This is a genomic window from Pseudoalteromonas luteoviolacea H33-S, from assembly GCF_001625695.1.
In the GTDB taxonomy this organism is placed as follows: Bacteria; Pseudomonadota; Gammaproteobacteria; order Enterobacterales; family Alteromonadaceae; genus Pseudoalteromonas; species Pseudoalteromonas luteoviolacea_B.
In genome coordinates this window covers 1-57,671 of record NZ_AUXY01000070.1, presented here as the reverse complement: position 1 = coordinate 57,671, position 57,671 = coordinate 1, and the positions used below count along the sequence as shown (strand labels likewise).

The 57,671-nt window shown below is 42.7% G+C and carries 53 protein-coding genes and 1 tRNA gene (1 of these 54 running past the window's edge); 25 read left to right on the top strand and 29 right to left on the bottom strand.

Annotated features, from left to right (window positions below; genetic code table 11):
• Positions 1-266 carry the start of a toll/interleukin-1 receptor domain-containing protein gene (locus N477_RS10790; protein ID WP_063360741.1) on the bottom strand. Its footprint begins 1,366 nt before the window's first position, so only the first 266 of its 1,632 coding nucleotides appear in the window; the start codon lies at positions 264-266; the stop codon falls past the left edge of the window.
• A gap of 783 nt (positions 267-1,049) precedes the next feature.
• Positions 1,050-4,934 (bottom strand): phosphoribosylformylglycinamidine synthase, encoded by a 3,885-nt coding sequence (gene purL, locus N477_RS10785; protein ID WP_063360742.1) that lies wholly within the window; start codon positions 4,932-4,934, stop codon positions 1,050-1,052.
• A 244-nt stretch (positions 4,935-5,178) separates the two neighbouring features.
• On the opposite strand from purL, the gene mltF reads away from it, so the two are divergent.
• Entirely contained in the window at positions 5,179-6,561 is a 1,383-nt protein-coding gene (gene mltF / locus N477_RS10780) for a membrane-bound lytic murein transglycosylase MltF (protein ID WP_063360743.1), read from the top strand.
• A 249-nt stretch (positions 6,562-6,810) separates the two neighbouring features.
• On the opposite strand, the gene tadA is transcribed toward mltF, so the two are convergent.
• Complete coding sequence (tadA, locus tag N477_RS10775) at positions 6,811-7,329, bottom strand: tRNA adenosine(34) deaminase TadA (protein ID WP_063360744.1); 519 nt, start codon at positions 7,327-7,329, stop codon at positions 6,811-6,813.
• Between the two features lie 172 nt (positions 7,330-7,501).
• Here tadA and N477_RS10770 point away from each other — a divergent pair, with 172 nt between their 5' ends.
• Positions 7,502-8,806 carry an inosine/guanosine kinase gene (locus N477_RS10770; RefSeq protein ID WP_063360745.1) on the top strand — a complete coding sequence of 435 codons (1,305 nt, stop codon included), beginning with the start codon at positions 7,502-7,504 and terminating at the stop codon, positions 8,804-8,806.
• A 40-nt stretch (positions 8,807-8,846) separates the two neighbouring features.
• On the opposite strand, the gene glsB is transcribed toward N477_RS10770, so the two are convergent.
• The 8 genes from glsB to N477_RS10730 all read right to left on the bottom strand — a co-directional run bounded on the left by glsB (position 8,847) and on the right by N477_RS10730 (position 17,305).
• Complete coding sequence (gene glsB, locus N477_RS10765; protein ID WP_063360797.1) at positions 8,847-9,764, bottom strand: glutaminase B; 918 nt, start codon at positions 9,762-9,764, stop codon at positions 8,847-8,849.
• Positions 9,765-9,878: 114 nt separating this feature from the next.
• Positions 9,879-10,442 (bottom strand): phosphoribosyltransferase, encoded by a 564-nt coding sequence (locus tag N477_RS10760; RefSeq protein ID WP_063360746.1) that lies wholly within the window; start codon positions 10,440-10,442, stop codon positions 9,879-9,881.
• A 221-nt stretch (positions 10,443-10,663) separates the two neighbouring features.
• Positions 10,664-12,952 carry a DNA topoisomerase IV subunit A gene (parC, locus tag N477_RS10755; RefSeq protein ID WP_063360747.1) on the bottom strand — a complete coding sequence of 763 codons (2,289 nt, stop codon included), beginning with the start codon at positions 12,950-12,952 and terminating at the stop codon, positions 10,664-10,666.
• A gap of 18 nt (positions 12,953-12,970) precedes the next feature.
• Positions 12,971-14,860, bottom strand: a complete 1,890-nt coding sequence (parE, locus tag N477_RS10750) for a DNA topoisomerase IV subunit B (RefSeq protein ID WP_063360748.1) — start codon at positions 14,858-14,860, stop codon at positions 12,971-12,973.
• 33 nt (positions 14,861-14,893) lie between these two features.
• Positions 14,894-15,451: a YqiA/YcfP family alpha/beta fold hydrolase gene (locus N477_RS10745; RefSeq protein ID WP_063360749.1), complete on the bottom strand. Its 558-nt coding sequence runs from the start codon at positions 15,449-15,451 to the stop codon at positions 14,894-14,896.
• Positions 15,436-16,200 carry a metallophosphoesterase family protein gene (locus N477_RS10740; protein WP_063360750.1) on the bottom strand — a complete coding sequence of 255 codons (765 nt, stop codon included), beginning with the start codon at positions 16,198-16,200 and terminating at the stop codon, positions 15,436-15,438. The genes N477_RS10745 and N477_RS10740 overlap by 16 nt, the downstream gene beginning before the upstream one ends.
• Positions 16,187-16,669, bottom strand: coding sequence for a DUF1249 domain-containing protein (locus tag N477_RS10735; RefSeq protein WP_231098057.1), 483 nt, complete (start codon positions 16,667-16,669; stop codon positions 16,187-16,189). Before N477_RS10735 ends, N477_RS10740 begins: the two co-directional genes overlap by 14 nt.
• Positions 16,670-16,684: 15 nt before the next feature.
• Positions 16,685-17,305 (bottom strand): NUDIX domain-containing protein, encoded by a 621-nt coding sequence (locus tag N477_RS10730; protein WP_063360751.1) that lies wholly within the window; start codon positions 17,303-17,305, stop codon positions 16,685-16,687.
• A gap of 211 nt (positions 17,306-17,516) precedes the next feature.
• On the opposite strand from N477_RS10730, the gene tolC reads away from it, so the two are divergent.
• The 3 genes from tolC (at position 17,517) to N477_RS10715 (ending at position 20,555) form a co-directional block, all read left to right on the top strand.
• A complete protein-coding gene (gene tolC / locus N477_RS10725) occupies positions 17,517-18,866 on the top strand; it encodes an outer membrane channel protein TolC (RefSeq protein WP_063360752.1) in 1,350 nt (449 codons plus the stop codon).
• Positions 18,867-18,991: 125 nt separating this feature from the next.
• On the top strand, positions 18,992-19,915 hold the full coding sequence (gene lpxL / locus N477_RS10720) for an LpxL/LpxP family Kdo(2)-lipid IV(A) lauroyl/palmitoleoyl acyltransferase (protein ID WP_063360753.1): 924 nt from the start codon (positions 18,992-18,994) through the stop codon (positions 19,913-19,915).
• Between the two features lie 31 nt (positions 19,916-19,946).
• The gene (locus N477_RS10715) at positions 19,947-20,555 is read left to right on the top strand and encodes a TcpQ domain-containing protein (RefSeq protein ID WP_063360754.1); all 609 of its coding nucleotides are present in this window, start codon (positions 19,947-19,949) and stop codon (positions 20,553-20,555) included.
• 19 nt (positions 20,556-20,574) lie between these two features.
• On the opposite strand, the gene glnE is transcribed toward N477_RS10715, so the two are convergent.
• The gene (gene glnE, locus N477_RS10710; protein WP_063360755.1) at positions 20,575-23,370 is read right to left on the bottom strand and encodes a bifunctional [glutamate--ammonia ligase]-adenylyl-L-tyrosine phosphorylase/[glutamate--ammonia-ligase] adenylyltransferase; all 2,796 of its coding nucleotides are present in this window, start codon (positions 23,368-23,370) and stop codon (positions 20,575-20,577) included.
• An 80-nt stretch (positions 23,371-23,450) separates the two neighbouring features.
• Here glnE and N477_RS10705 point away from each other — a divergent pair, with 80 nt between their 5' ends.
• From N477_RS10705 to ruvX, 6 genes are all read left to right on the top strand, one after another.
• The gene (locus N477_RS10705; protein WP_063360799.1) at positions 23,451-24,344 is read left to right on the top strand and encodes a hypothetical protein; all 894 of its coding nucleotides are present in this window, start codon (positions 23,451-23,453) and stop codon (positions 24,342-24,344) included.
• Positions 24,345-24,390: 46 nt separating this feature from the next.
• Positions 24,391-24,867 (top strand): hypothetical protein, encoded by a 477-nt coding sequence (locus N477_RS10700; protein ID WP_063360756.1) that lies wholly within the window; start codon positions 24,391-24,393, stop codon positions 24,865-24,867.
• A 97-nt stretch (positions 24,868-24,964) separates the two neighbouring features.
• On the top strand, positions 24,965-25,699 hold the full coding sequence (rsmE, locus tag N477_RS10695; protein ID WP_063360757.1) for a 16S rRNA (uracil(1498)-N(3))-methyltransferase: 735 nt from the start codon (positions 24,965-24,967) through the stop codon (positions 25,697-25,699).
• A 107-nt stretch (positions 25,700-25,806) separates the two neighbouring features.
• Entirely contained in the window at positions 25,807-26,766 is a 960-nt protein-coding gene (gshB, locus tag N477_RS10690; RefSeq protein WP_063360758.1) for a glutathione synthase, read from the top strand.
• Between the two features lie 19 nt (positions 26,767-26,785).
• Positions 26,786-27,343 (top strand): YqgE/AlgH family protein, encoded by a 558-nt coding sequence (locus N477_RS10685; RefSeq protein ID WP_063360759.1) that lies wholly within the window; start codon positions 26,786-26,788, stop codon positions 27,341-27,343.
• Positions 27,344-27,347: 4 nt separating this feature from the next.
• Positions 27,348-27,803, top strand: a complete 456-nt coding sequence (gene ruvX, locus N477_RS10680) for a Holliday junction resolvase RuvX (protein ID WP_063360760.1) — start codon at positions 27,348-27,350, stop codon at positions 27,801-27,803.
• Position 27,804: 1 nt separating this feature from the next.
• Here ruvX and N477_RS10675 read toward each other — a convergent pair whose 3' ends face one another.
• The 3 genes from N477_RS10675 to N477_RS10665 are packed head-to-tail and all read right to left on the bottom strand — an operon-like array spanning position 27,805 to position 30,850.
• Positions 27,805-28,698 (bottom strand): hypothetical protein, encoded by an 894-nt coding sequence (locus N477_RS10675; protein ID WP_063360761.1) that lies wholly within the window; start codon positions 28,696-28,698, stop codon positions 27,805-27,807.
• A complete protein-coding gene (locus N477_RS10670) occupies positions 28,673-29,797 on the bottom strand; it encodes a PilT/PilU family type 4a pilus ATPase (RefSeq protein WP_063360762.1) in 1,125 nt (374 codons plus the stop codon). The genes N477_RS10675 and N477_RS10670 overlap by 26 nt, the downstream gene beginning before the upstream one ends.
• Before the next feature lie 3 nt (positions 29,798-29,800).
• A complete protein-coding gene (locus tag N477_RS10665) occupies positions 29,801-30,850 on the bottom strand; it encodes a type IV pilus twitching motility protein PilT (RefSeq protein WP_063360763.1) in 1,050 nt (349 codons plus the stop codon).
• A gap of 2 nt (positions 30,851-30,852) precedes the next feature.
• On the opposite strand from N477_RS10665, the gene N477_RS10660 reads away from it, so the two are divergent.
• The 7 genes from N477_RS10660 to N477_RS10630 all read left to right on the top strand — a co-directional run bounded on the left by N477_RS10660 (position 30,853) and on the right by N477_RS10630 (position 37,130).
• The gene (locus N477_RS10660; RefSeq protein ID WP_063360764.1) at positions 30,853-31,563 is read left to right on the top strand and encodes a YggS family pyridoxal phosphate-dependent enzyme; all 711 of its coding nucleotides are present in this window, start codon (positions 30,853-30,855) and stop codon (positions 31,561-31,563) included.
• 16 nt (positions 31,564-31,579) lie between these two features.
• On the top strand, positions 31,580-32,401 hold the full coding sequence (gene proC, locus N477_RS10655) for a pyrroline-5-carboxylate reductase (RefSeq protein ID WP_063360800.1): 822 nt from the start codon (positions 31,580-31,582) through the stop codon (positions 32,399-32,401).
• Between the two features lie 11 nt (positions 32,402-32,412).
• A complete protein-coding gene (locus tag N477_RS10650; protein ID WP_063360765.1) occupies positions 32,413-32,946 on the top strand; it encodes a YggT family protein in 534 nt (177 codons plus the stop codon).
• Between the two features lie 20 nt (positions 32,947-32,966).
• On the top strand, positions 32,967-33,407 hold the full coding sequence (locus N477_RS10645; protein WP_063360766.1) for a DUF4426 domain-containing protein: 441 nt from the start codon (positions 32,967-32,969) through the stop codon (positions 33,405-33,407).
• 5 nt (positions 33,408-33,412) lie between these two features.
• Complete coding sequence (locus tag N477_RS10640; protein ID WP_063360767.1) at positions 33,413-34,006, top strand: XTP/dITP diphosphatase; 594 nt, start codon at positions 33,413-33,415, stop codon at positions 34,004-34,006.
• Positions 34,003-35,139 (top strand): radical SAM family heme chaperone HemW, encoded by a 1,137-nt coding sequence (gene hemW / locus N477_RS10635; RefSeq protein ID WP_063360768.1) that lies wholly within the window; start codon positions 34,003-34,005, stop codon positions 35,137-35,139. The genes N477_RS10640 and hemW overlap by 4 nt, the downstream gene beginning before the upstream one ends.
• Before the next feature lie 161 nt (positions 35,140-35,300).
• A complete protein-coding gene (locus N477_RS10630; RefSeq protein ID WP_063360769.1) occupies positions 35,301-37,130 on the top strand; it encodes a DUF885 domain-containing protein in 1,830 nt (609 codons plus the stop codon).
• Here N477_RS10630 and N477_RS10625 read toward each other — a convergent pair.
• Both N477_RS10625 and N477_RS10615 read right to left on the bottom strand, forming a co-directional pair.
• Positions 37,127-38,935, bottom strand: coding sequence for a sensor histidine kinase (locus tag N477_RS10625; RefSeq protein WP_063360801.1), 1,809 nt, complete (start codon positions 38,933-38,935; stop codon positions 37,127-37,129). The two genes, N477_RS10630 and N477_RS10625, sit on opposite strands and share 4 nt — an antisense overlap.
• A 543-nt stretch (positions 38,936-39,478) precedes the next feature.
• Positions 39,479-39,563, bottom strand: a tRNA-Leu gene (locus N477_RS10615).
• Between the two features lie 248 nt (positions 39,564-39,811).
• Here N477_RS10615 and N477_RS10610 point away from each other — a divergent pair.
• Positions 39,812-40,309, top strand: coding sequence for an RDD family protein (locus N477_RS10610; RefSeq protein WP_063360771.1), 498 nt, complete (start codon positions 39,812-39,814; stop codon positions 40,307-40,309).
• 29 nt (positions 40,310-40,338) lie between these two features.
• Here N477_RS10610 and lptG read toward each other — a convergent pair whose 3' ends face one another.
• Both lptG and lptF read right to left on the bottom strand, forming a co-directional pair.
• The gene (gene lptG, locus N477_RS10605) at positions 40,339-41,406 is read right to left on the bottom strand and encodes an LPS export ABC transporter permease LptG (protein WP_063360772.1); all 1,068 of its coding nucleotides are present in this window, start codon (positions 41,404-41,406) and stop codon (positions 40,339-40,341) included.
• Positions 41,403-42,515, bottom strand: coding sequence for an LPS export ABC transporter permease LptF (gene lptF / locus N477_RS10600; protein ID WP_063360773.1), 1,113 nt, complete (start codon positions 42,513-42,515; stop codon positions 41,403-41,405). Before lptF ends, lptG begins: the two co-directional genes overlap by 4 nt.
• 195 nt (positions 42,516-42,710) lie before the next feature.
• On the opposite strand from lptF, the gene pepA reads away from it, so the two are divergent.
• The 3 genes from pepA to N477_RS10585 all read left to right on the top strand — a co-directional run bounded on the left by pepA (position 42,711) and on the right by N477_RS10585 (position 47,720).
• Entirely contained in the window at positions 42,711-44,222 is a 1,512-nt protein-coding gene (gene pepA / locus N477_RS10595; protein ID WP_063360774.1) for a leucyl aminopeptidase, read from the top strand.
• Positions 44,223-44,403: 181 nt separating this feature from the next.
• Positions 44,404-44,850 (top strand): DNA polymerase III subunit chi, encoded by a 447-nt coding sequence (locus tag N477_RS10590; protein ID WP_063360802.1) that lies wholly within the window; start codon positions 44,404-44,406, stop codon positions 44,848-44,850.
• Positions 44,851-44,873: 23 nt separating this feature from the next.
• On the top strand, positions 44,874-47,720 hold the full coding sequence (locus N477_RS10585; protein ID WP_063360775.1) for a valine--tRNA ligase: 2,847 nt from the start codon (positions 44,874-44,876) through the stop codon (positions 47,718-47,720).
• Positions 47,721-47,883: 163 nt separating this feature from the next.
• Here the strand turns inward: N477_RS10585 and rpoS are convergent, their stop codons facing one another.
• The 10 genes from rpoS to N477_RS10535 form a co-directional block, all read right to left on the bottom strand.
• The gene (gene rpoS / locus N477_RS10580) at positions 47,884-48,867 is read right to left on the bottom strand and encodes an RNA polymerase sigma factor RpoS (protein ID WP_063360803.1); all 984 of its coding nucleotides are present in this window, start codon (positions 48,865-48,867) and stop codon (positions 47,884-47,886) included.
• Positions 48,868-48,919: 52 nt separating this feature from the next.
• The gene (locus N477_RS10575) at positions 48,920-49,747 is read right to left on the bottom strand and encodes a peptidoglycan DD-metalloendopeptidase family protein (RefSeq protein WP_063360776.1); all 828 of its coding nucleotides are present in this window, start codon (positions 49,745-49,747) and stop codon (positions 48,920-48,922) included.
• Positions 49,748-49,845: 98 nt separating this feature from the next.
• Positions 49,846-50,484 carry a protein-L-isoaspartate(D-aspartate) O-methyltransferase gene (locus N477_RS10570; protein WP_063360777.1) on the bottom strand — a complete coding sequence of 213 codons (639 nt, stop codon included), beginning with the start codon at positions 50,482-50,484 and terminating at the stop codon, positions 49,846-49,848.
• A 5-nt stretch (positions 50,485-50,489) separates the two neighbouring features.
• A complete protein-coding gene (surE, locus tag N477_RS10565) occupies positions 50,490-51,239 on the bottom strand; it encodes a 5'/3'-nucleotidase SurE (protein WP_063360778.1) in 750 nt (249 codons plus the stop codon).
• A gap of 2 nt (positions 51,240-51,241) precedes the next feature.
• A complete protein-coding gene (truD, locus tag N477_RS10560; protein ID WP_063360804.1) occupies positions 51,242-52,273 on the bottom strand; it encodes a tRNA pseudouridine(13) synthase TruD in 1,032 nt (343 codons plus the stop codon).
• Positions 52,274-52,289: 16 nt separating this feature from the next.
• The gene (gene ispF / locus N477_RS10555) at positions 52,290-52,766 is read right to left on the bottom strand and encodes a 2-C-methyl-D-erythritol 2,4-cyclodiphosphate synthase (RefSeq protein WP_063360779.1); all 477 of its coding nucleotides are present in this window, start codon (positions 52,764-52,766) and stop codon (positions 52,290-52,292) included.
• Positions 52,759-53,463, bottom strand: coding sequence for a 2-C-methyl-D-erythritol 4-phosphate cytidylyltransferase (gene ispD / locus N477_RS10550; RefSeq protein WP_063360780.1), 705 nt, complete (start codon positions 53,461-53,463; stop codon positions 52,759-52,761). Before ispD ends, ispF begins: the two co-directional genes overlap by 8 nt.
• Complete coding sequence (gene ftsB / locus N477_RS10545; RefSeq protein ID WP_063360781.1) at positions 53,456-53,740, bottom strand: cell division protein FtsB; 285 nt, start codon at positions 53,738-53,740, stop codon at positions 53,456-53,458. Before ftsB ends, ispD begins: the two co-directional genes overlap by 8 nt.
• A 53-nt stretch (positions 53,741-53,793) precedes the next feature.
• Positions 53,794-54,423, bottom strand: coding sequence for a hypothetical protein (locus tag N477_RS10540; protein ID WP_231098058.1), 630 nt, complete (start codon positions 54,421-54,423; stop codon positions 53,794-53,796).
• Between the two features lie 84 nt (positions 54,424-54,507).
• Positions 54,508-54,984 carry a DUF2947 family protein gene (locus tag N477_RS10535; RefSeq protein WP_063360783.1) on the bottom strand — a complete coding sequence of 159 codons (477 nt, stop codon included), beginning with the start codon at positions 54,982-54,984 and terminating at the stop codon, positions 54,508-54,510.
• A gap of 87 nt (positions 54,985-55,071) precedes the next feature.
• Between N477_RS10535 and N477_RS10530 the strand changes: the two genes are divergently transcribed.
• The 3 genes from N477_RS10530 (at position 55,072) to N477_RS10520 (ending at position 57,376) form a co-directional block, all read left to right on the top strand.
• The gene (locus tag N477_RS10530) at positions 55,072-55,293 is read left to right on the top strand and encodes a DUF1653 domain-containing protein (protein ID WP_196760606.1); all 222 of its coding nucleotides are present in this window, start codon (positions 55,072-55,074) and stop codon (positions 55,291-55,293) included.
• Positions 55,294-55,358: 65 nt separating this feature from the next.
• A complete protein-coding gene (locus N477_RS10525) occupies positions 55,359-56,192 on the top strand; it encodes an AAA family ATPase (RefSeq protein WP_063360784.1) in 834 nt (277 codons plus the stop codon).
• Positions 56,192-57,376: a vWA domain-containing protein gene (locus N477_RS10520; RefSeq protein WP_063360785.1), complete on the top strand. Its 1,185-nt coding sequence runs from the start codon at positions 56,192-56,194 to the stop codon at positions 57,374-57,376. The genes N477_RS10525 and N477_RS10520 overlap by 1 nt, the downstream gene beginning before the upstream one ends.
• The last annotated feature ends 295 nt before the right edge of the window (positions 57,377-57,671 follow it).

Genomic DNA, 57,671 nt, shown 5'->3' with positions numbered 1-57,671 from the left:
ACGATGATTTTTCGAAAGCTAGCACCAATCGCTTGAATTAAATCTTCGATACGTTGTGTAGGTTTTAGAAATGGTATGTAAGTTGGCGCAGTGTCTTCCTCTTGAGAGCATGGTTTACTATACCCCTCGCTGTCTTCCTCACGAAGATAAGTAAGTAGTTTTATATTCGTATCAGGACTTTGATCAAAAATCTTTGTTAGCTCATACACCCAGTCTTTTTGAGAACCCGCATAGCTTACCCAAATATAACGTATGTAATTATTCATAATCCGTCTTCACTCAATAATAAGTTATAAAGGCAAATCCCATTTATTTAGGTTCTTATTCACAAGACCCTTATATATTAGTTATTTTCAGAAAACTCTAAAAAAATTAAAACCAGAATTAAATATATCCAGGCCCAACTTTAAAAATTTCAACAGAAATAAAGGTTGAAAGCTTAAGACTATACGCCACTTTTAAACACCACAATAACAAACACCACTTAAAAAAATCAAAATATAAATTAACAAATATAAAATTTAACAACAAAAATAGTGGAGTAGAAAAGTAAACATATTGCACTAGTAGGGAAGGTTAAAAATAACTCTAATTAGTTATGTTAGACATACCTCTATTTACCGTCCATTAACCTAGATTCATTTTTAATAAAACATAATTGGTATACTAAAAGTACTCGTTTTTAGCGACATAATCGGCCGCTTTCGCGACCTTTTCTTTAGAGTAATATATTACTCAATTAACCCACGTTTTTATGTGCGTTACGGTACATACACACCCATAAGCTACAATCAATCCACTCTAGCCTTGAGTATCTCAGCCAAGAGTTAGCCAGCTTCAAAAACAAAAAAGGCCGCTTTCGCGACCTTTTCTTTAGAGTAATATATTACTCGATTAACCCACGTTTTTACGTGCGTTACGGAACATACGCATCCATGGGCTATCTTCTTTCCACTCCTATCAAAGGTATCGCTGCCAAGAGTTAGCCTGCTTCAAAAACAAAAAAGGCCGCTTTCGCGACCTTTTCTTTAGAGTAATATATTACTCGATTAACCCACGTTTTTACGTGCGTTACGGAACATACGCATCCATGGGCTATCTTCTTTCCACTCATCTGGGTGCCAAGAGTTAGCCACTGCACGGAATACACGCTCAGGGTGTGGCATCATGACTGTTGCACGACCATCCGTTGATGTAATACCTGTAATACCTTCTGGTGAACCATTCGGGTTGTTCGGGTATTGCGTCGTCGGCTTACCAAAGTTATCAACGTACTGAACTGCAACTGTGCCAGACTCTAGTGCCGCCTTAACTGCTGCGTCGTTTGCAAACTCAGCGTGACCTTCACCGTGAGATACTGCGATTGGCATGCGAGAACCAGCCATACCTTGGAAGAATACTGACGGGCTTTCTTGTACTTCAACAAGGCTGAAACGTGCTTCAAAACGCTCTGACTTATTAGTTACAAAGCGTGGCCAGTGCTCAGTGCCAGGGATAAGCTCTTTCAGAGTCGATAGCATTTGACAGCCGTTACACACACCTAAGCTGAACGTATCTTGACGCTCAAAGAATGTTTGGAACTGGTCGCGTGCCATGTCATTGAATAAGATTGACTTAGCCCAACCTTCACCAGCACCTAGTACGTCACCGTAAGAGAAACCACCACATGCTACAAGGCCTTTGAACTCTTCTAGCGTTAAGCGACCTTCAAGGATGTCACTCATGTGAACGTCAACTGCTGCAAAGCCTGCACGGTTAAATGCAGCTGCCATTTCAACGTGCGAGTTAACACCTTGCTCACGAAGGATTGCCATCTTAGGCTTGGCACCTGTAGCAATGTAAGGTGCAGCTACGTCTTCGTTCAGATCGAAGCTTAGTTTTACGTTAAGACCTGGATCTTTTTCGTCAAATTTCGCATCAAATTCTTGCTTAGCACACTCAGGGTTATCACGAAGTGCTTGCATCTTGTAAGTCGTTTCAGCCCAAATAGTACGTAGTTCAGTACGAGTATTTGCAAGTACTGCTTCGCCGCCACGGTTGAAGATAACTTTATCTTCTGTGTTTAGCGCACCGATAGTGTGGCTGATTGCACCAAGGCCGTTGTCAGCCAAAATTGCTTCAACAGCTGCAAGGTCGTCGTTGCGAACCTGAATCACTGCACCTAGCTCTTCGTTGTAAAGCGCTTCGATGTCAGAGCCAGTTAGGCTATCAAGATTTACCGTTACACCTGTGCGACCTGCGAATGCCATTTCAGCGACAGTAGTGAATAAACCACCGTCTGAACGGTCATGGTAAGCAAGTAGCTTCTCATCAGCGACAAGTGCTTGCATTGCGTTGTAGAAACCTTTTAATAGCTCTGGGCTATCTACGTCAGGTGTCTTATCGCCAAGTTGCTTGTAAACCTGTGCAAGGCTTGATGCACCCATGCGGTTTTGACCGGCACCTAAATCAACTAGGATTAGGCTTGAGTCACCTTTATCAGTACGAAGCTGAGGTGTGACTGTTTTACGAATGTCTTCTACACGGCCAAATGCAGTGATTACTAGAGAAAGTGGTGCTGTAACCGCTTTGTCTTCACCATCATCTTGCCATGTCGTCTTCATTGACATTGAGTCTTTACCAACAGGGATCGTTAGGCCAAGTGCTGGACATAACTCTTCACCTACCGCTTTAACAGCTTCATAAAGACCAGCATCTTCACCTGGGTGACCTGCTGCTGCCATCCAGTTTGCAGATAGCTTGATATTCTCAAGACCACCAATGTTTGCGCCAGCAATGTTCGTTAGCGCTTCTGCTACTGCTAAACGTGCAGATGCACCATAGTTTAGAAGTGCCGCAGGTGTACGCTCACCCATTGACATAGCTTCACCGTGGTAAGTGTCAAACGCAGCGGCTGTTACCGCACAGTTTGCTACTGGTACCTGCCAAGGACCAACCATTTGGTCACGTGCAACTAAGCCCGTTACCGTGCGGTCACCAATGGTGATAAGGAATGTTTTCTCAGCGATAGTCGGTAAACGAAGTAAACGCTTAGCGGCTTCCTCTACGTCGATGCTTTCTGTTTTAAGTGCTTCACCTTCAACTTGCTTTGACTCAACGTCACGATGCATCTTAGGTGCTTTGCCAAGTAATACTTCAAGCGGAAGATCCACTGGGTTGTTATCGAAGTGGCTATCCGCAACGGTTAGGTGACGCTCTTCTGTTGCTTCACCGATCACGGCGTACTGTGCGCGCTCACGCTTACAGATCTCTTCAAAACGTGCGAAGTCTTCTGCCGCTACAGCAAGTACGTAACGCTCTTGTGATTCGTTACACCAGATCTCGTGTGGTGCCATACCCGGCTCATCGTTCGGGATGTTACGTAGTTGGAATTTACCACCACGGCCACCATCGTCTACTAGCTCAGGGAATGCGTTTGAAAGACCACCCGCGCCCACATCGTGGATGAATGCGATTGGGTTTTCATCACCTAGCTGCCAACATTTATCGATAACTTCCTGACAACGACGCTCCATTTCTGGGTTTTCACGCTGTACAGACGCAAAGTCTAGGTCTTCGTTTGACTGACCAGATGCCATTGATGATGCAGCGCCACCACCAAGACCAATGTTCATCGCTGGACCACCTAAAGCGACTAACTTAGCGCCAACTGGGATTTCACCCTTTTGAACATGCTCAGTACGAATGTTACCAAGACCACCTGCAAGCATGATTGGCTTATGGTAACCACGTACCTCTTCACCGTTGTGGCTGTTCACTTTTTCTTCGTAAGTACGGAAGTAACCTAGTAGGTTAGGACGACCGAATTCGTTGTTAAACGCCGCGCCACCTAGAGGGCCATCGATCATAATGTCTAGTGCATTAACGATACGACCAGGTTTGCCGAAGTTTGTTTCCCACGGCTGCTCAAAACCAGGAATACGAAGGTTTGATACGGTAAAACCAACTAGGCCTGCTTTTGGCTTAGAGCCACGGCCTGTTGCGCCTTCGTCACGAATTTCACCACCCGAGCCTGTCGATGCACCAGAGAATGGCGCAATCGCTGTTGGGTGGTTGTGGGTTTCAACCTTCATCAAGATTTCGATGTTCTCTTGATTATAGCTGTACTCACCTTCTTTATTAGGGAAGAAACGACCCGCTTTAGAACCCTTCATTACTGCTGCATTATCTTTATAAGCAGACAGGACGTTTTCAGGGTGCGTCTCGTAAGTATTCTTGATCATTTTGAACAGCGACTTAGGCTGTTCTTCACCGTTGATTGTCCAATCGGCGTTAAAAATCTTGTGACGACAGTGCTCAGAGTTCGCCTGTGCGAACATGAATAGCTCGATGTCGTTCGGGTTACGACCTAGTTTTATGAAGTTTTCTACTAGGTAGTCAATTTCGTCGTCCGCTAATGCAAAGCCTTGCTCAACGTTTGCTGTTGCAAGTGCTTCACGGCCACCGCCAAGAATGTCAACCGATGACATTGGGCGCGGCTCTTCAACACGAAATAGCTGTCCAGCATCTTCTAAGTTGCTGTGTACAGACTCAGTCATGCGGTCATGAAGTAACTTAGCCACATCCGCTAATTGCTCTGCGCTTAGTGCGCCCTCAACATAGTAAGCGATACCACGCTCAACACGGTGAACTTTATCTAGACCACAGTTGTTCGCGATGTCAGTTGCTTTTGAAGCCCATGGAGAAATAGTTCCAATGCGAGGCGTCACTAAAATAAGTGTTCCCTCTGGCTTGTGCTCGACGGCGGTAGGCCCATACTTCAATAACTTGCTTAGCTTATCGAGTTCTGTCTCTGAAAGGTCAGCTGTTACATCAGCAAAATGCATAAACTCGGCATATACGCCTGTAACAGGTAACTCTGCATCCGCGCAGCTTTTAAGGATCTTTTGGACTTTAAAATCAGAAAGTGCAGGTGCACCACGTAGGATTAACATAGATATTTCATCCGGGGTTAAGGATTGAACGATATTTTGGGCCGCCATTATAGTCGAATTGACGCACAGATTTAACTCAAAATTGTCATTTATCGAAAAAAACCCGCTTCACAAATAGGTATATACTTGAGAGCATACGATTAAAAGTTTGAATTTGCTTTTAAAGCACACCATCATTGCGTAAAAACACTCTGTATCTTATGGAGTTAATAGGTAACTTAATAAATTTCATAATGGAAAAGGCATGGTACAAAACAAGCTAACGGGTTTATTAAGCACGCTGGTGTTCATTCTATTACTGGCAGGCTGTGATAAAGCACCACCGAGCCAGCTTCAACAAATAAAAAACAATGGCAAACTCAATGTTGGGATCTTGGTCGGTCCTGCTACCTATTATCAGGGTCATAATGAAGAAGAAGGCTTTGAATATGAACTTGCTGGCATGTTTGCCGATGAACTGGGTGTCGAGCTTAATATCATCCCCTTTTTCAATTTAGAAAAACTCTTTGAACAGTTAGAGCGAGGTGATGTCGATATCATCGCCTCTGGGATTAGCTATCACCCAAAGCGAGCAAAAAGCTTTCGCTTTGGTCCTTTTTACCGAGATATCAGCCAAAAGTTAGTTTATAAACAAGGTAAAAAGCGCCCTAGGCACTATGGCCAGCTTTCAGGACCTGTTACAGTGCTTGCCAATAGCCATCACGTGCTTTCGTTACAAGCGGCAAAACAAGATTACCCTGAGCTACAATGGCAAACGACCCAAGCCTTAGATCAAGAAGAATTACTACAAGGGATTTTAGCCGGCGAGATTGAATACACCATTGTGGATTCTCACTCCCTATCGCTTTTTCGTCGCTATCACCCAAACCTCAGTATTGCGTTTTCTGTCACCCAATCAGATCCCATCGCTTGGGTGATGAAAAAGAAAAATGATGATTCATTATATGCTTTACTGCTGCCATTTTTTGCCAAAATTCAAAGTAACAACCAACTTGCTGCTTTAGAAGAAAAGTACTTTGGTCATGTCGAGCAATTCAATTACGTGAATACCGTGGCGTTTGTCGAAGCCAGCAAAGCAGTTCTACCTAAATACGCGCCTTGGTTTATCGAATATGCAAAGGCACATAACGTTGACTGGCGATTACTTGCAGCACTGAGTTATCAAGAATCGATGTGGAACCCAAGAGCAAAATCTCCCACTGGCGTTCGCGGCATCATGATGCTCACTCAAAGCACAGCCAAACGTGTTGGTGTTAAACATCGACTTAAACCGGAACAAAACATCCGGGGCGGTGCAAAATACCTAGCTAACTTAATTTCTCGGGTGCCAGAAGATGTATCTGATCCAGATAGAACTTGGTTGGCCTTAGCTGCGTATAACGTCGGTATGGGTCATGTAAGAGATGCATTAAAACTGACAAAACAACAAGGTGGCAATCCGAATAGTTGGGCGGATGTTAAAAAACGACTACCACTGCTGACTAAAAAACGCTACTATCGAAGTACAAGATATGGATATGCGCGTGGCGATGTTGCTGTACATTATGTCGATAATATACGCCGCTACTTCGACGCTCTGGTCTGGTTAGACGAAAATGGAGCGCTCCCTTTCAGTTCCGGTAATTAACGGCATCCCAATCTCGTTGTCATAAGCCTGTCATACAAAGCAGGTATTTCTGTCACGCGTAATACAGTTTTTCTCTCACATTAAGGAGGTTCAGATGCTAAGAAGACGTCGAACTCATCAATTTAAACGTAACATGCGCAATACAAATCCAAATCGCCGCCGTGTCATGCTAAAAAACATACATAAAAAGATTCTCCTGCGCCGCCGTATTTATTCTCTATTACAGCTTGCCGCAGATGCTAAAACGGCTCAATCTTGAGCCGCATTACCCGCTTGTAACTTTCGCGCTTTTTTTGCCGCTTTATGCTCTTTTCTTCTGCGTTTAAAAAAATCAGATAACTTCTCACTACACGCTTGAGCAAGCACGCCACCAGTCACTTCTGGCTGATGGTTTAATTGTGGTTCTTGCAATAAATTCATGACAGAACCTGCCGCACCTGTTTTTGCATCGCTTGCACCAAAAACCACACGCTTAACTCGGCTGTGTACCAAAAGCCCCGCGCACATCGGGCAAGGTTCCAAAGTGACATACAAGGTGCAATCTACTAAACGATAATTTTGCACACGTTTGCCAGCTTCACGAATTGCTATCATTTCCGCATGTGCAGATGGGTCGTGACAACCAATTGAGCGATTCCAGCCCGCAGCAATCAGCTTACCATCTTGTACAATCACTGCACCAACGGGGATTTCATTCTCTGCTTCTGCTTTATCAGCATATGCCAGTGCTTGGCGCATCCAATATTCGTCTAATTCTTGGTTATTCATACTAAAATTAACAGAGTAAATATGAAACCTAGTATACCAGCTTGTACTGTAGAAACCCCTTGGTTACAGAATTATTGCTAAAATTACCAAATTACCATGGCTCACTAATATAAAATTAGGCTATAATTCGCCGCTTTTTTTATTTAATGAGCTCAAAACACACGGGTAAAACATGAAATTTCCGGGACACCGTAGGCATAAGCATTATTTTCCTGTGGAAGATAAGGACCCACTTATCAACCACTTAAATGCTGAAGATCGCTTGAAGCGTAACTATATTTGCGGCATCGACCAAATCGTTGTCGACATCGAAGCTAAAGTCGACCAAGCTTTTTTGGATGAATTCCACCTGCAGCGTGGTATGTCACAAGTCATAGACAATGATGTCACCAATGCACTTTATGAGCGTTTAAAACGTGATGACATGATTGACTACGAATTTGCTGGCGGCACCATAGGCAACACCATGCACAACTATTCGGTACTGGCTGATGATCGCTCTGTACTATTAGGTGTGATGAGTGAAAGTATTGAAATCGGCAGCTATGCATATAAGTTTTTATGTAATACATCCAGCCGCGTCGACTTAGACCACCTTCAGCCAGTTGCCGGTCCTATTGGCCGTTGCTTCACACTGATTGATGATAGCGGTGAGCGTACCTTCGCTATCAGTGCAGGTTTAATGAACTACTTGCGCCCTGAATCGATTAGTCAGTCATTAATCGAAAACGCCTCAGCTTTGGTGATCAGTGCTTATCTCATGCGTACAAAAGGCGATGAGACAATGACACAAGCAACCATGCAAGCCGTTGAGTATGCGAATAAAGCAGGTGTGCCAGTGGTATTAACCTTGGGCACTAAATTCTTGATCGAGCAAGATCCACAGTGGTGGGCTGAGTTTGTTGAAAAACATGTTGATATTCTTGCGATGAATGAAGAAGAAGGCGAAGCAATCACTGGCTTTGACGATCCGCTGATGGCAGCAGACAAAGCGCTTGACTGGGTTGACTTAGTTATCTGTACGGCAGGCCCTACCGGCTTATATATGGCAGGTTACGTTGAAGACACCATGAAACGTGAAACCGAATACCCATTGTTGCCTGGTGCTATTCCTGAATTTAACCGCTATGAGTTCTCTCGCGCCATGCGCAAGTCTCATTGTGATAGTCCAATCCGAGTTTATAGCCACACAGCCCCTTATATGGGTGGCCCAGATACCATTAAAAATACCAATGGTGCTGGTGATTGTGCGCTAGCTGCAGTACTGCATGACTTATCAGCAAATGTTTATCACCGTTTGAATGTGCCAAACTCTGCCAAACACGAACAGGCCGCAATCACCTATTCATCACTTGCACAGATCAGCAAATATGCAAACCGTGCAAGCTTTGAAGTACTGGTTCAACACTCACCGCGATTATCTCGTGGTTTACCTGAAAGAGAAGACTCTTTAGAGCAATCTTACTGGGATCAATAATTTGATTTGCGCACATGTTGTGTGCGCAAAATGTGCTGCGTTAGAAGATAGCTGTTCCGAGCTCTTCAGCAAGAAACTCTAACGCGGCAATTCCCGCTACTGAATTCCCCACTTTATCAAGGCCCGGCGACCAAACAGCTATCGTAAAACGCCCCGGTACCACCGCAATAATAGCGCCAGATACACCTGATTTTCCTGGCATACCAACTCGATAACCAAAGTCACCCGCCGCATCATACAAACCACTGGTAAATAGCAATGAGTTAAGTTGCTTGATCTGTTTAGCTGACAAAATTTGCTGCTGTGTTTGCGTGCATACACCGCCATTGGATAGATATGAAAAGCACTTCGCCAACTCAGCTGCATTTAATTCAATGGCGCAAAAATTAAAATATGACCAAAGTACCTCTTCAACTTCATTGTTAAAGTTACCAAATGATTTCATTAAATATGCCATCGCTGCATTGCGATAACGATGCTCATATTCTGATTGTGCAACCACTTTGTTGACACCCAGCTTAGGGTTACCGGTTTGCATTCGATAGCTTTCTAGCATGGTATGAATAGGCGCACTTAAACGCGAGTAAAGCGCATCACAGGTCACTATCGCACCCGCATTGATAAACGGGTTTCTCGGAATACCATTTTCAAACTCTAACTGTGTTAGCGAGTTAAATGCCGTGCCTGAAGGCTCTTTCCCTACTCTTTGCCATAACTCATCACCATAACGCTGCAGCGCCAGTGTAAGTGTCATTACCTTTGAGACGGACTGCACCGTAAATTTCGCCTCACAGTCACCGGCACTATAGGTGTCACCACTTTGCGTTTGAATCGCAATAGCAAACTGGCCTAACTGCTGCTCAGCAAGGGCTGGAATATAATCAGCAACTTTACCATGGTGCAGCAAAGGCTGAACATGTCGCACTGTTCGCTCTAAAATAGATTGATAGTCTGTCATATCAAAAATGCAAAATTCACAATGAGCGGAGTGTAACAAAAGCGCCATCACCCAGCCATAAAAAAGCCGTTGAAAACGCTGTTTTCAACGGCTTTTAAATAAATAAGTAATTACTTATTTCGCAAATAAATCTTTGATGTTAGCAAGGTCTGACTTACCTTCGATCAACTCATCAGGTGTTAAACCTGATAGTTCATGTGGGAACACCAACCACTCATCAGACTCATGAATATAGTAGTCTGGCGTCATTGGTACCTTTTTGTTTGCTGGTTTGTAGTACGGACAAGCAACTCGGATATCTTTAGGCAAGTTTAGACGCATCAACTCTTCAAGCTTTTCTTTCAATGCGTAAATACTGCGGCCAGAGTCAAATACATCGTCAACAATCAATAAAGAATCACCCGCGTTGGCATTCTCAATGATGTAATGTAGACCATGTACTTTAATCTCTTTCGACTGCTTACCAATCCCATAATACGAAGAGGTACGCACCGCGATATGATCTGTTTCTATGCCTTTGTAGTCATAGTACTCTTGCACAGCAATACCAATTGGCGCACCACCTCGCCAAATACCGATGATAAAATCCGGACGAAACCCATCTTCATACACTTGAGCCGCCAGACGAAATGAATCCTCTAAAAGCTGTTGCGCTGTGATATAGCACTTATCAGACATAAAAACCCCGTATTGTCAGTGCGAGTGGCACCTGATCATGTGTCACTCTGAACAAGAATAACTTATAACCGTGTATTCTAGCTGAGTCGGGTAGAAATTGCTTGCGGTACATCAGAGTTTTTACGACAAAATGACGGAAAAAAGATATTAAAAAAAAGAATTGTAGAAAGATGATTAACAATGATTAAATCGTGAGCAGGCAGAACCCGCTCACGATGGTATTATTCTGGCGTATCTGCTTCTGAGTCGTCTTGTTCAATTAACTCAATTTCAAAGTTATCAACGCGTTGTAAACCTCGAGGTAACTTATTACCACGACGACCGCGCTCACCAAAATAGTGCTCTAAGTCCGAGTTCTTAAGCGTTAATTTACGCTTACCTGCATACAGCGTAACTGCACGCCCATCTGGTACTACAGCGAGTACTTTAACAAACTCTTCTCGCGCTTGTACCTTGGCACTTGGGATTGAGATGATTTTATTTCCCTTACCCTTTGCAAGTTTCGGTAAATCCCTTAACGGGAATAAGAGCATACGGCCTTCATTAGAAATGGCCATACATCGATCAGTCGCCACATCATTCACCGAGATGGGTGCAATGAGCTCAGCGCCCTTTGGAATACTGACCAGCGCCTTACCATTTTTGTTTTTACTGACTAAATCATTAAATTCAGCAATAAAACCGTAACCCGCATCGGTTGCCATCAAATAAAGTTCTTGCTCTTCACCCATCACAACATGTTCAAAGTTCACCCCAGCGGCAAGGTTAAAGCGCCCAGTCATAGGCTCCCCCTGACTTCTTGCCGATGGCAAACTATGCGCATCGGTGGCAAACGCACGGCCTGAACTATCTAAGAAGACTGCTGGCTGATTGCTCTTACCTTTGGCTGATGCTTTATAGGCATCCCCTGAACGATAATTTAAGCCTTCAGCATCAATATCATGGCCTTTGGCAAAACGCGCCCAACCCTTTTCAGATAGCACAACTGTGACCGCTTCAGATGGGATTAAGTCCTTTTCGCTTAACGCTTTCGCTTCTTGACGTTCAATCACAGGTGAGCGTCTTTCATCGCCATATAACTCTGCCGCTTCTTGAATCTCTTTTTTCATCAAGGTCGACATACGGCGCTCTGAGCCTAAAGTAAGCTCAAGCTTGTCACGCTCTTTGCTCAGCTCGTCTTGCTCACCGCGGATCTTCATCTCTTCAAGCTTCGCCAAGTGACGAAGCTTCAGATCCAAAATAGCTTCAGCTTGTGTTTCTGATAAAGCAAAACGTTTTATGAGCTCCGCTTTTGGATCGTCTTCATTTCTAATGATTTCAATCACTTCATCAATATTCAAAAAGGCGATCATCAAGCCTTCTAGAATATGCAAACGCGCTAATACTTTATCTAGGCGATATTGCAAACGTCTGCGTACTGTCTCACGGCGGAAGATCAACCACTCAGATAAAATCTGTTGTAGATCTTTAACCTGAGGGCGGCCATCTAGCCCGATCATATTGAGGTTTACACGGTAGTTTTTCTCAAGATCTGTGGTGGCAAACAAGTGCGCCATTAACGGCTCAGACTTCACCCGATTGGAACGAGGCACGACGACAATGCGCGTCGGGTTTTCGTGATCTGATTCATCGCGTAAATCTGCAACCATAGGCAGCTTCTTCGCGGTCATTTGCGCTGCAATTTGCTCCAGTACTTTTGCACCCGACGTCTGGTGAGGCAGCGCTGTAATAACGATTTCACCCTGCTCTTCATGGAACACCGCGCGCATCTTAATTGAGCCACGACCCGTTGTGTAGATTTTACGGATATCGTCTTTTGGTGTGATGATTTCCGCTTCAGTTGGATAGTCTGGCGCTTGGACAACTTCTAACAACTCTTCTAGCGTTGTTTTTGGCTTGTCTAGCAACATACAACAGGCAGAGGCTAATTCATTGACATTATGCGGTGGAATGTCAGTCGCCATACCAACGGCGATACCCGTTACCCCATTTAATAAGATGTGTGGCAGTCTCGCTGGCAATACTTGCGGCTCTTTCATCGTGCCGTCAAAGTTAGGTACCCAATCCACGGTACCTTGACCAAGCTCTTTGAGTAATACCTCAGAAAACTTAGACAAGCGCGCTTCAGTATAACGCATTGCCGCAAATGATTTAGGATCGTCAGCAGCACCCCAGTTACCTTGACCATCGACCAAAGGATAACGATAAGAGAATGGCTGTGCCATTAATACCATGGCTTCATAACAGGCACTGTCGCCATGCGGGTGATATTTACCCAATACATCACCGACTGTACGTGCTGACTTTTTATATTTTGCAGCCGCTGATAAGCCCAATTCACTCATCGCATAAACGATACGACGCTGCACAGGCTTGAGGCCATCACCAATATGTGGCAACGCCCGGTCCATGATCACATACATGGAGTAATTTAAATAGGCGTCTTCAGTAAAACGCCCCATAGGTAATTGTTCTATGCCCTGTAAAGAGAGGGCCTGTGGATCAGTCATGACACACCTTACTTCTTGTTATACCTCGGCTTTATCGCCATGTTGCTCTAACCAAGCCTTTCTATCACCAGAGCGTTTCTTCGCCAGTAGCATATCCATCATTTCTAATGTTTGCTCTTGCTCATCCAATGTAAGCTGAACCAAGCGGCGAGTATTCGGGTCCATCGTCGTTTCACGCAATTGCATTGGGTTCATTTCACCCAAACCTTTAAAGCGTTGAACGTTCACTTTCCCGCGTTTCTTTTCGGCTTCAATACGATCTAAAATGCCTCGCTTTTCATCTTCATCCAGAGCATAAAATACTTCTTTACCGACATCGATTCTAAATAGCGGCGGCATAGCAACGTACACGTGCCCCGCCTGCACTAAGGTTGGGAAATGCTTAACAAATAGCGCGCACAACAGCGTTGCAATGTGCAGTCCGTCGGAGTCAGCATCAGCAAGAATACACACCTTGCCATAACGCAACGTCGATAAATCAGTTGAATCTGGGTCGATACCAAGCGCAACGGAAATGTCATGCACTTCTTGTGATGCAAGGATCTGACCTGAATCCACTTCCCACGTATTTAAGATTTTACCACGCAGTGGCATGATAGCTTGGAACTCTCTATCACGTGCTTGTTTAGCTGATCCGCCCGCAGAGTCACCCTCTACCAAAAATATTTCTGAACGCTCTGTCTCACTGCCTGAACAATCAGTGAGCTTACCTGGCAGTGCCGGTCCACTAGTGACCTTTTTACGTACCACCTTTTTCGCTGCACGCAAACGCTTTTGCGCATTGCTGATACACAGCTCAGCTAATAGCTCTGCTGTTTCTGTGTGCTCGTTGAGCCATAAACTAAATGCGTCTTTCACTATGCCTGACACAAAGGTTGCACATGAGCGAGACGACAGTTTTTCTTTCGTTTGGCCCGCAAACTGTGGGTCTTGCATCTTAACAGATAAAACGTAGCTACATTTATCCCACACGTCATCTGGCGTTAATTTAACGCCTCTTGGTAACAAGTTACGGAATTCACAGAACTCTCGCATTGCTTCAAGCAAGCCTTGCCTTAAGCCATTCACATGCGTACCGCCCTGCGCGGTTGGGATCAAGTTCACATAACTTTCAGCTATCGACTCGCCTCCCTCAGGTAGCCAGTGCAGTGCCCAATCAACCCCTTCTGTTGAGCCACTAAAGCTCCCAGTAAATGGCGATTTAGGTAGCACTTCTAAATCTTTTGCACTGTCACTTAAATAGTCTTCTAAACCAGATTCATAATGCCATTCTTGCGTTTCTTTGGTTTGCTTATTAATAAAACGAATACGTAAGCCCGGGCATAAAACAGCTTTCGCTTTAAGTAAATGATTTAGCTTGGTCAAAGAGAAATTAGCAGAATCGAAGTAGCTCGCATCAGGCCAAAATTGTACAGAAGTACCGGTATTGCGTTTGCCTACGCTGCCAGTGACTTCTAAATCCTGAACTTTATCACCATTTTCAAAAGCGATTTCATATTGCTGAGCATCTCGTTTAACGGTGACCTCTACTCGCGTAGATAAGGCATTAACTACAGAAATACCTACCCCATGCAAACCACCAGAAAACTGATAGTTTTTATTTGAAAATTTACCACCAGCATGAAGCTTAGTCAGGATCAATTCAACGCCTGGGATCCCCTCTTCAGGGTGAACATCCACGGGCATGCCTCGACCATCGTCAATGACTTGCAATGAATTGTCTTCATGCAAAATTACATCAATCTTGCTTGCATGCCCTGCAAGTGCTTCATCGACACTGTTATCAATGACTTCTTGGCCCAAATGATTGGGCCTAGTGGTGTCTGTGTACATTCCAGGGCGGCGTTTAACCGGCTCTAAGCCATTCAACACCTCAATGGCTTCTGCGTTATAATTTTGCTGACTCATAAATGCTACTGACTAATTTTAGTTCTAACTGTTTTATTTAATTTTAAGAAAGTTGGCAAGGCGACTAAAATGCCTCTCAAAGCCGATGAAACTATGGTCGCCACCAAATTCAATGATTGATGGACAGTCTCGATAATAATTTACAGCATCTTGATAAGGTAACACTTCATCTGCTGTTTGTTGCAATAGAAAAAGATTACTTGGCATTGAGAGCATTTCAATATGCATGCGCTGTAATGCCGTCATATGTTCTATTGTAAGTTCATAATTCAATTCTTGATAGGGATTATACTGAGGACCAAGGTAATCCCATAGTAATTTGTCTGGTCGTACAGCCGGATTCACCACTACCGCGCGTAAATTAAACGCTTGTGATAAACATGTGGCAAAAAAACCACCCAAAGAACTACCAACTAGCGCACACTTATCATCAATGATATTTTCCAGCTGAAGCATTGCAATACGCGGATCATAATGTAACCGAGGAACTAGGTATTCACAACGGTCTTTAAAATACTCCCCCAGTTGTTGCGCTTTAAACGACTTTTCTGAACTGTTAAACCCGTGGATATAAATTACTTTACTAACCATCTTACCTCTGTCTGCACACCTGCCTGTGACCAATTGATAAGTCGATAGCCAGCTCCTAAGTCTTGTTGCTGCCAATCACTGGTATGTTTCTTAAACTGGATTGACGTCGCGGGAGTTGCGTAAACAGGGAGCTCTCTGAAACTAAACACATATTCATTGTGTACATGGCCATGAAAAAGTGCCAAAACATATTGAGAATCGACCAGCATGTTTAGCAATTGCGGACCATTTTCCAGCATATGCTTATCTAAATAGCCTTGAATAGATAATGGGTTATGATGACAAAAGACAAGGCTCGGTACAGTGCACTGTTGTTGTATTTCTGATAAATGCCTTTCGGTTATCCACCCTGCTGGGGTTGTACCTTTGCTATTTACTAACAAGATTTGTCCCAACTTAAAACTCATTTTTTTCGCTGATACTATTTGCCCTTGGCTGATTTCATTTAAATACGCGATGTCATCATGATTGCCCGGCAACCAAAAAACAGGACATTGTAAATCCGACTCACTCACTAGAGTCGCAAATAATTGATAAGAACCAAAAGTATGATCTTGGGTAAGGTCTCCACCGAAAATCACCGCATCTATATTTTGCTGTGCTAAATCGACCAGAATGTGTTTAAGGTGCTCGGCCGTCTTAACTGAAAAATACTCACCACCTGCATGCTCAAACAGGTGAGTATCTGTAATATGGGCAAGCCTTAATCGTGTTTGGTCGAAGTGATACGCTTCATTAAACCAATCCATTATTAACATCCCAATCTAGTGATACGCGGCCATTTTCAACACATGCCAACAACCAGTCACCTAAAAACGCATTGAGCTGATACTTTTCATCTTTATGGTGCATACCTGGATTCGGGTAGCGGTACGAAGGCTTCACACGTTGATGGTAATTATGCTGATATACTTCAGCAACTTTTGCATCGTGATATAACCTCACCGCCAACTCAAATTGCCCTAAATGACTGCTCAAACTATGCTGCTGAGTTATTTTTATATCTGTTGTATATTTAGCTACACAGTCTACTGAAATGAAAAAATCCATTGAACCAATTTTAATTTGGCGACTCGACCCTACCGTTTCTTCAGGCAGCACCTTAAGTGCACGCAAATAATTACGCTCACACAAGGTGATGTACTTTGGTAAAGACTGAACATAACCTCGACTTATTGCATTTTCGTTATGCTCTTTATGATGGATTAAGTCAGACAAAGCGACTCCTGTATACTACTTAAATGACAACTTGGATTTGTTTAGCGCTAACCATTGTAGACTAATCACTGTCGCAGCGTTATCTATTTCCTCTGATTCTAACCTACATATCGCCTCATCAAATGACATAACATGGGCTTTTATATCTTCCCCTTCTTCAGGCAAACCAAATGTCCCCCCTTGATAGTCTCGCAAATTTACTTGCGCAAGATACAGATACAAACGCTCTGTTGTGCCGCCGGGACTGGATAAATATGAACGCATGTAATGCAACTCGCTAAGATCTAAACCAGCTTCCTCTTGCGCTTCTTTTCGAGCCACGGCTTCTAAGTCGTCACTGCCTTCAGCCATGCCTGCGATACATTCCAACAGCCAAGGTGAGTCTTTCGTCGCCAACGCGCCAATTCGGATCTGCTCTATCAATAATATCTCATCGCTAACAGGATCATAAGGAAGGACTGCGACGGCATGCCCTCGCTCAAGGATTTCCCTTCTGATCGGTTCACTCACCCCTCCGGCAAATAACGCATGCTCAAATACATATTCCTCAATTTTGAAAAAACCATCGTACAGCACCCTATTTTCAGATGTCTTGAACATCAAATTTTCTCGGTTGTACTGGCTAATTTCTTTCATATTTCATCCTACATTCATCAAACGGGGTTTAATCTAAGCTATTTTATCCCCATAACGTTCTTAATTAACGTGAGTATACCTAGCATGAGAATTTGCTAAGTATTATATTCTGTTACACTTGTTTTGCCTTTATCTCTGGTTAGCCGTTGGGATTTTGTTTTAAAACAAGGTAACATGCTGACATCAAAATTGTCTAAGGACTGCACAAATAATGAAAAAAACCATTCTATCTATGCTGGTTGGCTTGAGCTGTGCTTTGTCAAGCAATGCCGCCAACGCAGAAGACTTATTACAAGTATACGATATTGCAACTGCAAATGATCCTACTGTCTTACGTGCAAAAGCAAATGCGGATGCACAAAAATATGCTCAAGACAGCGCACTTGGTGAGCTGCTCCCTTCTTTAAATTTAAGTTTCAGTTACTCAGATACAGACACTACTGGTGCGCCAAACACACAAAATGACGCAACAGGTTATCAAGTGATGGACAGCTGGAATGATTCTTTCGGCCGTACTCTGACACTGAACCAGACCATTTTTAACATGGGTGTCTGGGAAAGCCTGACCATTGCAGAGAAGCGTGCAATGCAGTCAGTAACACAATACGAGCAAGAGAAGCAAAATCTAATTGTACGCATTGCTCAGGGTTACTTTGATGTCTTAAGTGAACTTGATAAATTAGAGTTTGTCCAAGCTGAAAAACGCGCAATTGAACGCCAGCTAGAGCAAACCAAACAACGTTATGAAGTCGGTTTGACTGCCATCACCGATGTACATGAAGCACAAGCTCAGTTTGACCAATCTGTGGCCAATGAAATTGTTGCAACGAATGACGTAGAAACAGCCCGTGAAACGCTTCGTACGATTACGGGTAAATACCACTCAAAACTGAACGCTCTGAATACTGATAAATTTTCTACCGTTAAACCAAACAGAAAATCAGATAACTTCATTGATATTGCAAAAGAGAAGAACTTAGCGTTACAAGTTGCGAAAGCATCTTTAGAAATTGCAGAAGATCAGATTGATTTAGCGCAAGCTGGCCATTATCCAACACTTTCGCTGACAGCGACTCATGGTGATTCGCTCGCAAATTCTCCAGGTAGAGAACTTGCACCACGTGGCGATTCAACAAACATCTCTCTAAATCTTAATGTGCCTATATACTCTGGTGGCCGCACCGTGGCTGCAACCGATCAAGCACGCGCTCTTTATGTTGCTGCAAGCGAAGATTTAGAAGCATCAATGCGTAACGTGACACGCTCTGTTATCACGTCATACAACCAAGTGATGTCAAATGTTGCGACTTATCGTGCACTTGAGCAAGCGGTTGTTTCAGCGGAAAGTGCATTACAAGCGACTGAAGCAGGTTTTGAAGTAGGTACTCGTACGATCGTCGATGTACTAGTGAGCACGCAAAACCTATATAGAGCAAAACGAGACTTAGCAAACTTACGTTATAGATACATTGTTTCAACGCTACAGTTAAAACAAGCATCAGGCGAATTAAGCCGAGCAGATTTAGAAGCGATCAATAGAGGCCTTCAGGCTGCGCTTTAATTGTATACAATATCAGATCAGCAGGTCGCTGGTCTGATATTTCCTACCATTCTCCGCCTCCACTTGAGCATCACAGCCGTTCTCGATAAACTACGCTCTTTTATAGCTGTACGAGAGTATTCCACTTGGTCCATAATCCAACATTTAAATTGCAATTTTTAGCACCTAAGTTCTGGCTAACTTGGATCGGTGTTATCGTTTTATACTCTTTGTCTTGGCTCCCTCAAAAGATGCAATTCATGCTCGGCAAACTGCTTGGGCGAATTGTGCATCGATTTTTAAAAAAACGTCGTAAAATTGCTGAGGTTAACCTCAAGCTGTGCTTCCCTGATATGGACGAGCAACAGCGAAATGCCATGGTATTAAAAAATATGGAAAATACCGGTATAGCTACTTTTGAAACCGGTATGGCTTGGTGGTGGCCAGAATGGCGAATTAAGCGCGCTGTCGGATCTATTTCAGGGTTAGAACACTTTGAGACAGCGCGTAATAATGGTAAAGGAGTCTTACTCCTTGTGCCTCATATGCTGCATTTAGAAATGTTAGGAAGAGTGCTGGGCACGGATACTCAAGGTATCGGCTTTTATCGTCCCCATAATAACCCGCTCATGGAATACTTCATGACCAAAGGCAGATTGCGCTCTAATGAATTTTTGATTGGCAAACGAGATGTAAAAGGGTTGCTCAAAGCACTGCATAATAAAAAGGTTTGCTATTACCTACCAGATCAAGACTATGGTAGAAAGCGCTGTGAATTTGCACCATTTTTTGCAGTGCCAGATGCAGCTACAACAACAGGTACATTACTATTTGCTTCTAGTCAAAAGTGTGAGACATTGAGCTTAGTGGGTTTACGTGATAAACAAGGTAAATACCACATCACTATTAAGCCAGCGATGGCTGAGTTTCCAAGTGATAATGAAAATCATGATGTCACACGAGTAAACAAGCGAATGGAGCAATCTATAATGGAAGCACCTGAACAATATATGTGGTTGCATAGACGCTTCAAAACACGACCAGATAAAGATGCGCCTTCGTATTATTAGAAATTAAACAACGACGTCGAACTAAAATAAAATGGCTAGAAAAAATAAAAAACGAATATCGGCAATGTGGTTTTGGACTAGACACCTTACACTAGGCGCAGTACTCGTGTGGGCAGCGTATTATTTTTTATACGGTAATATTCCAAAAATGGAGTTCAAGGAAACGACAAATGCCGCGGCCCAAGGCCTATCACAGTTTTACGCTAATTACAGAAACCGCGTTAATGAACGTGACACTGAGCGGGAAAAATTTGTGATGGATATTGGTAAACCCACTTTCCCACTCGATGATGCACTCGCTCAACGCGGACTTGTCGTGAAGCCAACGCACCAGAGATGGACAGGGGAGAGCCAACCTCGTCGTTTTGAGATGGGTAATACCTTAAAAAGTGTACTCACCAATTATGCAAAAAAAGAAGACATCGAACTATTTTGGTACCTGAGTAAAGATTACGTTGTAAAGCAAAACTTTCGTGTTGACTCAGATTTTGTCAGTGCCCTGTATCAAGTCGGTCGTGCCATCAATGATGATTTTGAATTCGAGGTATATACCTTTTTTTGCCACCGCCAACGCGCCGCAGTGATAACAGAAAAACCCTCCGTCTTCGTGCGTGAAAATTGCCGCAGACTAACAAACTAAGTTCTAATTTTAAGGCCTACTACTGCAAGTAGGCCTGCCAAATTTCTCTAACACATTTGCTTTGCTCAGACAGCAGTACAGCATCTACTGTTTTACCGGAACTATTCAAACTATTAAGGTGATAATGCTCTCTTAGCTGACAGTAAACCTGTGTAAGCGTGCTTTTTTCATCACTACTTATGACTGATTCTTGGCTGGCCAATTCAAAGATCCGAATATTATCCGAGTAGCGTGTCAACGCTTTGTAATCATAAGCGAATGCTAATACCAGATATTGCGCTAAAAACTCAATATCCGTCATACCACCCAGACCTTGCTTTAAATCAAACACAAGCGAGGAGTCTTGAGATAAATGTTTGCGCATTTTTTCACGCATTGTCACAATATCCGATTGCAACTTTGCTGTATCACGCTGCTGGCACAAAATATCGTGTCGAATCGAATAGAAGCGTTTCGCCATCACTTCTTCGCCCACTATTATGCGCGCTCTCACTAGAGCCTGATGTTCCCATGTCCAAGCCTGCTCGCGTAAATATTGGTGATAGCTTTCAATATTAATGGCAAGTAAGCCTGAATTTCCTTCTGGCCTCAACCGGGTATCTAGTTCATATAAAATCCCCGAAAGCGTACGGGTATTAAATAAATGCATCAAACGCTGCGCCATTTTGAGATAAAACTGTCTTGAGGCGATTGATTTATCACCTGTGGTTTTGCTTTGCCCATCACAGTTGTGGACAAACACCAGATCCAAATCAGAGTCGTATCCCAATTCAAATCCACCAGCTTTACCATACGCTATCACTGCAAAGCCTTTTGCTTCTGAGGAGGTCCCCTGAGGCGCACCGTACCTCGCTGTCATTTGCCCCCATGCAATATCAACAGCTTTGGCGACAATTGATTCAGCTAAAGCCGTTAAGTGATCGCTGACTTTCATAATATCTAACACCCCAGTTGCATCCGCAGCGGCTATTCTTAGTTGCTGTGTTTGCTTAAATTGACGGAGCGCTTCCATTTGTAGCTCAAGGTCTTGAGGATCAATACGCAAAAAGTACTGCTGGATTTCATTGTAATATGCATTGAGTGGTAGCGGACGATAAAGCACAGCAGGGTCAATAAGCTCATCTAGCAAAATAGGATATCGTGCAATCTGTTGTGCGATCCATGCGCTGTGAGAGCACAGCTTAATCAGCTGCTTAAGGGCGCCTAGATTTTCATAAAGCAACTCTAGGTAAGCAGTACGAGAAGCGACTTTAGAGATCACGCCAAGCACACGCTCTAACACTTGCGGCGAGTTTAATGGCGTAATTTCACTGAGCACCAAAGGCATGAGTTTATCGAGCACATCACGCCCTCGCACACCAATCTGTTTTTTGGTTATGTCTGTGTAAAAAAGATTTAAGGTGTTTTGCCACAAACTGTGCGCTTGCTCACTGAATTCGATGTCTAAGTAGCTCACATCCTGATATTCCCAAGCAGAGATAAAGCATGCCTTTAACGTCTGCGTATCATGGGGTTCCTCACCAATCACCTGAGAAAACTCAGCCCTTATCTGGGCTTGAGCCTGTTCAAGATAATCCACCAGCTGCGCATATTCTGGCAGACCTAACAATGCGCACAATCGGCTTTGATTCAGCGTGTCGTCAGGTAAAGTTTGTGTTTGCTCATCATTAAAAGCTTGCAAGTACTGCTCAACCCGACGCAGTAACAAGTACTGCGATCTCAACCCTGATGCGACAGAACTTGGGATCACCTCTTGTCGCGCTAATATGCTCAACGCACTTAACAGTGACGGCGTCTGCAGATCAGGTTCCCGTCCACCTCGGATCATTTGCAACGCTTGAACAATAAATTCAACCTCTCTGATCCCACCTGCACCTAATTTGATATTATTGATCAGCCCTTTTCTTCTGACTTCTTGCGCTATCATATGTTTCATTTTGCGCAGTGACTCAATCACAGAAAAATCAATATATCGGCGAAATACAAAAGGTTTGATTAACGCTTTAAACTCACCCCAATACGGGTTTGGTTGACCGAGCAAGCGCGCTTTGAGCATCGCGTAACGCTCCCACTCTCGACCTTGATCTTGATAGTAATCTTCCATCGCAGAAAAGCTCATGACCAACGGGCCACTTTCTCCAAATGGCCTTAACCGCATATCAACCCTGAACACTTGCCCATCTGCTGTTCGATGGTCAAGCGCAGCAATTAACTTTTGGGCCACCTTCGTATAAAAAACTTGCGCTTCTATACTGCGGCGCCCACCTTGCGTCTTCACCGACAGTGGATAGGTAAATATCAAATCAATATCAGATGAAAAATTCAGCTCCTGTCCGCCCAGCTTTCCCATTCCCAACACAAGCATAGGTAAGGGTGATTGCGCGTCATCCAGTGGCATACCATTGCTTTTCGCGACTTGAGCAAATGCCCATTGATTAGCACTATCAATGAGTTGTTCACTAAGTCTCGATTGGTATTCAATGCTGTCAGCAATATCGTTACTCATCACCAAATCAAGCCACATCAGTTTTAACCAAAACCGTTTGCGGTAAACTCTTAATTGAGCAAAGCACTGTGCCTCTGTTAACACTTCCAGCTCGTCTGTCAGTGCAGGTTCTATATCTCGGCAATTCATCGCGTTTTCATTAAGTAACCAGTCAAACCACTGTGGGTATTGAGAGAGTATGCGATAAGCGAAGTCACTGAGTGCCAATAGCCTCAAAGCTTGTGGATTTAAAGCATGTCCTGGAAATAGCTCAGTAAAACGCTGCTGCGCTAAAGCTGTTAACTCGGGACTTAATTGGCCTTGTTCCATAGAAAAACCTCCAGTGCTTTATGGCTCATTTGTTGTGCGATGTTATAGTAACGCTAAATAACAACAACCTTACACCGAGCATGAGTTACTTGTCTTTAGAAAACAGCAATTTTTTGACCTTTTTAAGCGGTTTATTTCTCGCCTTTGTGGCATTAATGTGTCTGAGAGTCACGGTTCAAATGCGTGCCAAAATGCATTTAAAAAAAGAGTTAGCTCAACATGATAACTTTGCGCTAGGCATTAACTATGCAGCAAAAGTTGCCGTGTTATGTGCAAGCACTGGATATTTTTTTGGTCACTTAAAGACATTTGAGTTATCACTGTTACACACTCAGATCGTTCTACCACTCATACTAATATGGTTCTTTATCTATATCGGCCAAGCAATTCATAGGAAGTGGATCCTATACCGCTTTAACGAGACACAAGCCATCCTCAAACAAAACGTCTGCGCAGCGCTTGTCGATTCTGGCATGCTGATTGGCAATTGTATTTTGGTACTTGGCTTGTATCACTGGTTAACGCCAAGCTCACTGCAAGCTCTACTTATCGTCAGCATCTGCTTTTTGTTTTTACAGGGTGTCTTTGCACTTGATAGCAAGATACGCGAATCTCGATTTGCGAGGAAAAATCAAGGCGCATCTTTGCAGTATAATTTTAGTTTGGCCAATACGTCGATAGGGATCCGCTATGCTGGCAAGACGATTGGCTTAGCATTGGCTATTTATGCTGGATTACACAGCGCCCCCAGCTACCCAGATAAAATCGTTGATAACCTACTCACCGTAGTCATGCATTCTATTTTTATGTGGTTTTTATTGTACGTATTTAGCCGCTTAATGGTCGTCATTGTGCTGCCAAAAGTAGATATAGGTCTAGAGGTTGACCACCAAGATAATATTGGGATTGCCTGCTTAGAATTTGCTGTTTTTTGTAGCATGGGCTATTTACTAATAAACATGTTTTCAATTTAAACGCCTAACTAGATTATGGATATCTTAATTCTGGAGACTTACGTCCTTGAAATTAGATAACTTTTTACTTGTAGACAGCAACTGGGAGTTTAGTCAGGAATTTGTCGAGTTTGTTAAATCTCTCGCCCCTGACACCCCCAGTCAATTAATTATCGCTGGCGACAATACAAAGCAGATGCTCAAAATGATGTTTAAAGATCAAATCAAGGATTACAGTTACTGTGACTTTGACAATGAGATAAGCGTCTCTGAGCTCGCCACCTATTTACATGAACACCACAAAATCCAAGGGGTGCTCATTTATGCGCTCGACTACAATCTAGCAGACGAAAAGCAAAAGTTTATCTTCAATTCACTGCACGCAGAACGTTACACCATTGAACAATTAGCCAATGGCTACGATTATCACCGCGTAAATGACGCGTTTAACAATAACCACCTGACGTGTAATTCTAGTTTAGCGGCAACCAAGCACGATACATTTAGCGAATTTGTTGTATTGAAAACAGATACCACTGATTAACGCTGTGACACCACACTCTATCACCTGTCATGTTTTCTAGACTCATGACCACGAAAACCTTAACATGAGCGCATATTCAATTGAGACATTCAACACTATGCGAATTCCACATATTTACCAACCATCGGACTTAGTTATTAATCAAGCTACGACTTTAGATGAGGATGCTGCAGGGCATATTGCGCGTGTACTCAGAATGAAAGAAGGTGAACACGTCAGTCTGTTTAACGGTCAAGGAGGTGAATACTTAGCAAAGATCACCGCTATCTCAAAAAAAGCGGTCGAGGTTACCCCTTTCGAATTTGTCGATAAATGCGTTGAGTCAACTCTAAAAGTTCACCTTGGTCAGGGTATTTCTCGTGGCGATAAGATGGACTTTACTATCCAAAAATCAGTGGAGCTCGGTGTCAGTGAAATAACACCATTATTTACCACGCGATGCGGTGTGAAACTCAGTGGCGAACGGCTAGCCAAAAAACATCAGCAATGGCAAAAAATTGCGATTTCTGCGGCAGAACAATCAGGCAGGAACTTCGTTCCTATCGTGCATCCGCCTATCACGTTAGAGCAATGGTTAAGTCAACAAAGTGAAGAACTAAAACTCACTTTACACCCAAGAGCAGATCACTCTATCAAGACTTTGCCAGCACCGGAGCAAGGTGTGCGCTTTTTAGTTGGGCCTGAGGGTGGCTTTACTGATGACGAAATGACTAACACAACAGAGCAAGGGTTTATCGACATAAAAATTGGACCTAGAGTGCTACGAACTGAGACCGCTGCATTAACTGTTTTAAGTGCTTTACAGTTACAGTTTGGAGATTTGGCCCTTTAAATCCGTTTATAAGCCCTCATATTATAGTAAGTTAGCAGTCAGTCATGGTAATTTGGCTGCTAAGCACTTATTCACTTACATCGAAAATAACACATAAGGTAACGGCGATGGCAGTCAAACTTGGAATAGTTTCAGATCCAATCAGTGGTTTTAATATCAAAAAAGATACCGGTTTTGCCATGATGATGGCAGCTCAACAACGTGGATTTGAGCTGTATTACATGGAAATGGACGACCTGTTCATGTACCAAGGTGAAGGTCGAGCAACGGCCGCAAAAACCCGTGTGTTTAATGATGAAAGCCGTTGGTATGAATTAGAAGATAAGCAAGACATCGCATTAAGTGACCTAGATGTGATTTTGATGCGCAAAGATCCGCCTTTTGATACTGAGTATATCTACGCAACCTATATCCTAGAGCGAGCGGAATTAGCAGGTACCCTAGTCGTTAACAAACCGCAAAGCTTAAGAGATGCCAATGAAAAGCTTTTCACTGCTTGGTTTAGCGAGCATACACCTGACACTCTCGTTACTCGAAGTGCAGCACAGATCAGAGCCTTTTTAGATAAACATCAAGATATTATTTTAAAGCCGCTCGACGGTATGGGTGGGGCCTCTATTTTTAGGGTGCAACACAACGACCCTAATATCGGTGTGATCTGTGAAACACTGACAGAGCACGGTAGCAGATTTGCGATGGCGCAAAATTATATCCCTGAAATAAAGCAGGGGGATAAACGCGTATTAGTCGTTGATGGCGAAGTCATTCCATATTGCTTAGCACGTATCCCACAAGGTGGTGAAACTCGCGGCAACTTGGCTGCTGGCGGTCGTGGTGAAGCAAGACCTATTAGCAACAGTGATCGCATAATTGCAGAAGCCGTTGCACCGACTCTAAAAGAAAAAGGGTTGCTATTTGTGGGCTTAGATATCATTGGCGATAAGCTCACCGAAATCAACGTAACCGCACCGACTTGTGTTAAGGAAATTGAAGCTGCGTACGATATATCTATTATGGACATGTTTTTTGATGCGATTGAAGCAAAACTCAACCATACTGAAAGTTAAATCATAGAAGGGGTCTCGCATGCAATCATTAGCTAATCACTTCCTTATCGCAATGCCTAACTTGCAGGACCCGATGTTCAAACGCTCCGTCACCTACATCTGTGAACATAACGAAGAAGGCGCAATGGGGTTAATAGTAAATCACCCCATTGATGTCACTGTCGGTGAACTACTCGATCAAATTGAAATCGATAATGACAAGGACAGTAGTGCTGCCGAGCAAACAGTTTTTGCTGGTGGACCGGTGCATACGGACAGAGGGTTTGTGTTACATACACCCAAAATAGGCTACGCCTCAAGTAAAGAGCTCAGCTCAGACATCATGATAACGACCTCTAAAGATGTACTTGCATCTCTGACCTATCATGATAGTCCAGATGCTTTTATCATTACGCTCGGTTATTCAGGGTGGGAAAAAGGCCAACTCGAAAAAGAAATCTTAGAGAACTCTTGGCTTATTATTCAAGCCGATCCGGAAATCATATTCAGCACGCCACCAGAAAAAAGATGGGAAAAAGCCGTCAGTATGCTGGGCATAGATATCGCACAGCTTAGTAACCAAGCAGGACACGCATAACAGAATGAGTAACAAAAAACCAAAAACCCCAAAAGGTCAACGCACCGTAATGGGGTTTGATTTTGGTACAAAAAGTATTGGTATGGCCATTGGCCAAGAAGTCACAGGTACAGCCACCAGCCTAGGCGCAGTAAAAGCAAGAGATGGTATTCCTAACTGGCCTGATATAGAGCAGCACGTTAACGAATGGAAACCCGATTTATTAGTGGTTGGCTTGCCGCTCAATATGGATGGCACCAATCAACAGGTCACCTTTTCCGCAAAGAAGTTCGCTAATCGTTTGCATAATAATTACCGTCTACCCGTTGAAACACAAGATGAGCGCCTTACAACAACCGATGCCAAAGCTCGATTGTTTGATCAAGGCGGTTATCGCTCGTTAGCAAAAGATAACGTTGACGGTATGTCTGCGGTGATTATTTTAGAGAGCTTTTTTGAGCAGTTATGGGATGAAGAGTAGTTTACTCTTTGTCTTCTAACACATTTAATTGCTTATATTTAGTCAGATCAGGGAGTAGTCCAGCTTGACGATAAGCATCTTGGATCCTTCCCTGTTTACGCAGCTTTTTTAGACCCTTCTGCAGCGCGTCAAATGCCCGTTCGCCATCAGGATGAAGCTTTGAGACCACAAAATGGCGGCTGCTATCAAGTAACACAACCCATTTGGGATGAGACACTAGATTGATGTTCGCCAATTGAAAGTCGTTTCCTAATACAGGCATCAAGGGGATCAACATAAAATCAGCCCACTGTTTATTCACGATTTGAGCTTGCGAAGACCAGTTAGGCTCATCCACCAGCTCTTTAAGAGGCAGCCGGCTCAGCGTGTACCAATCTACTGGCCAACGGCTAGACGATACGGCTGTAAGCTGCTGTAAATCAAATAATGTTTGAATGCGTTCCATTCGTTTATTGTCTTTTGCATAGTAGATCCCTGCAAAGAATTCGCCTTTGCGGATCACCGGATCGCTGACAAACAATTTATGTGCTTTGAGCTGCGCTTCTTCATACCAATAAGTATCAAAGCTCAATAGCTGCTTACCCTGATCAAGTAAGTTGGAATCTCGGAAATTAACATTACCGGGGCGGTAACGAAATGGCTTGTTAAAGCCACCCAAAAGAAGCGCTTGATGTAACAGCACCATATCAATGACATCTCGACGCACAAACTGCCCACCAAAATTATCAACCTCAAGTGGTGAACGCCCAGACAATAATGCCGTGTAATTCATATACACATCATCTCTGATGTAGATATCCACGTAGTCTGATTGAGCCCAGCCTATATTAGCTAGGCTCAAATAATAACAAATGATAAAGCCCAGCAGCTTAGTTTTTCTTGCTGTCCAGGCCATCAATGGTAACCCCTTGCAAAAACCCTGCACCTTTTTGCTCGTTATTTTGCAGCTTGATCATCAAGCGTAAATCATTCGGCGAATCAGCATGATGTAGCGCATCAGCATAATTTATCCGCTGTGCTTTATACAACTCAAACAGCGCTTGGTCGAAAGTCTGCATGCCCATCTCTTTGGACTTAGACATGGTTTCCTTAATTGAGCCAATGTCTCCTTTTTTGATTAATTCAGCAACCATAGGAGAGTTTAACAAGATTTCTATGGCCGCAACCCTGCCCTCCCCTTTGGAAGTCGGTACCAATTGCTGAGCAACAATCGCTCTCAAATTCAGCGCCAAGTCGTATTTTAATTTATCATGCTTTTCTTTTGGAACGAGGTGCATAATACGGTCAATAGCTTGGTTAGCATTGTTGGCATGCAAAGTGGCAACACATAAGTGACCCGTTTCAGCAAAGCTCAGTGCATACTCCATCGTTTCTTGTGAACGAATTTCACCAATCAAAATTACGTCCGGTGCTTGACGCAAAGAGCTTTTTAAAGCGGCCTCAAAGCTTTCGGTATCAAGCCCCACTTCACGCTGTGTAATAATACTTTTGCGATGTTCATGCACAAATTCAATAGGGTCTTCGATGGTTAGAATATGACCCCGTTGATTTCGGTTGCGATAACCTAACAATGCAGCTAAAGAGGTCGATTTACCCGTGCCCGTACCACCGACAAATAAAACCAAGCCGCGCTTAGACATGATCACATCAGTCAATACCGAAGGCAGGCCGAGCTGATTCACATCTGGTATATCCGTCACGATACGTCGAATGACCATACCGGCGCAATCTCGCTGCCAAAAGGCGGACACACGAAAACGACCCGCATCGTTGGCAACGGCAAAATTACATTCTTTTTCAGCATGGAACTGCTGCCTTTGAGTCTCTGACATGGCAGACTCAACCATAGCTAAAGCACCATCGCTGTCTAATACCTCCTCATCAAGTGCACGCAACTCACCATCAATTTTTGCACTGACTGCCAACCCAGATGAGACAAACAAGTCCGAAGCCTCTTTGTCTACCATCAACTGTAAATAATCTATTAAAGCCATACGTTAAAACCCTGCCGCACCAAACTGGTTTTTATCATGCGCTTTCGCGTGCGCATCTTGCGTCGTGATCAGACCGTGATTAACCATATTCATCAAACACTGATCCATCGTTTGCATGCCGTGCAATGCTCCTGTTTGAATCGCTGAATACATTTGCGCAATTTTATCTTCACGAATTAAGTTACGAATTGCCGGCACACCGAGCATGATCTCATGAGCAGCGACTCGTCCCCCGCCCACTTTCTTAATTAAAGTTTGAGAAATAACCGCTTGCAAGGACTCAGACAGCATAGAACGAACCATGTCTTTCTCTTCACCAGGGAATACATCGATAATACGGTCAATGGTTTTAGGTGCCGACGTGGTATGGAGTGTGCCAAACACAAGATGGCCTGTTTCTGCTGCGGTCATTGCTAAACGAATGGTCTCTAAATCACGCAACTCACCAACTAAGATAACATCAGGGTCTTCACGCAACGCGCTGCGCAGTGCCGCATTAAAGCTATGCGTATCTCTGTGAACTTCACGTTGGTTAATTAAGCTCAACTGATTTTGATGCACAAATTCAATCGGGTCTTCGATAGTCAGAATATGGTGGTGTTTACAACTGTTGATGTAATCCACCATGGCAGCAAGTGTAGTCGACTTGCCTGATCCCGTAGGACCTGTCACCAACACGAGTCCACGCGGGTTATCAGCGATTTTCTTAAAAATATCCGGCGCTCCTAAGTCATCTAGCGTTAATACCTGACTTGGAATGGTACGGAAGACTGCTGCAGGACCTCGGCTGGTATTGAAGGCATTGACACGAAATCGAGCTAAATTTGGTACTTCGAACGAAAAATCCACCTCAAGATTTTGCTCATAGTCCTTGCGCTGGTTATCATTCATAATATCGTAAATTAAGCTATTTACGTCTTTCGCTTCTAAAGCGGGAATATTTATGCGACGTACGTCACCATCCACGCGTATCATCGGAGAGACTTCCGAAGAAAGGTGTAGATCCGACGCTTTATGTTGCACACTAAAGGCTAATAATTCAGTAATATCCATCTATGACTCCACTACGAGCAAATAATAATATGGTTACAATAGCAGAACGGCTAAATAACGCCTACGATCGCATCACAAAAGCAGAGCAAAATAATCAGATTTCTGATCCTGTTCAGCTCTTAGCTGTATCTAAAACAAAACCCATTGAACTAATCCAACAAGCTTATGATGCTGGGCAGCGCTTATTTGGTGAGTCTTATGTTCAAGAAGCCGTCGACAAAGTAATACATTTCCAACACTATCGCGATATTGACTGGCATTTTATCGGGCCCATTCAATCAAACAAATCTCGGCACATTGCTGAGCACTTCAGCTGGGTGCAAAGTGTTGACAGGATAAAGATTGCTAGGCGCTTAAGTGAACAGCGTCCAACCAACTTAAAGCCGTTAAATATATTAATACAGGTAAACATCAGCGGTGATGAAAAAAAATCAGGCTGTATGGTAGAAGAGCTGGCTGATCTCGCTGAATTTATAGAGAGTTCAAAGCAGCTAACTTTAAGAGGTTTGATGACTATCACCGCTCAAACCGATGACGAAACCCTGCAACTACAATATTTTCAGCAAATGAAAGATTGCTTTGATAAACTAAAGACCCAATATCCTAATATCGATACACTTTCTATGGGTATGAGTGGTGACTTAGAACCAGCCATCGCAGCTGGTGCCAATATGGTAAGAATTGGTACTGATATTTTTGGAAAAAGACAATAAAGGCCAAACACAGAATATGTCTAACAAAACAATTGCATTTATCGGCACAGGAAACATGAGCTATGCCATCATTGGCGGTATGCTAAAAAATGGATTCAGTGCCCAAAATATTATTGCAACTAATCGCAACCAAGCAAAACTAGATAAAGTTGCAAGCGACTTTGCAGTGCAAACAACCAGTGACAACCTAGATGCCATTGCGCGTGCTGACGTTGTGGTGCTTTCGGTAAAACCGCAGATGATGGAAGCATTGTGTGACTCTTTCAAGTCAGCAAATCTTGATTTGCGCGATAAAGTAATCATTTCAGTTGCAGCGGGTATTACTATTTCACGTTTAAAAGACATGCTGCAATGTGACACCAAACTCGTTCGCTGTATGCCAAATACTCCATCACTGGTCGGCCTTGGTGTATCCGGACTCTTCAGCCAAGATATTGATGACCAGGAAAAAGCATTCGTTGACACGATTTTTAGCGCCACCGGTATCACGACTTGGCTCAAAGAAGAAAATCAGATCAATGACATAATTGCCGTGACAGGCTCTTCTCCTGCCTATTTTTTCCTGTTTATGCAGGCGATTGAGGAAAAAGCCCGCCAGTTAGGATTTGATGAGCAACAAGCGAGACAACTGGTTCAGCAAACTGCACTTGGCGCCGCTCAAATGGCAGTCACACAACCAGAAGTGAGCCTCGAGCAGTTGCGTGCAAACGTTACTTCTAAAGGAGGTACCACTCATGCAGCCATTGAGTCAATGAAAGCCGATCAACTTCCTCAAACCGTGGCAAGCGCGATGGATGCTTGTATTGCCCGTGCTGAAGAAATGGAAACACAAATTTAAGGACCCTCTACATGAGTGCAATGCATTTTTTAATTGAAACCGTTTTTAACCTGTTTTTAATGGTCGTGCTACTGCGTTTTTGGATGCAATGGGCACGCGTCGACTTTTACAACCCAGTGAGTCAAGCTGTGGTGAAAGCAACCTCATTTGCAGTGAATCCTCTACGTAAAATTATCCCAGGCTTTGCAGGCATTGATGTGGCTTCTTTGGTCCTTGCATTTATCGTCGCAGGTGCCAAGCTATCTGTATTAATGTTGGTGTTCAGTGGTTACTGGGACCCAGCAACAGCAGCGCTTGGAGGATTGTTAACCTTACTAAAAGAAGCATTTAGTTTGGTTTTTTGGATTTTGATTATCCGCGCCCTTTTAAGTTGGGTAGTACAAGGGTATAACCCTGCAGCCGCTGTATTTGAGCAATTAACAGAACCACTATTACGCCCAGTAAGAAAAATCATTCCTCCTCTAGGTGGGCTAGACTTATCTATCATGGTGGTGCTGTTTGGCATGATGTTCTTACAACGTTTGGTCATGGATTTTATGCATTAAGCATATGTGAGTGAGGTACTATGCGAGTATATCTTTTAGCAGTTTTACTTTTAGTGATTTCCTTCACTGGCCATACTCAAGGCACAGAGTCTGGGGGCCAATTCAAGAGGTTAGGTAATTGGGAAGTGCATTACATTGCCTTTCCATCCACCTTTATCCAACCCAGTGTCGCCAAAGCATATGGTGTTGTGCGCAATGAAAATAAAGCATTAATCAACATTTCTGTTCTAGCCACAGATAAAGCAAAAACGGCACAACAAGTGCAAATTTCTGGATTTGCTAAGAACTTATTGGGAAATAAAAAACCGCTTACTTTTAAGCAGGTCATCGAGGGTGACGCCATTTATTACCTCACTCAACTTGATTATTACAATGAAGATGTTTATCGCTTTGAGCTCAGTATTCGACAAGGCAATGAACATCAAACCTTAAAGTTTCAACAAAAGTTCTACGTAGATTAAAAAATATGACAAAACAAATCGTGCTGGCCACAGGCAATCAAGGCAAAGTAAAAGAACTCGGCGGTATGCTTGAGTCTATGCAAATAGAAGTATTACCTCAAAGTCAGTTTGAGGTGTCAGATGTGGCAGAAACCGGCACTACTTTTGTGGAAAATGCCATCATTAAAGCCCGCCATGCAGCCAAAGAAACTGGGCTACCAGCCATCGCCGATGACTCAGGTTTAGAGGTTGACGCACTCAATGGCGCACCAGGTGTTTATTCAGCTCGTTTTGCTGGAGTCGGCGCAAGCGATCAGCAAAATATTGATAAATTACTCGACGCTATGGCAAGTAATGACAATCGCACTGCTCGATTCTGGTGTGTATTGGTATATATGCGCCATGCTGAAGACCCAACCCCCGTGATCTGCCAAGCGAGCTGGGAAGGCACTATCGCCAACTTGCAGCATGGTGACGGTGGTTTTGGTTATGATCCTGTATTCTGGGTCGAGAGTTTACAAAAAATGGCCGCAGAGCTAACAAAGGAAGAAAAGAACGCCATCAGTCATAGAGGGAAAGCACTGCAACAATTAATGACCCACTTTAAGAGTACCCTGTGAATCTCCCTCCATTAAGTTTATATGTGCACGTGCCTTGGTGCGTGCAAAAATGTCCATATTGCGATTTCAATAGCCACAGCCAAAAAGGCACTATCCCTGAGCAAGAATATATTGGTCACCTTCTTGACGACCTCAAAGCAGATTTACATCTTGTACAAGGTAGAAAGTTGCACAGTATCTTTGTTGGTGGCGGTACACCTAGCTTACTTTCAGGTGATGCATATGTGCACTTGCTAGAACAAATCGAAGCATTGATTGGTTTTGAAGATGATATTGAAATTACGTTAGAAGCCAATCCAGGTACCGTTGAAAGCGATCGTTTCAAACACTATGTACAAGCCGGTATTAACCGCATCTCAATCGGGGTACAAAGCCTGCAAAGTGATAAACTCAAAGCGCTAGGGCGCATTCATGGCGAGCAAGAAGCCTTAAATGCAGCAGCAGAGGCACACAGTGCAGGTTTGAATAGTTTTAATATGGATTTGATGCACGGTCTACCAAATCAGACTATTGACGATGCATTAAGTGATTTGCGACGAGTCATTGAATTAAATCCACCACATATCTCTTGGTATCAACTGACCATTGAGCCTAATACCCAGTTTGCGTCTAGGCCTCCCAAATTACCTGAGGATGAAACCCTTTGGGCGATACAAGAAGCTGGTCAAACTTTATTAGCAGAGCATGGCTATCAGCAATACGAAATATCCGGCTATGCCAAACCCAATTATCGTTGCAAACACAATTTGAATTACTGGCGCTTTGGTGACTATCTAGGAATTGGCTGCGGCGCACACGGTAAAATTACGCTACCAGAGCAAAATCAGATTTTACGTACTGTCAAAGTTAAGCATCCAAGGGGTTATATGGACCTCACTAAGCCTTACTTGTATGACAGCTGGCATGTCGCACCAGAAGATAGGCCCTTTGAGTTTTTTATGAATACTTTCCGCCTATTAGAGCCAACACCTAAGTCTAATTTTACTGCGTACACAGGGCTGCAAGAAGCTGAAATAGAACAACAATTGAACCACGCAATTCGCTTAGGGTTATTAGAAATGCAAGGTGATTCATGGTTTGTAACAAATAAAGGTCACAGGTACTTAAATGACCTGTTAGAATTGTTTGTCTAAATTTAGGTGACATGTAGTACGGACATTACGTAGCTATAAAGTTTGCATTAACGCTTATTCTAGCTGTCGCTCGCCGCTTAACATATAATGGCCTACACTGAGGTTTATCTTCAGTTAGGCTAATGATGTCTACAAGATTTAAAAAGAAAAAAGGGTAAAACATGCGTAAACTTACCATCATCGCTGCTGCAATATCAGCAACGTTACTGGCAGGCTGTCAGCAAACAGCTGAGCAACCAAAACCAGTTACTCCTGTGCAACAAGTTGTTCAAAGTGAAGTAGAAAAAGCAAATGCGTTATTTGAAGAGTCATTTAATCGCGGTGTAATGCGTAGTCCTATCTACCAAACCTACCTAGGTATTAAAAAAGACTATGATAAATGGGATGACGGCTCTGAGGCACGTCAACTAGAAGATCTAGAGCTAACTAAACAAGACCTTGCTGCTATTAATGCCATCGACAGAAGTAAGTTGGACCTGCAAACTCAAGTAAGTTATGACCTATTTAAGCAAGGTTTAGAAGAAGAAATCGAAGACTTTAAATGGCGTCGCTACTCTTACCCTGTAAATCAAATGTTTGGCACTCACTCGATGATCCCTGCATTTTTGATTAACCAACACCAGATCGCTGATGTGAAAGATGCGAAAGCTTATATTGCGCGTTTAAATGGTGTACCGATTGTATTCGATCAACTCATTGAAGATTTAGGCAAACGCGCTGATGCAGGTATTATCGCACCTAAATTTGTATTTCCTCATGTTATCGATTCAAGCAAAAACATCATCAAAGGCGCGCCATTCGCTGCAGGTGATGACTCTACATTGTTAGCTGACTTCAAAAGAAAAGTCGCAAAATTAGAGATTGCTCAAAGCGAAAAAGACGCGTTAATTACGCAAGCGAACAACGCTTTGACCTCTGCCGTCAAACCAGCTTATAGCAAACTGATCAGCTATTTACACAAGCTTGAAAAGCGTGCAGACGATAGAGATGGCGTATGGAAGTTCCCTGAAGGTGAAAAGTTCTTCAATGTGGCATTGGAGCGTACTACAACAACGAAACTTTCTGCTGCTGAGATCCATAAAATTGGTTTAGAAGAAGTCGCTCGTATCCATGACGAAATGCGTGAAATCAAAGAAAAGGTTGGTTTCAAAGGTGACCTTAAAGCATTTATGGAGTTTATGAGAACAGATAAGCAATTCTATCTGCCGAATACTGAAGAAGGTAAAGCAAAATACCTTGCCGATGCTACAGCAATGATCGATAACATGAAGTCTCGCCTTGATGAACTTTTCATTGTAAAACCAAAAGCAGACATGATTGTTAAGCGTGTAGAGGCATTCCGTGAAAAAGCTGCTGGTAAAGCGTTTTATCAGCAACCTACACCTGATGGCTCTCGCCCAGGTATTTACTACGCAAACCTGTATGATATGGAAGCGATGCCAACATACCAAATGGAAGCTTTGGCTTACCACGAAGGTGTACCTGGTCACCACATGCAGATTGCAATTGCTCAAGAACTTGAGAACATGCCTAAGTTCCGTAAGTTTGGTCGTTATACCGCTTACACTGAAGGCTGGGGACTTTACTCTGAGCTAGTACCAAAAGAAATGGGCTTATATGAAGACCCATATTCAGATTTTGGCCGTCTAGCGATGGAACTATGGCGTGCATGTCGTTTAGTTGTTGATACTGGTATCCACGCAATGAAGTGGACGCGCCAAGAAGGTATTGATTACTATGTAAACAACACGCCAAATGCTAAGTCTGATGCCGTGAAGATGGTTGAAAGACATATTGTTATGCCAAGCCAAGCGACAGCATACAAAATCGGTATGATCAAAATTGTTGAACTGCGTGAAGCCGCGAAAAAAGAACTGGGTGATAAGTTCGATATCCGCGAATTCCACGATGTTGTACTTAAAAATGGACCTGTTCCACTTAACGTACTTGAGCAATTTGTTGATCAGTGGGTAGTGAGTAAAAAAGGCTAATCACCCGCTAATCGAAAAGGCGAATTAGCTAAAATAATATGCAAACAAGCCCCGCCATGCGCGGGGCTTTGTATTTTCACTTCCCCGCCAAGTTTTTGTGTCACTAAGTTATAAATAATGCTTAGACCTAACCCAATACCACCTTGATTTCTTTGTGTTGTTATAAATGGTTCAAAAATAATCGGCAATAACTCTTTATCTATGCCTTTACCATCATCTTTAATATAGAGGTGTATATAATCGTTCACGACCAAAGCAGAAATAACAATGTTAAGTAATTGACCCTCTCTTTTTGCATGCTGAATACAGTTACTGAGACTGTAGGTAAAAACCTGAACAAATACATTCGGGTAACTTTTTAGCATTAACTGCTCTGGAATTTCTATCTCCATATGATAATCAGGCGTGCTTAACTCATGCTGATAACAATCAAGTACGCCACTCACAAGGGCCTTAAGATTGAACTCTTGTATCTCATCATATTCTTGCTGTACCGACACTTTTTTAAAATCATCGATCAGCGAGGCTGTCCGCAGTAAATTGTTTTCTAATAGAGACAGTGCAGACTCGGCCTCTGCTATCAAGTTCGTTAATGCATGCTTTTGCAGCTGTCCTGATTCCAAGTCCTTTTTAAGTACTTCAACTTGCTCTTTCAGGTGAGATTGGCTAGTAATTGCCACACCCAACGGCGTATTAAGTTCATGGGCAAAACCGCTGACCATATTGCCTAAACTGGCCATTTTCGCCTCTTCAATCAATCTTTGTTGAGCAGCACTGAGACGTTCTAGCAACGTTTCTATAAATGCCAGTAGACTATCCAAATGATGGGCTATTTGAGCAATTTCGTCTTCTCCCTCAATATTAACGCGGATCGAAAAGTCCTCATGCTGTGCAACGTTTTTGAGTACACGGCTGATAGAAATAATATGGTCAGAAATGCGGGTATTAAGAATATACAACAACAGCAGGCTAAAACAGCTGATCAGGACAATGATCACAAGACACGTGAGGATTAAGTTTTGCTTCTCAGTCAGGTCTTCATTAAACAGTTGTTTTGATACAACTTCGAAGTGGCTTCTGATTGAGAGCTTTAACTGATGCAATTCAGCTCTTACGCCTTGGCTGTGATCTAGCCCTTGCTTCTGTAACACACTAATATAAGTCTTAAACCCTTGTTGATACTGATTTAGTATAGACATCAAGTCCTGCGACTTGTCGGGAAACTGGGTAGTAATAAGCTGCTCTGTTCGAGCTAGTAGATCTTGATGTATCAATAAATAATTAGGATCTAGTCGCAACAAAAAATCCTTTTCTCGACGCCGTAACTCCAACAAAAGTATTTCCAATTGCGGATATGATGTTTGCTTGGCAATATCTTGCAGCGCATGTGCTTGACGCCTAAAATTGCCATAAACACCTTCTTCTTTATCATACCCCAGCAGAGCTTGCATTGAAGCTAGCTGCTCATATTTAAGTGTAAAACGTTTTACTTCTTCATCTAGCTTAAACAGCAAGTCAAGATCTCGTTGCTGGGCAACTAACATACTGAGCAGCACACTATAACTTTCTCGGTAAGAGAATCTATCATCCTCAATAGAAGCGAGGCTATCTCTTTGACGTTCGATAAGAAACCGTTCTTCTTGGTCTAACAAACGCTGAATTTGTGTTTGTAATTGAAACAGGTGATCATTTAACTGCCTTGTTTGTTGTAATTGAACGTAAAGAAACCAACTTGCAATAATGATCACAATGGCTGATCCTACTGCTGCTGTTTTGAAAAGTAAAAGTGACTGCCTTAACTGCACAAACTGCCCCATACTGAATTTTGCCCCAACTAAAGTTTAGTCGAAGAAAATTATTATGGTATTTATTAAACTTTTCTGCGAAAGAGAACATTTCAAAGTCATAATATCTTTTTATGAACTATTTTATGCCAACAATTGACATCATTGTTTTTGACTTCTGCCTGCGAGAAATAAAATGGAAATTTTCATAGCCCTATTCGTATTATTAATACTCATAGTACCTGCTGTCATATATACAACTTATGTCCAAATGTCTACGCGGAATAAAGTACGCCTTGCTGATTCTATTATTTACATGATTAAACACGATGAACCTGTGAAAATCGATATGGAGATCCTAGAAGGCCTTAAACTTTCCCCTAAAGAAAAAAGTTATCTGTTGAGTGTTTATAAGGCACCAATCAAGCTACAAGAGTAATTTTAAGTCTGAACTTTAAAACTGCAGGAAACTGTTTGTATGCTGGGTATGAAGGTAAAAAAGTGAAGTGTATTTTTTTGAAATACAAATAAAAAAGCCTCAGAAAACTCTGAGGCTATAAAAAGTGGTACCAGTGGGCGGACTTGAACCGCCACGCCCGAAGGCAACGGATTTTGAATCCGTCATGTCTACCAATTCCATCACACTGGCATCATTTTTCTTTAATCTTCTAGCTTTGAGAAGATAAAGAAAAACCACTTTGAGCTTAGGCTTTTTTTATTTGCCCTCGTCTCTATGCCCTGCATTATACAAATATGTGACAGCCCCGCAAGCAATTTCTTTAATAAATATGTTCAAGTGCTTTGTATTTGACCAAAATCATAAAATATCGAGGTTTTATCTATAAGTGTCTATATTAAGTGTAAAATATCGCGATACGATTTTAGATAGGTTTTTAAATGTCAACTTTTCCTCGTGCTGGGTTTAATAGAAGAGTGGCATCGTTAATATATGATGCGCTCGTTGTTATCGCTTTTGCAATGCTCACAACCGTAGTTTTTTTGGGTCTAGTTCAAGGCATGTTATCTCTAGGCTGGTATTCATTAGAAGGACATGAAGATGTGTCTGCCCTTATTCAAACAACACCCGCTTTATATTACAGCCGTTCAGTATTGCTTGTTATTGTGTCAGTCTCTTTCTTTTCTTATTTTTGGACAAAAAGCGGCCAAACAATTGGCATGAGAGCTTGGCGACTGAAAGTGCAAAACCCTGATGGTAAATTGCTAACCTGGCCTCAAGCTATTCTAAGAAGCCTAACAGCTTTATTAGGCTTAGGAAACGTACTTGTGCTCTTTGATATAAAGCACAAGCGTGCATTACAAGACTTACTAAGCGGGACTGAAGTACTCGTGCTCAGTAAAGAAGAAAACAAAAGAGTCTACGATAGTTTAGATTGATACATAAAAAAGGCGCCATTGGCGCCTTTCTATTGTCTTCGCTGTAAAAAATACATCGCCACGAGTGTAAAAATAATGCTCGGCATGACTGCGCCAACAAACGGCGAAATTTGATACACCATGACAATTGGGCCAAATACTTCATTACTCAAATGGAAGATCAAGCCAGTTACCACGCCCATTATAATTCTTGCCCCCATACTCACTGAACGTAATGGTCCAAAAATAAATGACAAGGCAACCAACAACATCACCGCAATCGTGACTGGTTGCATCACTTTTCGCCATAACGCTAGTTCGTAATTACTGGTATCTTGTTCGTTTTGTTCAAGGTATTTTAAGTACGATAATAAGCCTGAAAATGACAAAGACTCAGGTTCAAATGAAGCAACCCCTAGCCTATCAATCGTAAGCTGAGAACCATAAAGCTTTGTTTGCGCATAGTAGGTGCTAACTTGTTCGTCACTAATTTGCACTTCTTCTACCGCTTTAAGCATCCACCCTTGTTCAGAGGTGACTGCAGACTGTGCTCTGGTAATTTTTTCTAAGTTTAAGTCATCAGAAAAATGATAAATATTGATATTGGTCAGTTCACCTGACTTCTCAACATTGGCTATATTGATAAAGTTATTTCCATCTTTTGCCCATAGCCCCTTCTGTGCATCGTAGACTTCTCCACCATAAATTGCCTGATTTCTTAACTGTTTAGCGGTACGCTCTGCTTCCGGCGCCCCCCACTCTCCGAGAGCCATCATACATATTGCTAATATGGTCGCGGTTTTCATCACCGACCCAATAATTTGTAGGCGCGACATACCCGCAGCTTGCATCACCACTAGCTCACTACTTGAGGCCAATGCCCCCAGACCCGTCAAACCGCCTATCAAGGCAGCCATAGGGAAAAACACCACGATGTCACTTGGCACACTATACAGAGTGAATAATAGTGCATCAGACACTTCATAAGTGCCTCGACCGACTGAGCGAAGCTGCTCGATGAACTTAATAAGTGTATTTATGCCGACAAATACTAATAATGCGAAACTCGTAGTTTGCAAAATACTTCGACCTAAATACCAATCAAGCATTTTCATCATGCGACTGCCTCCCTCTTTCTCAACATAGATCTAAGCCAAACCCCAAAAGGCCTGCCTTTGACGATGAGATAAGTCCCGATGAATAAAATGGATAGATGGATCCACCATAACCCAACTGATGGCGGGATCTTGCCCTCTGCCACTAAATATTTACCAGCATTGAGTAAAATAAAATATCCTAAATAAATACCAATTGCAGGCACCAGCTTAGCAAACTTGCCTTGGCGCGGGTTCACAACACTGAGCGGCACCGCTAATAAAGTTAAAAGCAAAATAGAAATAGGCGTAGCGATACGCAACTGAAATTGTGCAATTGCCTCTGGTGTATTAAGCTCCAACAAACGGCTAGAAGGTAGGTCCTCTAGTTCACGTCTTCGGCGTTCAATTTCTTGCTCTTGGATCTGAACTTGATAACTGCCGAATTCAGTCTTGTTTAACGCTTGACTAAATCCATCCGTTTCATAGCGTTTGCCATCTTTCAATATCAGTTGTTGCTCTCCAGATTCCCCTTCAGCGACTTCACCTTGTTGTGCATAGACAATTCGAGCCGCATTATTGGACTCTTTTTCTGGCAACTGAGCTACAAAAACTTTATTTAAAACAGAGCCCTGCTCACTGGTATTGTGAATAAACACCACTGCTTTTTCGTTTCCTGTTTGCTGAAAACGCCCCGCTCGCAATTGTGTTAGACCGGACTCTGCATTTGCTTGTTCACGTAATTGGTTTTGTTTCTCGCCCGCCCATGGCGCCACGTACAAACTCACCGTCGCGGCAATTAATGCAACAAAGAAACTCGAAATAAGCGTAACACGAACAACATACCACTCGCTCACACCGCACGCCTTTAACACCGTCATTTCACTGTCTGCGTATATCCGGCTATACGCCAGTATAATGCCTAAAAACACACTCAATGGCAGAATATATACAGCTAACTTAGGTAAATTAAGCGCTAAAAACGACAATACGAGTTTTCCTGGAATTCCTCCGCCTGAGGCTTCGGCTAAAATTTTGACAAATTTTTGAGAGAGAAAAATCGTCATTAGAGTAAGGAAAACGGCGACCTGCGATTTTAAAACTTCTGCAGTCAAATATCGAAAAATTAGCAATGTTCGCCCCTATAAAACGTCTCATTTCACTGGAATAGTAGGAAATTTTGAGTAAACTGGTTATTTTAGTCACTTTATTATATGCCATCAAAATCAAATATCCTACTAGTGCAGCTGCACTAAAGTAACTTAGTTAACTTGATGTGGTTTGGCATTTAAAGTTTGAAATGGCATAACTTAGACTTAGGAGTCGCAATGGAATTCAGCGTTAAAAGTGGTAGTCCAGAAAAGCAACGCAGTGCTTGTATTGTTGTTGGGGTGTATGAACCACGACGTTTATCGCCAGTTGGTGAGCAGCTGGATAAAATCAGCGAAGGCTATATTTCCAATTTATTGCGCCGTGGTGACCTAGAAGGTAAACCAGGGCAAGTATTGTTATTACACCATGTACCCAATGTATTAAGTGAACGCGTTTTATTAGTTGGTTGTGGTAAAGAGCGTGAGCTTGATGATAAACAGTACAAACAAATTATCTCAAAAACCATTAATACCTTAAATGAAACAGGTTCAATGGAAGCGGTTTGCTTCTTAACTGAGCAACATGTTAAAGGTCGTGATACTTACTGGAAAGTAAGACAAGCAGTTGAGACCACACAAGACTGTCTATATACATTCAACCAGCTGAAAAGCAAAAAAAGTGAAGCGCGACGCCCGCTACGTAAAATCGTCTTTAATGTGCCAACTCGCAGAGAGTTAACCATTGGTGAAAACGCCATTGAACACGGTTTAGCAATTGCTGCAGGTGCAAAGCTATGTAAAGACGTTGCCAATATGCCGCCAAATATTTGTAACCCACGTTACCTTGGCGAGCAAGCTGAACTGTTAGCTAAAGAGTTCGATAATGTCACCGTTAACCTCGTCGGTGAAAAGGAAATGGAAGAGCTAGGTATGCATTCGTACCTCGCAGTTGGACGTGGCAGTGAGAATGAGTCTGTCATGTCTGTGATCCATTACAACGGGGCATCAGAAAAACAAGCACCAGTCGTATTTGTCGGTAAAGGCCTAACGTTCGACTCAGGTGGTATTTCACTTAAACCAGGCGAAGGCATGGATGAGATGAAATACGATATGGGCGGTGCCGCTGGTGTACTTGGTTTAATGCGTGCGGTGGTAGAAATGCAGCTGCCACTGAATGTCATTGGTGTTTTAGCTGGCTGCGAAAACATGCCAAGTAGCCGTGCATACCGCCCAGGCGACATATTAACAACCATGTCAGGCCAAACTGTTGAAGTACTAAATACCGATGCTGAAGGTCGATTAGTATTGTGTGATGCTTTAACCTATGTTGAAGCGTTTGAACCTGAAACGGTTGTGGATGTTGCGACCTTAACAGGTGCCTGTATTATCGCGCTTGGTCACCATGCTTCAGGTTTACTATCAAACCACAACCCACTTGCACACGACTTGCTTAAAGCGTCTGAACAAAGTGGCGACAGAGCTTGGCAACTGCCACTGTGGGATGATTATCAAGAACAGCTAAAAAGCCCGTTTGCAGATTTCACTAACTTAGGTGGACGTCCAGCAGGCACTATTACTGCTGCTTGCTTCTTATCTAAATTTACCAAGAAATATAATTGGGCACATATCGATGTTGCGGGCACAGCTTGGAAAAGTGGCGCGAATAAAGGCGCAACAGGCCGTCCAGTGCCAATGCTAATGCAATACTTGCTAAATCGTGCAAACATCACGGATGGTTTACAAGATTAAACTTTTTGAGTAAATACTCACGAGATCTTTGGGTAAGGTTAAATAACTGGCCCTAAGGTCTTCTGTAGATTGATGAGAGCCGTATTCTGTGTCAGAATGCGGCTTTATTTTGAACGCTGGACAGGCACAAAGTATTTTTACTTTGTACGCTATATTCAGTACCGAAGATAAGTCACATGCCATGTCAATCAACGCACAATTTTTAGTGTTAAAGCATGACCAAGAGCCTAGTCATCAAGTTCCGGCTCATTTTGATCTTGCAGCGCGAAGTGCTGCTAAACTGTACCGTGCTGGGCAACGTGTTTTTATATACGTGGATACGGTAGAAAAAGCCCATGCAATTGATGAACATTTGTGGCAGTTCGATGCTGACAGTTTTGTACCGCATAATCTACAAGGAGAAGGCCCAAAAGGTGGCGCTCCTGTGGAAATTGGCCAAATGCCCCCAGTTGGGCGACGTACAATTCTGATAAACCTTGCCACACATATCCCGGATTTTGTCCGACGATTTGAGCAAGTATATGACTTTGTCCCAGTCGAGCCAATGGCCAAACAGGCCGCCCGGGAAAGGTTCAAACAACTGCGCGCTATAGGCGCCAATATTTCAACGAAAGAAATTGATAACTAAAGTATTTTTTAAGGTTCTGTGTAATGGATAAAACCTATAATCCACAAGATATTGAACAGTCTTTATACCAAGACTGGGAAGAAAAAGGCTACTTTAAGCCTTCTGGACAAGGCGACGCATACTCAATCATGATCCCGCCGCCGAATGTCACAGGTAGCCTGCACATGGGCCACGCATTCCAAGACACCATAATGGACACCCTGACCCGCTATCAGCGTATGAAAGGTAAAAATACTTTATGGCAGGTGGGTACAGACCACGCTGGTATCGCAACTCAAATGGTTGTTGAGCGTAAACTTGCAGCTGAAGAAGGTAAAACAAGACATGATCTTGGTCGTGAAGAGTTCATTGACCGCATCTGGAAATGGAAAAATGAATCAGGCGGTACGATCACAAAGCAGCTTAGACGTCTTGGCGCATCTGTAGATTGGGACCGTGAACGCTTTACAATGGATGAAGGTCTATCTGAGGCTGTTAAAGAAGTATTTGTTCGCCTATATAAAGAAGACTTAATTTACCGTGGTAAACGCCTAGTAAACTGGGATCCAAAATTACACACAGCAATTTCAGATCTTGAAGTAGAAAACAAAGACAAGCAAGGCCACATGTGGAACCTGCGCTATCCACTCGCTGATGGCGTTAAGACCAAAGACGGTAAAGACTATATCATCGTTGCGACAACGCGCCCTGAAACCATGCTAGGTGATACAGGCGTAGCAGTAAACCCAGATGATGAGCGCTATCAAGATCTTATCGGTAAAGAAATTTTACTTCCTATTGTTAATCGTCGTATCCCTATCGTTGCCGATGAGCATGCAGATATGGAAAAAGGCACAGGTTGTGTAAAAATCACGCCAGCACACGACTTTAACGATAATGAAGTTGGTAAACGCCACCAGCTTCCAATGATCAACGTATTCAACAAAGATGCAGCAGTACTGACGCAAGGTGAAAGCTACACCTTTGATGGTAAAGAGCTTACTTTAGATGCGCCAATTCCTGAGCGCTTCCATGGTTTAGACCGCTTCGATGCAAGAAAATTGATCATCGAAGAGTTTGAACAGGCAGGTCTATTAGAGAAAATTGACGACCACAGCTTAACCGTGCCATATGGCGACCGTTCAGGTGTTGTCATTGAGCCGTTATTGACTGATCAATGGTATGTACGTGTAGCGCCTCTTGCTGAACCTGCAATCAAAGCCGTTGAAGACGGTGACATTCAATTTGTACCAAAGCAATACGAAAACATGTACTTCTCTTGGATGCGCGACATTCAAGATTGGTGTATTTCACGCCAACTTTGGTGGGGTCATAGAATTCCAGCTTGGTACGATGCTGATGGTAATGTATACGTAGGACGTGATGAAGCCGAGGTACGCAAAGAAAATAATCTAGCTGATGATGTTGTGCTATCACAAGATGATGACGTGCTTGATACTTGGTTCTCCTCTGCACTTTGGACTTTCTCTACTCAGGGGTGGCCAGAAAACACAGAAGACTTAAAAGTATTCCACCCATCAGATGTACTTGTCACGGGTTTTGACATCATTTTCTTCTGGGTAGCTCGTATGATCATGATGACGATGCACTTTGTGAAGAATGATGATGGCACACCACAGGTTCCATTCAAAACGGTATACGTTACGGGCCTTATCCGCGATGAAAATGGCGATAAGATGTCAAAGTCTAAGGGGAACGTACTAGATCCGCTTGATATGATTGACGGTATTGATCTTGAAAGCCTAGTAACTAAACGTACTGGCAATATGATGCAACCTCAATTAGCCAAAAAGATTGAGAAAAATACGCGTAAAACTTTTGCTGACGGCATCGAAGCGCATGGTACAGATGCACTGAGATTTACCCTTGCAGCAATGGCTTCAACTGGTCGTGATATCAACTGGGATATGAACCGACTAGAAGGCTACCGTAACTTCTGTAATAAGCTATGGAATGCAAGTCGCTATGTTCTGATGAACACAGAGGAACAAGATTGCGGTTTCAACGATGCACCTAAGCAATACTCTCTGGCAGATCGCTGGATCTTAGGTCAGTTCCAAAATACTGTTCAAACATTTACAGAGCATTTGGATAACTACCGCTTCGACCTTGCATCAAATACGCTTTATGAGTTCACTTGGAACCAATTCTGTGACTGGTATCTAGAGCTAACCAAGCCGGTATTATTCAAAGGCAATGAAGAGCAACAACGTGGTACACGCCATACTTTGATCACAGTACTAGAAGGCCTATTGCGTCTAATGCACCCATTAATGCCTTATATTACTGAAACAATTTGGCAGCGCGTTGCACCACTGGCAGGTATTGAAGCAAATACAATTATGTTGCAGGCTTTCCCTGAATTTGACGCGAACATTGTGGATGAGCAAGCGATGGCTGACCTAGAGTGGGTTAAGCAATTCATTCTTGCGATTCGTAACATTCGTGGTGAAATGGATATTAGCCCGAATAAGCCACTTAACGTACTACTGGCAAATGTCAGCGAGCAAGACCAACGCCGCCTAGACGAGAACCAAGCGTTTTTAAGCTCATTGGCTAAGCTAGAAGCATTTACAGTACTTGCGAATAAAGACGATGCGCCTGCATCAGCAACTGCATTTATCGGCGATTTAGAAATCATGATCCCGATGGCTGGTCTGATTGATGTCGAAGCAGAACTTGCTCGTATCGCCAAACAGCTTGAAAAAGCAGAAAAAGGCCTTGCACAAGTAGAGAAAAAGTTAGCAAACGAGAAGTTTGTTAACAACGCGCCTGAGGCCGTGCTTGCAAAAGAAAAAGCGAAGCTTGCTGAATTCAGTGATGCAAAAGCTAAGTTACTTGAGCAAAAGTCTAAAATTGAGTCGCTTTAATAAATAAGCGACTTCATAGAAGCAAAAACCACGCTAAAATAGCGTGGTTTTTTTTTCATCATCCAGTCAAAACATAATACAAGTTTTACACCGCAACCTCTTCAATAAGGTTCAAAAAATATGCTATGGCTCATCTAAAAAATCATTATATTAATAATCCAACCTAAAGCTGCTCAAATAAACTATCTGTACTGAGCCCTTCATGCTGTAATATATCTTTGAGCCGACGCAACGCCTCAACCTGAATTTGCCTTACCCGCTCCCGTGTCAATCCAATTTCTCGACCAACATCCTCTAACGTTGAAGGCTCATACCCCAATAAACCAAATCGTCGTGCTAATACTTCTCGCTGCTTTGGATTGAGTTCACCGAGCCAATCAATAATATGTCGATTAATATCTTTGTTTTGCACTTCACTTTCAGGCTCATAACCTCTTTCATCTGCAATGATATCCAATAAAGCTTTATCGTTATCACCACCGATTGGGGTATCAACTGACGTGATCTTCTCATTCAGACGCAGCATTTTACTGACATCTTCAACCGGCCTATCTAAGCATTCTGCGATCTCTTCAGCTGTCGGTTCATGATCTAGCTTTTGTGTCAGCTCCCTAGCAGTTCTGAGATATACATTAAGTTCTTTAACAACATGTATAGGTAAGCGAATGGTGCGGGTTTGGTTCATGATGGCACGCTCTATGGTTTGGCGGATCCACCATGTCGCGTATGTAGAAAACCGAAAGCCTCTTTCAGGATCAAATTTCTCTACCGCTCTGATTAGGCCTAGATTGCCTTCTTCAATGAGGTCAAGCAGTGCTAAACCACGATTGTTGTAACGGCGCGCTATTTTAACGACTAGCCTTAAGTTACTTTCAATCATTCTTTTACGAGAGGCTTCACACCCTTTGAGGGCTTTTCTCGCAAAATATACTTCTTCTTCCGCACTCAATAATGGAGAAAAACCAATCTCTCCTAAATATAGCTGAGTTGCATCTAAGTTTTTGACTGTCTCATCTTTTGCGAAGACTTCTTCATCGCTGTCAATGTCTTCCAAAAGTTCTTCGTTAGGACCGTCTTCATCCACCCCGTCAAACTTATCGTCTAATTCCGGGTTCACTTTACTTTTCTGTTTTGCTGTTTGAGCCATAAGCATCCTCCCAAGCGAATAAGTGATAGTGTTCCATCAATACGTCGATACGCTATTTTTTAGGCAGATACCTAATAGGATCTACAGATTTACCTCGATACCTTACTTCAAAACGTAAAGCCACCGAGCTTGCATCCGAACTCCCCATTTCGGCAATCTTCTGCCCCACTTTAACCTGCTGCTGCTCTCTTACTAGCAATTTGGAATTGTGGGCATAGGCACTAAGATAATCATCTGTGTGTTTCAGAATAATCAAATTACCATAGCCTCGTAATGCACTCCCTGCATAAACAACAATGCCACTTGCCGCAGCTTTTATCGATGTCCCTGTTTTGTTTGTGATCTGTATTCCCTTGTAGCCATTTTCTTTAATAGAAAAGCGTCTTGTCACTTTACCTACTGCGGGCCAATTCCACCGTACCTTTTTATTCAACAAAGTATTGGTGTTATTGGTTTTTTTATTGGCTTGACTTTGAACATACTCTCGTTGCTTGGGTGGATCAAGCTCTTTTTTTGAGGGTTTGTTATTTAAAGGTTTATTAGTTGTATATTTTTTGGTTGGCAATGGTGCTGTTTTAGTCTTTTTGTTAGATTTTTTAGGATAGGTTAATAAAATAGTTTGGCCGGGGAAAATAGTGTAAGGAGGCTTAATTTTGTTGATTTTGGCAACCGTTCGAACATCTTTATTTGCACTAAATGCAATGGAAAATAATGTATCACCTTTTTTCACTTTATAGCGATTATTTTTTATATGAATTTTTTTTGACACCTTGGTCTTACCTTTAGTAAGACTAACCACAGGTGCTGGCTTATGGACAGATGAACAGGCTACTAATGAGCTGCATAGTATACCTACTATAAAAAAGTTCGCACTTTTCACCCACACTCCATTAAATCCCATTATCTAATTACATATGTATACTTAAACCACTAATAAGAGACAATTTATCAGGGTTGCGAATATATTTCCTCTATTATTTATAAGATTGGTCCAGCAACAAGCGGGACAAACTTTACAGCAGCAATGTCCTGCCTAGTTATTTTCCCATCTTGATTGACAAACAGCGTTAATACCTGCTCTTCCACTCCAACGGGAATTATCATGGCACCGCCATCAGCTAATTGTGCTAACAGTGACTCAGGAACAACGGACGCGGCAGCCGTTACTATGATGCCATTGAAAGGCGCTTTGGAATGCCACCCTTGCCAACCATCGCCATGTTTCATCGAAACATTATATAAATCGAGTTGATGAAGCCGTCTCTTAGCTTGCCATTGAAGGGCTTTTATTCTCTCAATACTAAAAACCTTATCAAACAACTGCGCTAATATGGCAGTTTGATATCCCGAGCCAGTTCCTACTTCTAAAACATTGTCATGAACACCAACCTGACGCAACACCTCGGTCATCTTAGCTACTATGTATGGCTGAGATATTGTCTGCCCCTGACCAATAGGTAATGCCGTATTCTCATATGACTTATGCTTTAGTACATCATCAATAAATAGGTGTCTTGGGGTATTGAGCATTGCCTGCAAAACAGTTTCATCTTGAACCCCTTGCGCTCTCAAGTTGGTGATCAATTTATCAGCACTGCGTTGATAGTTATTAAGCAAAATAATTACTCCTGAGACGATAGCCAAGTAGCTAAACGTTCAAGGCTCTCATGGGCTGTCATATCAACGGTTAATGGCGTAATAGCTGCATACCCTTGCTTTACAGCATAAAAGTCAGTCCCTTCTCCAGCATCGCTCTCTGAACCCAGTGTGCCATACCAATATATATCGCGATTCCAAGGATCTGTTTGCTTAGTCATTGTATCTGCTTTGTGTCGCGCGCCAAGGCGAGTAACTTGAATCCCTTTTAACTCAGACAAAGGGATATCAGGCACATTAATATTTAATATTTGATCTTGTGGCAATGGGTGGCTATCCAGTGCCTTAATTATTTTTAAAGTGACTGCCGCAGCAGTTTCATAATGCGCTTCTTTTTTAGAGCATAAAGAGACAGCTATCGCAGGTAACCCCAAATGACGACCTTCAGCAGCGGCGGCAACCGTGCCTGAATACAGCGTATCATCGCCTAAATTGGCACCATTGTTTATCCCTGCTACCACCAATGCCGGAGGTTCATCAAATAATTGGTTCACTCCAAGGTGTACACAGTCTGTAGGTGTACCATTGACTGAAATAAACCCATTTTCCAATGTGCTCGTACGTAATGGATTCATGAGTGTTAAAGAGTTGCTCGCGCCACTACAATTCCGATCAGGCGCAATCACGGTCACATCAGCTAATTCACTGAGCGCTTTGTAAAGCACCTCTATTCCTTTTGCACTTACACCATCGTCATTGCTCAGTAATATCTTCACACCTATTGCTCCCCAGATTCTTGTTTGTCTCTCAAACTCACATCTTTGTGTTTGATCAGCTCTCTTAATACAGAAGTCGCATAACACCCTTTTGGCAAATCAAAGCTTAGCTGCAAGGTTTGGCTGTCTATGGTTTTAACACTGAGCGATTGAGGGATGACTCTTAAACTTCTTCGCTCATTTTTCAAGCCCAGCTCTGCAAGCCCCTGATGCCAAGATAAGTGCTCCTTCAGCCAAGACTTCTCCACTTCAGTAAGTCCCTTCTCTCCTTTACCAACTAGTGGCGCAGATAAAAGAATATCACCTTGGTTTAAACGCTCAACAACATCGTCGTTTAAGTCATCTTCAAAAAAAGCATTGCTACCTGATAATAAAAATATTTCTCTATGCCAAGTTTTAGCTAAACCATGCTCTTTCACTCTTTTAGACACAATTTGATTGAAAATATGCGATCTCGCAGCTGAGATCACAATACCTCTGAGCTTTTTGTCACGAATATATTCACCATTAAATAACCGCTCTGCCATCGCCAAATTATGGCCATCATGACCAAATCGCTGCTCTGCAAAATAATTCGGCACACCTTGCCTGACTGCATTTATGCGAGAGAGCACATCTAAGTGGTTGGTCACATTCCTGAGCGTGATCACAAAGCGATTTCCACGGTGGCAACCCGTTTTTAATTTTCGGTTATGTCGCACTTGTTTAATCACAACCATAGACTCCGAGTTTAACTGCGAAAAATCTATGTGCTTTTTGATTGGAACCGGTACGCTAAACCACTGTGTGCAGACTCCGTGACGATCTTTTAGTCCAGCATAACTCACATCTCTTGGGGCAACGCCTGCAAATTTAGCAATTTGCTTGGCCAGATACGCAGTATTTTCTCCGCGCTTAATGATCTGTAAGCAAACATGCTCACCTTCACCTGTGAACTCGATATCTAGTATTTCTTCAACTACGAAGTCTTCTGCTGTTTGCTTAAAGTCACCTTGAGATAGAGGCTCTCCATAAAGGTAATTAAGCGAAGCTATAGCATCAATCACTTAACTACCCCTTCATAAGCAGTACGACAGCATGACTTGAAATGCCTTCTTTACGGCCTTCAAACCCAAGCTTTTCAGTTGTAGTTGCTTTGACATTAACTTGATCGAGTTCAACTTGGCAATCAGCGGCTAAATTTGCTCTCATTGCATCAATATGCGGTCGCATTTTAGGCGCCTGAGCTACAATGGTGACATCAATATTTCCTACTGTGTAGCCCGATGTCGTTACTTGCTCAATCACTCTTCTCAATAAAATACGGCTATCTATGTTTTCAAACTCACTATCCGTATCAGGGAAGTGCTTTCCTATATCACCTAAGGCAAGCGCTCCTAACAGTGCATCGCAAAGAGCATGAACTGCAACATCGCCATCGGAGTGTGCAATAAAACCTTGTTCAAACTCTATTTTCTCGCCACAAATTACTAAGGGCCCTTCGCCGCCAAATTTGTGTACGTCAAAGCCATGACCAATTCTAAACATTCTCAATACTCTTTTGCTGTTGTGCCATTAGAAAACATGCCAAAGCATGGTCTTCTGGCGTGGTAATCTTTATATTATCTGAGCGACCAGAAACTAATGCCACAGGCTGCCCAACTCTTTCCATTGCAGAAGCTTCATCGGTGACCATCGCCCCTTCATTTAACGCACTGTCCAGTGCACTCAAAAGCGCTTGATAAGGAAAAAGTTGAGGAGTTAAAGCCTGCCATAGCCGCTCTCTAGGCACAGTCTCTTCTATGTACTTGTCGCCTTTTTTAATTGTGTCTTTCACTTTGCTCGCAAGTATTGCGCCTTCACCAGTATCTATACATGAAGTAATAAGCTTATCGATATCTTTAATATCGACAAGCGGTCTAGCAGCATCATGCACTAAAACCCATTCAGGTGGGTCTGCTTGCATCGACTTCAAAGCATTAAGCACTGAATCAGCTCTTTCCTTGCCACCAAGTACACGCGTTGTATTTAGCTTAGCTAAGTCTAAATCATCGAAGTAGCTATCTTCTTCGCTGACTGCGACATAGATATGATTAATATGTTCAACATTAGATAACTTTATTAACGTATGCTCTAGGATGGTCTTTTCGCCAATTTTTAGATATTGCTTTGGGTGATTAAGTCCCATTCTGGAACCCACACCAGCAGCAGGAACAACTGCAGCTAATGATATTGCTTTATTCATAATGCTTCTTAGGTAATACGCGGATAAAAGTTTCATCAGGCTTGATCATACCTAATTCATGTCGAGCTCGTTCTTCGACGCCTTCTAAGCCTAATTTTAGATCTTCAATATCTGCTTTAAGTAATTTATTTCTTTTCAGTAATTCAGCATTCATTTGTTGATGGGTATTTACTGTTTCGGTGATCCTCCGATAGTCCTGCAAGCCATGATGGCCAAACCACAGCTTATACTGTATGTAGGCACACAGGCAAAATAGCGCTAACTGAAACAAACGCATAAAATATACCCTACTAAATGAATGATGTAGTCACGTCGACAACAGGATAATTGTCAGCCTGATACTAGTTTCTTTTTTGCTACATTGCGCCAATTGATACTACTTGCAAGTAGCATCTCTCTTAGGCCAAGTAATCTCGGTGTTATCATTTTATGATATTGCCACCGGTGACCACAACAGGCGGCTGTCATTAAAGCTTTCGTCGGTTTGAGTACGCTTATGTGAGCATTGTCTAAGCCATGTCCCTCATTGGCGAACCAACCATATTGATTGCAATGTATTTGTGATTCATTCACTTGATCTATCATATCAATGCAAAGAATGGTTTCATGGTCTTGGTTGATGGCAACTGGCACAACTAGCCCAACTTCAGCATGTGTGTCGAAATATAGTCGAACTTTATCAGATGTTTGCGATGGAACCCGCCTTTGCGTTGCCACCCAACACCCATTATGACTATCCAACTGAAGAGGCACTTCACCCAATACAATATGCGTTGCCGCACGTTCAACGTAATAAGGTAAACTGCTTAATACTCTTTTCAGTCTGTTCGGATCCGCTTCCTTAGATAAGCGCGTAATTTCACGAGTATAAAATACATTAACAAGCTCAGCGTAGACAAGCCGTAAAGCCTCATCTTGCCAAATAGTCGTCTGTTGCTTGCCTGTATTATGCTCTCTCAAAATCCCTCCCATTAAGGGGTTTTATATCACGGCGTCATACCTGAATACAGTCAGTCTATTAAATATTATAAGCGGGGTCTATTTTCATTTCGGACGTTTACCGAGTTTAGCTTCGCCAGTCTCTAAAAACTGTACTACCGCATCTCGTTTTTTGCCAAGTAATAAACTGCCATCAACTAAAAACATAAAGTTTTGCCAGCAGCGTTTAAATACACCAAACTGTGTCTCGATAACGTGATCTCTGGAGAGACAAAAATAGACAGTTGTATTGTCTTCCCACTGCAAATATTCAGTGATCTCTGAAGGTAATAGAGACTCGCCTTCTTCCCACTTGCCTTCCCAATCAACCACTTCCTCCCAGTTATCTTCTTTACCAGCCCAATCTGTCGGTGTAAAAAAGTCAGGGTGATCTTGCTCTCGGCTAACCATGGTACTCCAAAGAACAGCTGCACGCTGCGCTGTCATCGGCTTAATCTGAGCCAAATCCGCGTCGTCAATCGGGAGATCCTTATGCCTGAAAACCCATGCTTTCTTGAAATCGCCAAGCGCAATATAATTCATGTATTAAAACCTTATTTCATAGATAATCGAGCATCTGCACTCGTCTTTTAATAAGCCAATTATACCCAGTCATATGAGGACTCAACAATGCCTATCGAACTTAAAAAAGGGATATACCGCCATTACAAGGGTAAAGAATACCAAGTGTTGTTTATTGCAACCCACAGTGAAAGCGAAGAAGCCCTGGTGATCTATCAAACGCTATATGGCAACTATGACCACTGGGCAAGGCCTCTGAGCATGTTTGTTGAAGATGTCACTATTGACGGTAAAACACAGCCTAGATTTCAATTTGTGCGAGAAGAATGATATTTGGTAGTGAAAATGGAAGTGTGGCAAACTGGTAGTATGATCTCCTCAGACCACAAGAAACAATGTTCACAGGTACAAGCAAATATATAGCAACAGCAGCACTACAACAGGCGGTTAATGCCGCCATTCTGTTAGAGAAACCACTACTAATAAAAGGTGAACCAGGTACTGGTAAAACCCTATTGGCGGAAGAACTCGCTCAAAGCTTAGAGACTGAACTGATCCAATGGCACATAAAATCTACCACTAAAGCTCAGCAGGGGCTTTATGAATACGATGCCGTATCACGACTTCGCGATAGCCAACTGGGCGACGAACGTGTTCATGATGTAAATAACTACATAATAAAAGGCAAATTGTGGCAGGCATTTTCAGCGAACAAGCGTCCCGTTCTTCTTATAGATGAAATAGACAAAGCCGATATCGAGTTTCCTAATGACCTGCTGCTCGAACTAGATAAAATGGAGTTTCATGTTTATGAAACGCAACAACAAGTAAAAGCAGATACCCGACCTATCGTTATCATTACGTCAAATAATGAAAAAGAGCTGCCAGACGCGTTTTTGCGCAGGTGCTTTTTTCATTACATCGACTTTCCATCTATTGAAGAGATGAAAGCCATAGTGGATGTTCACTTCCCTGATATAAAAGCAACACTGCTGAATCAAGCATTGGAAGTATTCTTTAATTTACGAGAAATTAGAGGCCTTAAGAAAAAACCCAGTACCAGTGAGTTACTCGATTGGTTAAAACTATTACTTGCCGAAGATATTGATGCCACAACATTACATGACAAAACACACCAAGGCGGCCTTATGCCATTATTTGGAGCTTTGTTAAAAAATGAGCAAGATGTGACCTTAATTGAAAAACTCGCTTTTATGAGTAAAAGATAATGCTCATTGAGTTCCTATTTACTCTTAGGCGACATGGTATTAATGCAAGTCTCAGGGAGCTGCTAGATTGTCTTTCGGCGCTAGAGCAAGGGCTCTGCTTTGGTAACATCGATGATTTTTATACGCTCAGCAAAGTGATATTTGTCAAAGATGAAACTTTGTTCGATAAATTTGACCGCGCGTTTGCTGACTATTTTCAGGGTGTAGCACAAGTAGACCTTGCCAGTGCAATACAGCAACAAGCTTTACCTGCAGAATGGTTAAGAAAAGACTTTGAGAAGCAGCTTAGCGAAGAAGAAAAAGCCAAACTGAAAGCCTTAGGTGGGCTAGATAAACTTATGGAAACACTTAAGCGTCGCCTTGAAGAGCAGCAAAAAAGACACGCTGGTGGTAACAAATGGGTAGGCACAGGCGGCACATCTCCTTTTGGGGCATATGGATATAACCCTGAAGGCGTAAGAATTGGCCAACATGAAAGTCGCCATAGGCAGGCTGTCAAGGTATGGGATAAGAGGCAATATAAAAACCTCGACAAAGATGCAGATCTCAGCAGCCGAAATATGAAATTGGCAATCAAGCAATTGAGAAAATTCGCCCGCAGTCATGAGAGTGAAGAGCTTGATCTCAACAACACCATAGAAGCAACAGCAAAACAAGGCGGTCTACTCGATGTTAAAATGGTCCCACAAAGACACAATGCCATTAGCGTACTCATGTTGTTCGATATTGGGGGCTCAATGGACGACCATATCCAAATATGTGAACAGTTGTTCAGTGCTGCTCACTCCGAGTTTAAACACTTAGAGTTTTACTACTTTCACAACTGTGTCTATGAGCACGTCTGGAAAGACAATGAGCGCTTAAACGATTCCCTACTTGATACCTATCAACTCATTCATAAATTCGGCAAAGATTACCGCTTAATATTTGTTGGTGATGCGACAATGGGTCCTTATGAAATTACCTACCCAGGGGGCAGTGTAGAACATTGGAATCAAGAACCTGGAAGCGAGTGGTTAAAACGGCTTACAGATCATTTCGATAAAGTTGCATGGCTGAACCCACAGCCAAAAGATTACTGGCCGTATTACCAGTCAATAGGACAAATTGATAAATTAATGGAAGGCAGAATGTATCCGCTCACTTTAGAAGGCATCGCCCAAGCCGTTAAAACTCTTACTTAGTTCGATGTTTTTATAATTCACAAGCCCATGCAGTTCGATCTCTCATGGGTTCAATTTCGTGTTATCACCCCATTAAGCATTGTCTTTTTTGAAAAGTAGGGAAATATTAACGACTATGAGCGAAGTGAATACGTTCAATTTACGCAAGGTGAATATCGTGCGAAAGGTTAATGACACAGCGCGAAGCGCTGGCATTCTTTTCGCGCAAGGTGAAATGAGCTAGTTTAACTGTTGCTGAGGAAATGTATTTAGCAGGAGTAAAGGGCTAAAACCTGTGAAGGTTACTCCCTTCACC

Coding starts and splice junctions, on each gene's coding strand:
- purL (WP_063360742.1), bottom strand. CDS start 4,934: ATGTTAATCCTACGTGGTGCACCTGCACTTTCTGATTTTAAAGTCCAA.
- mltF (WP_063360743.1), top strand. CDS start 5,179: ATGGTACAAAACAAGCTAACGGGTTTATTAAGCACGCTGGTGTTCATT.
- tadA (WP_063360744.1), bottom strand. CDS start 7,329: ATGAATAACCAAGAATTAGACGAATATTGGATGCGCCAAGCACTGGCA.
- N477_RS10770 (WP_063360745.1), top strand. CDS start 7,502: ATGAAATTTCCGGGACACCGTAGGCATAAGCATTATTTTCCTGTGGAA.
- glsB (WP_063360797.1), bottom strand. CDS start 9,764: ATGACAGACTATCAATCTATTTTAGAGCGAACAGTGCGACATGTTCAG.
- N477_RS10760 (WP_063360746.1), bottom strand. CDS start 10,442: ATGTCTGATAAGTGCTATATCACAGCGCAACAGCTTTTAGAGGATTCA.
- parC (WP_063360747.1), bottom strand. CDS start 12,952: ATGACTGATCCACAGGCCCTCTCTTTACAGGGCATAGAACAATTACCT.
- parE (WP_063360748.1), bottom strand. CDS start 14,860: ATGAGTCAGCAAAATTATAACGCAGAAGCCATTGAGGTGTTGAATGGC.
- N477_RS10745 (WP_063360749.1), bottom strand. CDS start 15,451: ATGGTTAGTAAAGTAATTTATATCCACGGGTTTAACAGTTCAGAAAAG.
- N477_RS10740 (WP_063360750.1), bottom strand. CDS start 16,200: ATGGATTGGTTTAATGAAGCGTATCACTTCGACCAAACACGATTAAGG.
- N477_RS10730 (WP_063360751.1), bottom strand. CDS start 17,305: ATGAAAGAAATTAGCCAGTACAACCGAGAAAATTTGATGTTCAAGACA.
- tolC (WP_063360752.1), top strand. CDS start 17,517: ATGAAAAAAACCATTCTATCTATGCTGGTTGGCTTGAGCTGTGCTTTG.
- N477_RS10715 (WP_063360754.1), top strand. CDS start 19,947: ATGGCTAGAAAAAATAAAAAACGAATATCGGCAATGTGGTTTTGGACT.
- glnE (WP_063360755.1), bottom strand. CDS start 23,370: ATGGAACAAGGCCAATTAAGTCCCGAGTTAACAGCTTTAGCGCAGCAG.
- N477_RS10705 (WP_063360799.1), top strand. CDS start 23,451: ATGAGTTACTTGTCTTTAGAAAACAGCAATTTTTTGACCTTTTTAAGC.
- rsmE (WP_063360757.1), top strand. CDS start 24,965: ATGCGAATTCCACATATTTACCAACCATCGGACTTAGTTATTAATCAA.
- gshB (WP_063360758.1), top strand. CDS start 25,807: ATGGCAGTCAAACTTGGAATAGTTTCAGATCCAATCAGTGGTTTTAAT.
- N477_RS10685 (WP_063360759.1), top strand. CDS start 26,786: ATGCAATCATTAGCTAATCACTTCCTTATCGCAATGCCTAACTTGCAG.
- ruvX (WP_063360760.1), top strand. CDS start 27,348: ATGAGTAACAAAAAACCAAAAACCCCAAAAGGTCAACGCACCGTAATG.
- N477_RS10675 (WP_063360761.1), bottom strand. CDS start 28,698: ATGGCCTGGACAGCAAGAAAAACTAAGCTGCTGGGCTTTATCATTTGT.
- N477_RS10670 (WP_063360762.1), bottom strand. CDS start 29,797: ATGGCTTTAATAGATTATTTACAGTTGATGGTAGACAAAGAGGCTTCG.
- N477_RS10665 (WP_063360763.1), bottom strand. CDS start 30,850: ATGGATATTACTGAATTATTAGCCTTTAGTGTGCAACATAAAGCGTCG.
- N477_RS10660 (WP_063360764.1), top strand. CDS start 30,853: ATGACTCCACTACGAGCAAATAATAATATGGTTACAATAGCAGAACGG.
- proC (WP_063360800.1), top strand. CDS start 31,580: ATGTCTAACAAAACAATTGCATTTATCGGCACAGGAAACATGAGCTAT.
- N477_RS10650 (WP_063360765.1), top strand. CDS start 32,413: ATGAGTGCAATGCATTTTTTAATTGAAACCGTTTTTAACCTGTTTTTA.
- N477_RS10645 (WP_063360766.1), top strand. CDS start 32,967: ATGCGAGTATATCTTTTAGCAGTTTTACTTTTAGTGATTTCCTTCACT.
- N477_RS10640 (WP_063360767.1), top strand. CDS start 33,413: ATGACAAAACAAATCGTGCTGGCCACAGGCAATCAAGGCAAAGTAAAA.
- N477_RS10630 (WP_063360769.1), top strand. CDS start 35,301: ATGCGTAAACTTACCATCATCGCTGCTGCAATATCAGCAACGTTACTG.
- N477_RS10610 (WP_063360771.1), top strand. CDS start 39,812: ATGTCAACTTTTCCTCGTGCTGGGTTTAATAGAAGAGTGGCATCGTTA.
- lptG (WP_063360772.1), bottom strand. CDS start 41,406: ATGATGAAAATGCTTGATTGGTATTTAGGTCGAAGTATTTTGCAAACT.
- pepA (WP_063360774.1), top strand. CDS start 42,711: ATGGAATTCAGCGTTAAAAGTGGTAGTCCAGAAAAGCAACGCAGTGCT.
- N477_RS10590 (WP_063360802.1), top strand. CDS start 44,404: ATGTCAATCAACGCACAATTTTTAGTGTTAAAGCATGACCAAGAGCCT.
- N477_RS10585 (WP_063360775.1), top strand. CDS start 44,874: ATGGATAAAACCTATAATCCACAAGATATTGAACAGTCTTTATACCAA.
- rpoS (WP_063360803.1), bottom strand. CDS start 48,867: ATGGCTCAAACAGCAAAACAGAAAAGTAAAGTGAACCCGGAATTAGAC.
- ispF (WP_063360779.1), bottom strand. CDS start 52,766: ATGTTTAGAATTGGTCATGGCTTTGACGTACACAAATTTGGCGGCGAA.
- ispD (WP_063360780.1), bottom strand. CDS start 53,463: ATGAATAAAGCAATATCATTAGCTGCAGTTGTTCCTGCTGCTGGTGTG.
- ftsB (WP_063360781.1), bottom strand. CDS start 53,740: ATGCGTTTGTTTCAGTTAGCGCTATTTTGCCTGTGTGCCTACATACAG.
- N477_RS10535 (WP_063360783.1), bottom strand. CDS start 54,984: ATGAATTATATTGCGCTTGGCGATTTCAAGAAAGCATGGGTTTTCAGG.
- N477_RS10530 (WP_196760606.1), top strand. CDS start 55,072: ATGCCTATCGAACTTAAAAAAGGGATATACCGCCATTACAAGGGTAAA.
- N477_RS10525 (WP_063360784.1), top strand. CDS start 55,359: ATGTTCACAGGTACAAGCAAATATATAGCAACAGCAGCACTACAACAG.
- N477_RS10520 (WP_063360785.1), top strand. CDS start 56,192: ATGCTCATTGAGTTCCTATTTACTCTTAGGCGACATGGTATTAATGCA.